Raw genomic sequence first — 56124 nt, forward strand, 5'->3', positions numbered from 1 at the left:
AGCTGCGCGTGCACTCCGGCCACCACGTCGACGGACGGTGTTCCCCAGCTCGTCTCGGCGTACGCGGCCGGCACCACCTCGGCGACCGACGCCCGCATCTCGGCGGGAACCTCGTAACAGCGCCCGCACACCGCCGGTCCGGTACGGGCCACCATGCGCGCGGGGTCGGCTCCGAGCGAGACCATCGCCTCGACGGCGGCGCCCACGACTCCGGCGACCAGCCCGGGCCGCCCGGCGTGGGCGGCTCCCGCGATGCCGGCGACGGGGTCGGCCAGCAGGACGGGCGTGCAGTCGGCGGTGAGGACCGCGAGGGGCAGCCCCCGACGGGCGGTCACCACCGCGTCCACCGCGGGGATCTTCTGATCCGGGCCCCACGGGCCGTCGACCACCGCCACGTCCCGGCCGTGCACCTGGTTCATCCAGACCACCCGGTCCGCCGCGATGCCCAGCGCCTTCGCCGCGGCGGCCCGGTTCGCGCGAACGGCGGCCGGGTCGTCTCCGACCGCGCCGCCGAGATTGAGCTCCTCGTACGGAACGGCGCTCACCCCGCCCCACCGGTCGGTGAAGGCGAAGCGGGCGCCGCTCTCGCTGTACTGCTCCAGGGTCACTTCAAGAAGTCCGGGACGTCCAGTTCCTCGGCCGGGCTGTCCTGGTACGGCCGGGCCGTCGGGACCTGCGGGGCCGGAGCCTCGGCGACCGGGACCGGCTCGCTGCGGACCGGCTCCTCGCGCGGGGTGACCGAGCCGAGTCCGCCGAAGGCCGGGCGGACCGGTTCGGCGGCACGGACCGGAGCCGGAGCCGGCTCCTCGCGCTTGGTGGAGGCCGCGCCGATGACGTTGTCGCGGCGGGCCGGGGGCTGTCCGCCGTCGAACCCGGCCGCGATGACGGTGACCCGCACCTCGTCGCCGAGCGCGTCGTCGATGACGGCTCCGAAGATGATGTTCGCCTCGGGGTGCGCGGCCTCGCTCACCAGCTGCGCGGCCTCGTTGATCTCGAAGAGACCGAGGTCCGAGCCACCGGAGATGGAGAGCAGCACGCCGCGGGCGCCGTCGATGGACGCCTCCAGCAGCGGCGAGGAGATCGCCATCTCGGCGGCGGCCACCGCGCGGTCGTCGCCGCGGGCCGAGCCGATGCCCATCAGGGCCGAGCCCGCCTCGGACATCACGGACTTGACGTCCGCGAAGTCGAGGTTGATCAGACCCGGGGTGGTGATGAGGTCGGTGATGCCCTGGACGCCGGACAGCAGGACCTGGTCCGCCGACTTGAAGGCGTCGAGGACGCTGACCTGGCGGTCCGAGATGGACAGCAGGCGGTCGTTGGGGATGACGATGAGGGTGTCGACCTGCTCGCGGAGCTGGGCGATGCCGTCCTCGGCCTGGTTCGCGCGGCGCCGGCCCTCGAAGGTGAACGGCCGGGTGACCACACCGATCGTCAGGGCGCCCAGCGAGCGCGCGATGTTGGCGACGACGGGTGCGCCGCCCGTTCCGGTGCCGCCGCCTTCACCGGCGGTGACGAAGACCATGTCGGCCCCCTTGAGGACCTCCTCGATCTCCTCGCGGTGGTCCTCTGCCGCCTTGCGACCGACATCCGGGTTGGCCCCGGCGCCGAGACCGCGGGTGAGTTCCCGGCCGACGTCGAGCTTGACGTCGGCGTCGCTCATCAACAGCGCCTGGGCGTCTGTGTTGATGGCGATGAACTCGACGCCCTTGAGACCGACCTCGATCATTCGGTTGATGGCATTGACACCACCGCCGCCGACACCGATGACCTTGATGACTGCGAGGTAGTTCTGCGGTGCTGCCACGTCGAAGGCCTCTCGCCTCGAGTTACGTGTCGTTCGCCTCGCGGGCCTGCGGTGCGACGACTGATGCCGAAATTGGGACGGTCCGTACACGCCGACCCGAACCCTAACCCTGAAGTTTAGGGTTATGAGTGTGTCTGTTCCTTGGACTCTTCCGAACAGGACACTAAGTCGACAAGTAGCGCGTGTTCAACGAACACGCCGAACCTCCCGTTTTTCTTTTCACCCTATGTGATCACCCGTATCGGTGGCCAACCAGGGTGCGACGCTGTTCGACCAGACGTCAACTACCGGACACCGCCGGGGCGGTGGGGACGCTCACGTCGAACCGTTCGGCCTTGGGCGAGGCCTTGAGGAGTGCCGTCAGCGCGCGGCCCTTCGCCTCGCCCTGTTCCCCGCTCCCCCAGACCACCGACCGGCCGCCGGTCAACTCCAGCACCACCGAGTCGTAGGAGCGGACCGTGACCTGCACGGTCTCCTTGCGGACGGATTCCGGGAGGACGCCGGCGATGACGACGGCCTCGCGCAGCAGCCGTTCCTCGTCGAAACGGCGGCCGCTCGGAGACTGCCGGGAGCTCAGTTCGAGGAGCGGAACACCCTTCGGCGCTTGTCCGACCGTGTCGAATCGCACACCGGAACCGTCCACTTCCACGAACTGCGCGTCCTTCTTGATGAGCAGAACGGGCTTGCGTTCCGTCACCTTCAGCCCGATTCCGTGCGGCCAGGCCCGCACCACATCGACCGAATCGATACGGGGCAGGCGGCCGCGGAGCCGGGCTTCGATCTCGTCGGTGTCCACGGACACCAGGGGTGCGCCGACGGGAACGGCCGCCGCCGCCAGCACCTGTTCCCGGGTCAGGACCTCGGTGCCGGCCGCGGTGACCTTCTCGACCCGGAGCCAGGAGGACCCGTAGAGCACCCACGTGCAGCCGACGGCCAGGAGCAGCGCGAGGACCAGGCCGGCGACCACGAGGGGTCCCCGGCTCAGCCGTCCCGGAAGCCTCCCGCCGGGGCGCGGCCCGCGGGATCCCCCGGGGCCGGACCCCTCGGGCGGCTCCGGGGACTTGGGGGCCTTCGGGGACCCCAGCCGCTTGAGGGGGCCGGAGCCCTTCCCGGCGGCTCCCGGACCGCCACGCCGCGCGGTGCTCGCTCCGGCCACTCCTGTGCCTCCTGCGTCGGTGCTTCCCGCGTCAGCGGGCTCTGTTGGCTGCGATCGCCTCGTACACCATGCCGACGAGCAGCTCGTCGGCGTCGCGGCGGCCGAACTCGGCGGCCGCGCGGGACATCTCGTACAGGCGGTGCGGGTCGGACAGGACCGGGAGGACGTGGCTGAGCACCCACTGGGGCGTCAGTTCCGCGTCGTCCACGAGCAGGCCGCCGCCGGCCTTGACCACCGGCTGGGCGTTGAGCCGCTGTTCGCCGTTGCCGATCGGCAGCGGGACGTAGGCGGCCGGCAGCCCGACGGCGGACAGTTCGGCGACGGTCATCGCGCCCGCGCGGCAGAGCATCATGTCGGCGGCGGCGTACGCGAGATCCATCCGGTCCACGTACGGTACCGGCACATAAGGCGGCATCCCGGGCATGTTGTCGACACGCGGCAGTTCGTTCTTCGGGCCGACCGCGTGCAGGATCTGGATCCCGGAGCGCTGGAGGGTCGGTGCGACCTGCTCGATCACCTCGTTGAGACGGCGGGCACCCTGCGAACCGCCGGAGACCAGCAGCGTGGGCAGGTTGGGGTCCAGGCCGAAGGCGGCGCGCGCCTCCGGGCGGACCAGCGCCCGGTCGAGGGTGGAGATGGAGCGGCGCAGCGGGATGCCAACGTAGCGGGCGCCGCGCAGCTTGCTGTCGGGGGTGGAGACCGCGACGGCGTGCGCGTACCGGGAGCCGATCTTGTTGGCCAGTCCGGGGCGCGCGTTGGCCTCGTGGACGATGATCGGCACTCCGAGGCGCTTGGCCGCGAGGTAGCCGGGCAGGGCCACGTAGCCGCCGAAGCCGACGACGCAGTCGGCCTTGGTGCGCAGGAGGATCTCCTCCGCGGCCTTGATGGTGCCGCGCAGCCGTCCTGGGACGGTGATCAGCTCGGGCGTGGGCCTACGGGGCAGCGGAACGGCCGGGATCAGTCCCAGCTCGTAGCCGCGCTCGGGCACCAGGCGGGTTTCGAGTCCGCGTTCGGTGCCGAGGGCGGTGATGCCCACGGAAGGGTCCTGCCTGCGCAGGGCGTCCGCGAGGGCGAGCGCGGGCTCGATGTGGCCGGCGGTCCCCCCACCGGCGAGTACGACATGCACCGAAATTCACCGCTCTCCGGACGGACGCTTCTTGACGCGCCGTCTCATCGACTTCCATCTCTGCCCGGTCCGCTGCCGGCCGTTCTTGGGCCTCCGCATCGCGAGCGCCGCCCGTGCCGCCGGCTCCTCACGCGCGAAGGCGATGAGCAGTCCGACCGCGAACATGGTCGGCAGCAAGGCCGACCCGCCGTAGGAGAACAGCGGGAGCGGGACCCCGGCGATCGGCAGCAGACCGAGCACCGCACCGATGTTGATCACGGCTTGCGCCGTGATCCAGGTGGTCACGCCTCCCGCGGCAAACCGTACGAAGGGGTCCTCCGTGCGTCCGGCCACGCGGATACCCGCATAGCCTAGGGCCGCGAACAGGGCCAGCACCGACAGCGTCCCCGCCAGACCCAGTTCCTCGCCGGTGATGGCGAAGATGAAGTCGGTGTGGGCCTCTGGCAGTTGCCCCCATTTTTCCACACTGGCACCCAGCCCGGAACCGAACCATCCGCCCGATGCGAGGGCGTAGATTCCGTGGACCGCCTGCCAGCACAGCCCGTTCTCGGGCAGTTCGGTCACCCCGATGCACTGGAGCCGGTCCATGCGGTGCGGGCTGGTCTTGATGAGCAGGGCGACGAGCACGCCCACGAAGGCCAGTACCGCGGCGAACATCCGCGTCGGGGCCCCGGCCAGCCACAGCAGGCCGAACAGGATGGCTCCGAGGATCATCGCGGTGCCCATGTCCCCGCCCAGCATGATGAGCCCGAGCAGCAGGAAGGTGACCGGGACCAGCGGCACCAGCAGGTGTTTCCACTGGCTCAGCAGGTCCTTGTCGCCCTTGCGCGCCAGCAGGTCGGCGCCCCAGAGGATGAGGGCGAGTTTGCCGAACTCACTGGGCTGGAGCATGAACGGACCGCCAAGGGAGATCCAATTCTGGTTGCCGTTGATCGACACCCCTATCCCGGGCACCTGGACCAGGACCATCAGGAAGAGGGTGCCGGTGAGCACCGGATAGGACAGGGCCCGGTGGAGCTTGACGGGCATCCGGGAGGCCAGGAGCAGCAGCCCGGTGCCGATCGCGGCCGCCAGGAACTGCTTCTTGAAGAAGTAGGCGTCGCCCAGGCCGAGCTGGAGCGCCTTGATCATGGAGGCCGAGTAGACCATCACCAGGCCGAGCACGGTGATGAGCAGCGAGCTGCCGAAGATCAGGTAATACGCCGTGAGGGGCCGGTCCCAGGCCCGGCGCAACTGCCGTTGCGTACGCCGCAGCCGGGTCAGCGGGCCGCCCCCGGAGGAACGCCCGGTACGCGCCGCGGGGCGCCCCCGGCCCAGCGCCCCGCCGGCCCTGGGGCCCCTGGGTGCGCCGGCTTTGGCGCCCCTGCCCTCTCTGGCGGACTGGGCGGCCTTGGCGGACTTGTCGGCTGACGGCCGCCGCCCCGGCAGCACTTGCTTGGCCGGCATCTGTGATCTTCCCCTCCAACTCGTACGAGGCGAGCAGCCGGTCGGCCGGAGGGAACCTGCCCTGGATCGAACCGGACCCAGGGGTGTTCCTAGGCCTGCTCGGCGGCCAGTTCGCGCACCGCGTCGGCGAACGCGTCCCCACGCTTGCCGTAGTTCGCGAACATGTCCATCGAGGCGCAGGCAGGTGCCAGCAGAACCGTGTCGCCGGGCTCCGCGAGCCGGGCCGCTTCCCGGACCGCCGCGAGCATCGCCCCAGTGTCGGTCCGTGCGAGGTCCACGACCGGGACCTCCGGGGCGTGTCGCGCCAGTGCCTCGGCGATCAGGGCCCGGTCGGCACCGATCAGTACGACGCCGCGCAGCCGCTTCGCAGCCTTCTGTACGAGCTCGTCGAAGGTCGCGCCCTTGGCGAGGCCGCCGGCGATCCAGACGACCGGCTCGAAGGCCGCCAGGGAGGCTTCCGCGGCATGGGTGTTGGTGGCCTTGGAGTCGTCCACGTACGTGACCCCGCCCACCTCGTCCACGCGGCTGACGCGGTGGGCGTCCGGCCGGAAGTCGCGCAGTCCGTCGCGGACGGCGCGCGGTTCCACACCGAAGGCGCGGGCCAGGGCCGCGGCGGCGAGGGCGTTGGCGATGTTGTGCGGGGCCGGCGGGTTGACGTCCGCGACCTCGGCGAGTTCCTGGGCGTTCTTCTGCCGGTTCTCCACGAAGGCCCGGTCGACGAGGATGCCGTCGACGACGCCGAACATGGAGGGTCCGGGAGCTCCGAGGGTGAAGCCGATGGCCCGGCAGCCCTCTTCCACGTCCGCCTCGACGACGAGGTCCTCGGTGGCACCCTTGTCGGCGGCATCGGCGTTGTAGACGCAGGCGACCGTGTTGCCCTCGTAGATCCGGCCCTTGTCGGCGGCGTACGCCTCCATGGAGCCGTGCCAGTCGAGGTGGTCCGGTGCCAGGTTCAGGACGGCCGCGGAGTGCGGGCGCACCGAGGGCGCCCAGTGCAGCTGGTAGCTGGAGAGCTCGACGGCGAGTACGTCGTAGCGCTCCTCGCCGAGCACCACGTCGATGATCGGGGTGCCGATGTTCCCGACGGCCGCGGTCTTGAGGCCTGCGGCCTTCAGGATCGAGGCGAGCATCTGGGTGGTGGTCGTCTTGCCGTTGGTACCGGTGATGGCGAGCCAGGGAGCCGGTTCCCCGCGGGACCCGCCGGACCGGGCGGCACGCCGGTCCTCGGCGACCTCGCGCAGCAGCCAGGCGATCTCGACGTCGCCCACGACGTCCACGCCGGCCGCGGCGGCGGCCGCGAACAGCGGGCTGTCGGGCTTCCAGCCCGGGGAGGTGACCACGAGGTCCGTGCCCTCGGGCAGGACGTCGCCCGCCCGTACGGCGCCGTCCGGGCTGCCGAGGCGGACCTCGATGCCCAGCTCCGCGAGCTCGGCGGCCCGCGCACGGTGCGCGTCGCCGTCGCCGTTGTCGACGACGGTCACCCGCGCACCGAGCCCGGCCAGGGCGCGCGCGGCGCTGATGCCGCTCACGCCGAGGCCGGCGACGGTGATGTTCTTGCCGTGCCAGGCGGTCACTTGTCGGCTGCCCATCCCGCGTAGAAGACTCCGAGGCCCACGATCACGCACATGCCCTGGATGATCCAGAACCGGACGACGACCAGGACTTCGGACCACCCCTTGAGTTCGAAGTGGTGCTGCAGCGGTGCCATCCGGAAGACGCGCTTGCCGGTCAGCTTGAAGGAGCCGACCTGGATGACGACCGACATGGTGATCAGGACGAAGAGGCCGCCGAGGAGCGCCATCAGGAACTCCGTGCGGGAGCAGATCGCGAGGCCGGCGAGCGCGCCGCCGAGGGCCAGCGAACCGGTGTCGCCCATGAAGATCTTGGCGGGCGAGGTGTTCCACCACAGGAAGCCGAAGCAGGCGCCCATCAGGGCGGCGGCGACGACCGCGAGGTCCAGTGGGTCGCGCACCTCGAAACAGGCGCCCGGGTTGGTCAGGGTCTGCGCGTTGGCGCAGGATTCCTGGTACTGCCAGACGCCGATGAAGGTGTACGCGCCGAAGACCATCACGGCGGCGCCGGTGGCCAGGCCGTCGAGGCCATCGGTCAGGTTCACGCCGTTGGACATCGCCAGGATCATGAACAGCGCCCAGACCACGAACAGCACCGGGCCGATCGACCAGCCGAAGTCCGTGACGAACGACAGCTTGGTGGAGGCCGGGGCGAGTCCGCGCGCGTCCTTGAACTGCAGCGCGAGCACCGCGAAGGCGATGCCGACGATCAGCTGGCCGGACATCTTGGCCTTGGCCCGCAGACCGAGCGAACGCTGCTTGACGATCTTGATGTAGTCGTCGAGGAAGCCCACCACGCCCATGCCCGCCATCAGCATGAGGACGAGGAGGCCCGAGAAGGTCGGCTGGCTTCCGGTGATCACCTTGGTGAGGGCGTACGCGATCAGCGTGGCCAGGATGAAGGAGATGCCGCCCATGGTGGGCGTGCCCTTCTTCCCGGCGTGGCCGCGCGGCCCGTCGTCCCGGATGAACTGGCCGTAGCCCTTGCGGGCCAGACCCTTGATCAGCAGCGGGGTGCCGATGAGCGTGAGGAAGAGTCCGATGACTCCGGAGAACAGGATCTGCCTCATCGGCCGGCGACCTCGCCGTCGAGCAGGGCCTCGGCCACCCGCTCCAGACCGGCTGACCTGGAAGCCTTCACCAGCACGACGTCTCCCGGGCGCAGTTCACTGCGCAACAGGTCGACCGCCGCCTGCGCGTCGGACACGAGCACCGACTCCTCACCCCACGAACCCTCGTTATATGCGCCCAGTTGCAGCCAGGAGGCTTCCCTGCCCCCGACCGCGACCAGCTTGCTCACGTTGAGCCGGACGACAAGCCGTCCGACCGCGTCGTGCTCGGCGAGCGCGTCGTCACCGAGCTCGGCCATCGGGCCGAGCACCGCCCACGTGCGGCCCCCGTGCGCCTTGCCGGCGCCGCCCATCGCGGCGAGTGCGCGCAGTGCGGCCCGCATGGACTCGGGGTTTGCGTTGTAGGCGTCGTTGACGATCGTCACACCGTCCGCCCGCTCGGTGACCTCCATCCGCCACCGGGACAGGCTGCCCGCCCCGGAGAGCGCGGTGGCGATCTCCTCGACGGTCATGCCCAGCACGTGGGCGACGGCGGCCGCGGCGAGCGCGTTCGACACGTGGTGCTCACCGTACAGCCGCAAGGTCACGTCGCTGCACCCGGTCGGTGTTCGCAATGTGAAGGAAGCCTGTCCTCTGTCCGTCATCCGGACTTCGGTGGCCCGGATTTCGGCGTCCTCGGCCTCGCCGAACAGCACCGTACGGGCCTTCGTGCGCCCGGCCATGGCACGTACCAGCAGGTCATCGGCGTTGAGGACGGCGACGCCGCCCTCCGCCTCGGACGGCAGGGCCTCGACGAGCTCGCCCTTGGCCTGCGCGATCTGCTCCCGGCCGCCGAACTCCCCGATGTGCGCGGTGCCTACGTTGAGGACCAGACCGATCCGCGGGGGCGTCAGTCCGGCGAGGTAGCTGATGTGGCCGATGCCGCGGGCGCCCATCTCCAGGACCAGGTGCTGCGTGTCCTCGGTGACCCGCAGCGTCGTGATCGGCAGGCCGATCTCGTTGTTGAGGTTCCCGGGGGTCCACACGGTCGGCGCGTGGTGCTGCAGGACCTGGGCGATCAGGTCCTTGGTCGAGGTCTTGCCGGCGGAGCCGGTGAGGGCCACGACGTCGGTGCCCAGCCGTTCGACGACGGCTCGGGCGAGCGCTCCGAGGGCGGCCACCACGTCGGGGACGACGATGGCCGGGACACCGACGGGCCGGGTCGCGAGGACGCCCACGGCGCCGGCGGCCAGGGCGCGTTCGGCATAGTCGTGGCCGTCCACCCGCTCCCCGACGAAGGCGGCGAACAGGCTGCCGGCCTCGACCTCGCGGGAGTCGTAGACCACGGGGCCGGTGACCACGGCGGACGGATCCGGTATGTCGTGGGGCTGCCCGCCGGTGATGTCGGCGATCTCGGCGAGGGAGAGGGCGATCACTGGTTCACCTCGGCCTGTCGGGGACGCTGGCGTGCTTGGGTCTCGATGGCCGCGCGCAGGACGGCGCGGTCGTCGAAGGGGCGTACGACGCCCGCGGTGTCCTGGCCCTGCTCGTGGCCCTTGCCGGCCACCAGCACGGTGTCCCCCGCCTCGGCGCGCGCGACGACGGCGGCGATGGCCGCCGCCCGGTCGGCGTCGACCAGGACGGTGCCGCGCTCGGCGGGCGGCACGGACACGGCGCCGCGGAACATCGCGGCGAGGATCGCGAGGGGGTCCTCGGAGCGCGGGTTGTCGGAGGTCAGTACGGCGGTGTCGGCGAACCGTGCGGCCGCGGCGCCCATCGGGGCCCGCTTGGTGGTGTCGCGGTCGCCGCCGCAGCCGAGTACGACGTGCAGCTTGCCGGTGGTGACCTCGCGCAGGGCCCGCAGCACCGATTCGACGGCGTCCGTCTTGTGCGCGTAGTCCACGACGGCCAGGTACGGCTGTCCCGCGTCGACCCGCTCCAGCCGGCCGGGCACCCCGGGGACCGCGGCGACGCCGTCGGCGGCGGTCTGCGGGTCGAGGCCGGCGGCGGCGAGGGTGACGACGGCCGCGACGGTGTTGGCCACGTTGAACGGGCCGGGCAGCGGGGCGGTGGCCCGCACCCGCTCGCCCGCGGGACCCACCAGGGTCAGGGTCGAGTCCATGTGGTGCGAGACCACGTCCACGGCCCGCCAGTCGGCGGCCGGGTCGCCCGCGGCGGAGAAGGTGACGACCGGGATCGGCGACTCCTTGGCGAGGCGGCGGCCGTACTCGTCGTCGATGTTGACCACGCCGAGGCGGGCGCGGCGCTCCGTGAAGAGCTGCGCCTTGGCCTGGAAGTAGTCCTCCATGTCGGAGTGGAACTCCATGTGCTCCGGGCTCAGGTTGTTGAAGACGGCCACGTCGAAGACGCAGCCGTCGACCCGTCCGAGCACCAGGGCGTGGCTGGAGACCTCCATGGCGACGGCCTCGACGCCGCGTTCGCGCATGACCGCGAAGAGCGCCTGCAGGTCGGTGGCCTCGGGGGTGGTGCGCTCGGACTTGATGCGCTCGTCGCCGACGCGCATCTCGACGGTGCCGATGAGCCCCGTCGTGCGTCCGGCGCCGCGCAGGCCGCCCTCGACGAGGTACGCCGTGGTGGTCTTGCCGGACGTGCCGGTGATGCCGATCTGGAGCAGGGCCTCGCCCGGCCGTCCGTAGACCGCGGCGGCCAGTTCTCCCATCCGTCCGCGCGGGTCGGCGACGGCGAGGACCGGGAGTCCGGTGGCCGCGGCGCGCTCCGCGCCGGCCGGATCGGTCAGCACGGCGGCGGCGCCGAGGGCGGCCGCCTGCGCGGCGAAGTCCGCGCCGTGCAGCTTGGCGCCCGGCAGGGCCGCGTACAGGTCTCCGGGGCGCACGGCACGGGAATCGTGCGTGATGCCGGTGATCCTCGACGGAGCGCCCGGGGCGCCCGGGGCGCCGTGGGCCGCGACTCCCAGCAGCTCCGCCAGCTCGCCGAGGGGGGTCGGGCGGACGGACAGGGGGCGTGGCGCTCCCGGCGGCGCTGCCGGTGCGTCGTTCTGGGTGGTTCTGGGCTGATCAGCGTGGGGCACGGCGGTGAGCGTACCGGGCCCGGCGGGCCGCTCGCGAAGCGAGGGCCCGGCTTCGGGGGCGGCGGACGCGTGGTTCCCGGATTCGGGGGTGATCGTTGTCACTGATGGTGCCTCACGCTTTTCTGGGGCTGGCCGGCCGGGGTCGCGGTCACTGGCCCGGCTGCGGGCTCGGCTGGGGGCCGGGCTGCGCGCCGGGTTCGTAGGTGACCGGGAGTCCGGCGGGGGCGGTTCCGGTGGGAGCGACCTGGAGGGTTTTGAGGGCGAACTCCATGACCTTCTTGTAGATGGGCCCGCAGATCTGGCCACCGAAGTAACTGCCCTTGGTGGGGTTCTGGATGGCGCAGTAGACGGTGACGCGGGGGTTGTCCGCGGGTGCGAATCCCGCGAAGGAGGCGGTGTAGCCCTTGTAGCGGCCGGTGGCCGGATCCACCCGGTTGGAGGTGCCGGTCTTGCCGCCGACCCGGTAGCCGGGGATGCGGGCCTTGGTGCCGGTGCCCTCCTGGTCGTCGACCACCGACTCCAGCATTTCCGCGAGGGTCTTGGCGGTCTCCTTGCTGACCACCTGGTTCTTCTCGGGCGCCGGGGCCGGGGTGAAGCGGCCGTCGGGGCCCTTGGTTCCGCGGACCAGGGTCGGGGCGATGCGGACCCCGCCATTGGCGATGGTCGAGTAGACGGAGGCCGCCTGCATGGCGTTGAGGGACAGGCCCTGGCCGAAGGGGATCGTGTACTGCTGGGAAGTGGACCACTTCTCGGGCGGGGCGAGGATGCCGCGGGACTCGCCGGGATAGCCGAGCCCGGTGGGCCGGCCGATGCCGAACTTGTCCAGGTACGAGTACAGGACCTTGTTGGCCTCGGGCTGCGTCGGGCCGAGCTGGCCGGTGGCCAGGATGGTGCCGATGTTGGAGGACTTGGCCAGGACCCCGTTGAGGGTCAGGTACCAGGTCGGGTGGTCGATGTCGTCCTTGAAGAGCCGGTCGCCGCGGTGCAGCCGGTTGGGGACCTCGACGTGGGTGCCGGGCACGGCCTTCTTCTCCTCCAGCACGGCCGCCATCGACATCACCTTGGCGGTGGAGCCGGGCTCGTACACGTCCTGGAGGGCGGCGTTGCCCATCGCGGCGGAACTGGCCTTGGAGAGGTCGTTGGGGTCGAAGCCGGGGGCGTTGGCCATGGCGAGGACCTCGCCCGTCCGGGTGTCCTGGACGATGACGTACCCGCGGTCGGCCTCCGACTTGGCGACCTGCTCGGTGATGGCGCTCTGCGCGGCCCACTGGATGTCGCGGTCGATGGTCAGCTCGATGTCCTCGCCGGGCACGGCGGGCTTCTCGCTGGATCCCGCGGTCGGCACGCGTCGGCCGCCCGATTGGGCGTACGTGAGCTCGCCGTCCTTGCCGGCCAGCTTCTTGTCCAGGGAGGACTCCAGGCCGCCGCCGCCCTTGCCCTCGGCGTTGACGTAACCCAGTATCCCGGCGGCGAGGTCGCCGTTCGGGTACACGCGCTTGCTGCTGTTCTCGTTGAACACGCCGGCCAGGACGTTGGCGCCGGGGCCGTTGTTCTTCTTGTCCGCGGACGCCTTCTCGGCGAAGACCTTCTTGAGGTCCTTGATCTGGTTCCAGACCTGGGGGGTCTGGCGGCGGGCGAGGACGACGTAGCGGGTGTTCTTCGTCTTCAGGCGCTCGGCGAGCTCCTTGGCGTCCTTGCCGAGGATCGGCGCGAGGAGGGCCGCCGCCTGCTCGGGAGCGTCGGGGGCCTTGCTCTCCTGCACCGTGAACATGTGCGGGTCCGCGGTGATGTCGTACGCGTCCACGCTGGTGGCGAGCGCCACGCCCTTGCGGTCGGTGATCTCCCCGCGCTCGGCGGCCAGGGTGTAGCTGGCGAAGCGGTTCTCGGAGGCCTTGGCGGAGTACGCCGACGCGTCGACGGCCTGCACCTGGAGCAGCCGTACGACGAACGCCAGCATCACCAGCGTCAGCCCGACGCTGACCAGGCGCAGCCGGGGCTTGGGGGCGCCGAGCCGGATCGTGTGCGGCTTCCTCGCGGGGGCGGGGCGGCGGGTGGCGGGCCTGGCGGCCGGCCGGGCCGAAGCCCGCGCCGGGGCCCCGCCGGGCCGGGGCCGCCCGGGGCCGGGCACCCGTCGGCGTGGCGGCTCCTGCGGGCTCATGCGGCGGCCCCCCGGGAGTGTGCGGAACCCGGCTGCGCCGGAGCCCCTGGGGCGCAGCCCCAGACCCCGCTCCTCAAACGCCGGAGGGGCTGGATTTGGCCGATGCCGGCCTGGACGTGCGGGCCGCGCCCGCCGAAATCAGCCCCTCCGGCGTTTGCGGAGCGGGGGTCCGGGGGCTGGACCCGGGCGACGGCGCCGCACGCGGCAACGGGTCCGGGGCGGAGCTCCGGGGACACCCCCAGCCCGTCCGGCGCTTGAGGACCGGGCCCGGGCAGGCCCGGGGAACGGTGGAAGGGCGGGGAGGGGACATGCCCCGCAGGGGTACGCGTCACGACGTCACCGTCCAGGGGTCTGGGAAGGCTGAGTGGCTCCGCCCGACGGGGCGGCGGGGGCGGCCGGAGCGACTGCGCCCGACGGGGCCGGAGCGGCCGCCGCACCCGAGGGGGCCGGTGCCGGGGAGCCGGCCGGGCTCGGCACGGCTCCGCCCGGAGAGGGCGAGACCGGCGGCGCGGAGGCCGGCGGCGGCGGGGGCGGCGGCTCGGCGGCGGGAGACGCGGTACCGGCGACCTTGCCGTCGGGCCCGATGAAGACCGGGCTGCCGCCCGGCACCAGGCCCAGCTCGTGCGCCCGCCGCTGCAGCGCGTCGGGCGCCGAATAGCCGTCCACGTCCCGCTGCAGCGCCTGTTCCTCGTCCGTGAGCGCGGTGGTCTCCCGCTTCAGCTTGCTGAGCTGGAAGGAACCCTGGTTCAGCGCCGAGTTCAGCAGCAGCAGGCTGATCAGCCCGCCGCCGAGCAGCGCCACGACCAGCAGGACGAACGGAGTCCGCGCCGCCTGTCCGGCGACCGGTCCCCCCAGCACCCGCCCCAGCCGTTTCACAGCCGCGCCTCCCGGATGCGCTCCACCCCTCGGCAGCGGGCCGGCGCCGCACGCCGGTTCTGCGCAATCTCCTCCTCGGTCGGCAGCTCCGCACCGCGCGTCAGCAGCTTCAGCTTCGGCTGGTACTTCTCCGGCACGACCGGCAGCCCGGCCGGGGCCGTCGAGGTCGCGCCGGCCGCGAAGACCTGCTTGACGAGGCGGTCCTCCAGCGACTGGTACGAGAGCACGACGATCCGGCCGCCGACCGCGATCCGGTCCACGGCGGCGGGGATCGCCCGCTCCAGTCCGGACAGCTCGCCGTTGACCTCGATGCGCAGCGCCTGGAAGGTGCGCTTGGCCGGGTTGCCGCCGGTCCGCTTCGCCGCCTGCGGCAGGGCGTCGCGGATCAGTTCGACGAGGCGCGCGCTGTTGGTGAAGGGCTCCTTGTCCCGCTCGCGCACCACCGCGGACACGATCCGCTTAGCCTGCTTCTCCTCGCCGTACTGGCGCAGGATCCGGACCAGCTCGCCGGGCGCGTAGGTGTTGAGGACCTCGGCCGCGCTGATGCCCGTCGTCTGGTCCATGCGCATGTCGAGCGGGGCGTCCTGCGCATAGGCGAAGCCGCGGTCGGCCTCGTCGAGCTGCATGGAGGAGACGCCGAGGTCGAAGAGGATGCCCTGCACCGTGGGGATGCGCAGGCTGTCCAGTACGTCGGCCAGGTCGGCGTAGATGGCGTGGACGAGGGTGGCCCGGTCCCCGAAGGGCGCGAGGCGCTCCCCCGAGAGGCGCAGGGCTTCCTTGTCGCGGTCCAGGCCGATCAGGTGGGCCTCGGGGAACCGGGTGAGCAGGGCCTCGCTGTGGCCGCCGAGGCCGAGGGTGCAGTCGACGACGACGGCCCCGGGCCTCTCCAGTGCCGGGGCCAACAGGTCCAGGCACCGCTGGAGCATCACCGGGACGTGTCGGGACTCGCTAGTCAAAGCGCCCTCTCAGATAACGGCGCGGCAGGCATACGCCGCGCCGCGCACGCGGAGTCTTACCAAAGGGCCGGGCGGCCGGTCAGGGCCGGGCTCCGGCCGGTTCGCGTCACTTTAGTGCAACGGTCGCCGCGGTCAACGAACCGCCCCGCGCGCCGTGCGGCCCGCTGTGACCGAAGCGGCAAAAGCCGCGAATCACCCGGTCGGCCGCGTGCGCCTCACGCCTGTGGGTTAGCTCACAACAGGATCAGGTGACCTTCTTTGTCCACCCTCACTCCATGCTCATACGGGCTGTGACCATTACCGTCGTATCCATGACGACTTCCGTTCCCGTGCCCGCCGCCTCCGCACCCAAGGCCGACGAGGGCCATTCCGTCACCGACCGCCTGGTGTCGTCGAACCGCGCCTACGCCGCGAAGTTCACCGACCCCGGCATGGACGCCCGCCCGGTCCTGCAGGTGGCCGTGGTGGCCTGCATGGACGCCCGCCTCGACCTGCACGCCGCCCTCGGCCTGGAGCTGGGCGACTGTCACACGATCCGCAACGCCGGCGGGGTGGTCACCGACGACACCATCCGCTCCCTCACCATCAGCCAGCGGGCGCTCGGCACCCGCACGGTGATACTCATCCACCACACCGGCTGCGGTCTCGAAAGCCTGACCGAGGACTTCCGCCACGAGCTGGAGGACGAGGTCGGCCAGCGCCCCGCCTGGGCCGTCGAGGCCTTCCGGGACGTGGACCAGGACGTCCGCCAGTCCATGCAGCGGGTCCGTACGAACCCCTTCCTGCCCCACAAGGACGATGTGCGAGGCTTCGTCTTCGACGTGCACACCGGACTCCTGCGGGAGATCGATCCCACCTCTTGAGTGACACCAGGGCCAAGCGCCGTCAAGAATGCGGGGAGACGTCACCCGGAATCGCTTCCGGGCCGGTGTCCGTGTCTTGATAGCTCGCGGTTTCTGAGGTGTTTCGGGGTGGGCCGGTCATGCGCCATGGGGCGCCGGCCCTGGGAAAGGGTCGAGGAGAACCAGGTGACCACGTATGACGACCGAGCGAGCCTCGCGGATCTGACCAGCACGGCGCAGCAGGTGCGGGAATCGATCGAGAGCGTGATCGAGGGCAAGCCCGAAGTGGTCCGCCTCGCGCTGACCGTCCTGCTCGCCGAGGGCCACCTGCTGATCGAGGACGTCCCCGGTGTCGGCAAGACGATGCTGGCCAAGGCGCTCGCCAAGTCCATCGACTGCTCGGTCCAGCGGATCCAGTTCACCCCGGACCTGCTGCCCTCGGACATCACCGGCGTGAGCATCTACGACCAGCAGCGCCGGGAGTTCGAGTTCAAGCCGGGCGCGATCTTCGCGCAGATCGTCATCGGCGACGAGATCAACCGCGCCTCCCCCAAAACCCAGTCCGCGCTGCTGGAGTCGATGGAGGAGCGCCAGGTCACCATCGACGGCACCACCTACACGCTGCCGAGCCCCTTCATGGTGGTCGCCACCCAGAACCCGGTGGAGATGGAGGGCACCTACCCCCTCCCCGAGGCCCAGCGCGACCGCTTCATGGCCCGGGTCTCGGTGGGCTACCCCAGCCCCGAGGCCGAGCTCCGGATGCTCGACGTGCACGGCGGGCTCTCCCCGCTCGACGATCTGACGGCCGTCGCGCACGCCCACGACATCGGCAAGCTCATCGAGGCCGTGCGCGAGGTGTACGTGGCCGCGCCCGTCCGGCGCTACGTCGTCGACCTGGTCTCCGCCACCCGCAGCCACCCGGACCTGCGCCTGGGCGCCTCGCCCCGCGCGACCCTGCACCTGCTGCGGGCCGTGAAGGCCTCCGCCGCCCTGGCCGGGCGGGACTACGTACTGCCCGACGACGTCCAGGCCCTGGCCGGACCGGTGCTCGCGCACCGGCTGCTGCCCACCGCGCAGGCCCAGCTGAGCCGGCGCACCGCCGAGCAGGTCGTCGCGGACATCCTCCAGCGCACGCCCGTACCGGCCGCGCCCGCGCGCGGCGAAATCCCGCCCGGCGCGGGCATCCGGGGCTTCTGATGAGCGCCGGCGCCCCGCACGGCGCGGGCGGCCGGGGTCCGGAGGACGGCGCCGGGCTGCGCGCGTCGCTGGCCGGGCTGACCACCCGCGGCCGGTCCTTCCTGGCCGCCGGAATCGCCGCCGGGCTGTGCGCGTACGTCCTCGGCCAGTCCGAGCTGCTCCGGGTCGGGCTGCTGCTCGCCGTGCTGCCGCTGCTCTGCGTCCTGGCCCTGCACCGCACCCGCCACCGGGTCTCCGGCAGCCGCAGGCTGACCCCGATGCGGGTGCCCGCCGGCTCCGAGGCCCGGGTCCAGCTCCGGCTGGACAACACCTCCCGGATGCCGACCGGGCTGCTGATGCTCCAGGACCGGGTGCCGTACGTGCTGGGGCCCCGGCCGCGCTTCGTTCTGGACCGGGTGGAGCCGGGCGGCCGCCGCGAGGTGTCGTACCGGGTCCGCTCCGATCTGCGCGGCCGCTATCCGCTGGGCCCGCTCCAGCTGCGCCTCACCGACCCCTTCGGGCTGGTCGAGCTGACCCGCTCCTTCTCCGCCTACGACACCCTCACCGTCATCCCGCGCACCGAGGCGCTGCCGCTGGTCCGCTTCACCGGCGAGTCCTCCGGCTACGGCGACGGCAGCCGGCGCTCGCTGGCCCTGGCGGGCGAGGACGACGTGATCCCGCGCGGCTACCGGCGCGGCGACGACCTGCGCCGCGTGCACTGGCGCTCCACCGCCCGCTACGGCGAGCTGATGGTGCGCCGCGAGGAGCAGCCGCAGCGCAGCCGGGCCACCGTGCTGCTGGACACCCGGCGCCTCGCCTACGAGGGCGCCGGCCCCGACTCGGCCTTCGAGTGGGCCGTCTCCGCCGCCGCTTCGGCCCTGGTGCACCTGCTGGAGCAGGGCTTCTCGGTACGGCTGCTGACCGACACCGGGGACTGCGTGCCCCGCGAGGGCGGCGGCTTCACCTCCGGCGGGCAGGAGTCCGCCGAGGCGGCGGGCCTCATGATGGACACCCTCGCGGTGGTCGGCCACTCCGACGGCGCGGGGCTCTCGCGGGCGTGTGACGCGGTACGGAGCAACGGCGCCGGCAGTGGCTTCGGCGGAGCGGGCGGAGACGGGCTCCTCATCGCCTTCTTCGGAGACATGGACGACGTACAGACGGGACTGGCGGCCAAGATGTGCCGGCGCGGCGGCGGCGCCGTGGCGTTCGTACTGGACTCCGCGGACCGGTCCGGGCGTCCGCCGGCGCCGGCTTCGGTGACGGCGCGGGGGCTGCTTCCGCTGGCGGAGCGCCTGGGCGGGCTGCGCGACGCGGGCTGGACGGCGCTGGCCGTCCCGGCCGGGGCGGCCTTCGGGGAGTTGTGGCGACAGGCGGGCAACGCGCCGATCGGCACGGTCGGCGGTTCGGGTTCGGCGGGGGGCTGGGGATGAGCGGGCGGGCGAGACTGACGGTCTTCGCGGCTCTGGCGACGCTGTTCACCGCCTGGTCGCTGGACCCGCTGGTGGAATCGGGCGGCTGGCTGCCGCAGGCGGCGCTGCTGCTGGCGCTGCAGAGCGCGGTGGGCGCGGCGGCGCGGCGGGTGCCGCTGGCCCGGACGCTGACCGTGGCGGCGCAGCTCCTCGTATCGCTGCTGGTGCTGATGCTGCTGTTCGGCGGGAAGATGCGGTCCGCCGCCGGCGACGGGCTGCTGGACTACCTCGTGACGGACTTCGGCGCGCTGTTCCGCCAGGGCGTGCAGGACGTGAACGAGTTCTCGATGCCGGCCCCCCTGACGGACGGGATCCGACTCCTGCTGGTGTCCGGGGTGCTGTTGATCGGGCTGCTGGTGGACCTGCTGGCGGTGACCGTGCGGACGGCCGCGGCGGCCGGGCTGCCGCTGCTCGCGCTGTACTCGGTGGCGGCCGGCCTGTCGGGCGCGGCCACCGGCTCCGGCGGCGCCTCCTGGATCTCCTTCCTGCTGGCCGGTGCCGGCTACCTCATGCTCCTGCTGGCCGAGGGCCGCGACCGGCTCGCACAGTGGGGCCGGGTCTTCGGCACCGCCGCTCCGTCCTCGCGCGGCCAGGTGGCGGCCGGATACTCGGGCGGCGGACGGGCGCTCGCCCCGGTGCGCACCGGGCGGCGGATCGGCGCGGTCGCGCTGGGTCTGGCGCTGGCGGTGCCGGCGGTGCTGCCCTCGCTGGGCACCGGAGTACTGGGCCCGGGCGGCGGCGCGGGCGAGGGCGAGGGCAACGGCCTCGGCCCCTCGATCCAGGCGGTCAACCCGCTCGTCTCCTTGCAGAGCAGCCTGAACACCCAGGACAACCGGGTGGTCCTGCGGTACCGCACGGACAGTCCCCAGCTCAGCGAGCAGTACCTGCGGATCCTGGCGCTCGACGAGTTCAACGGCGTCAAGTGGGAGGCCTCGGGGCGGGCCCTGACCGACGTCCCGAAGCGGATGCCGAACCCGCCGGGGGTGAGCGAGAGCGTGCTGAACGGCGCGACCGAGGTGCAGACCTTCATCTCCTCGGCACAGACGTACGCACAGCGCTACCTGCCGATGCCGTATCCCGCGACGGGGGTGGACATCGCCGGGAAGTGGCGGTTCGAGCCGGCCGGGCGGACGCTCGTCGGGGACCAGCTGGGCAAGGACAAGTTCCAGAACGCCCAGGGCGTGCAGTACTCGGTGCGGAGCCTGCTGCTGAACCCGACGGCCGAGCAGTTGCGGAGCGCGCCGGCGGCGAATCCCGAGATCGCGGCCGAGTACACGAAGGTCCCGGACAACCTGCCGGCGGTCGTCGTCCAGAGGGCCCGCGAGGTGACGCGCGGCACGAAGGACGACTACTCGGCGGCGGTCAAACTCCAGGACTACTTCGCCGTGAGCGGCGGGTTCCGCTACGACACGAAGGTGTCCTCGGGTACGGGTTCGCAGGCCATCGCCAAGTTCCTCACCGACAAGGAGGGCTTCTGCGTCCACTTCGCCTTCTCGATGGCCTCGATGGCGCGCACGCTCGGGATCCCGGCGCGGGTCGCGGTCGGGTTCACCCCCGGGGTGAAGCAGTCCGACGGCGTCGTCGACGTCTCGATGCGGGACGCGCACGCCTGGCCCGAGCTGTACTTCGAGGGCGTGGGATGGACCCGCTTCGAGCCGACGCCCCGGTCGGGGATCACGCTGCCGGACTACAGCCGGCCCGCCGTCCCGGACACCCGCCCGAGCGCTCCGTCGACGGCCCCCTCCGCGAGCGCGGCGCAGCCTTCGGCCGGGCCCTCGAAGGCGGAGGACTGCCCCGCGGACCAGAAGAAGCTGGGCGAGTGCGGTCCGGCCGCGGCGCAGGGCGCCGCGGGCGCGGGGGGAGACGGCCCCTCGGCGGGCACCGTCCTGGCGTGGACGGCCGTCGGCATCCTGCTGCTGGCCCCGCCGCTGCTGCCGTTCCTGTGGCGCCGGCGGCTGCGGGCGCGGCGGCTCGGCTCGGGGCAGGTGCTGGCCGCCTGGCGGGAGCTGGGCGACGCGGCGTGGGACGTCGGGATCCTCCCGGACGAGGCGCTGTCCCCCCGGGGGGCGGCGGACCGGGTGGTGTCGCTGGGCCGGCTGGATCCGGCGGCGGCCGATGCCGTGGGCCGGATCGCGGGCGCGGTGGAGCACGCGCTCTACGCTCCGCCCGGTGCCGACCCCTCGTACGGGGAGTCGGCGCAGGACGTCCTGCTGGCCCGCGCCGGGCTCCTTGCCGGGGTGTCCCGCCAGGCCCGGCTGCGCGCGCTGCTCTTCCCCCGCTCGGCGGCGCGGGTCGGCTGGGCGGCCTCGGCCCGGTGGTCGGCGCTGGCCGGCCGCGCGGCCTCGGCCACGGCGCGCTTCCGGACCCGGCTCCCGCTGCGCGGCCGCGGCTGACGGCGGGGCGGGCCGAACGGATCCAGCCTCGCGGCGTTCGAGGGGCGGGCGGGGCGGGCTTCGCACCCGGAACACGCGAAACGGCCGAGGCCGGGGCTCGATCCCCCCGAGCCCCGGCCTCGGCCGTGTTCCCGCCCCCGTCGGCCAGAGAGACCCGGTCCGCACCTGCCGCCCCGTGTCGGCGGTGCGGCCCGGGTCCCTGTCCGCAGCCCCCAGTCTGGCGAAAACGCGCCCCGCGCCCATCCGCGCGGATACTCATTTCCGTGCCTAGGTACGGATACTCACCCGCCCCACCAGTTCTACGCGGCCCCGCCGCCCCCGCGGCACCGCCGATCGGGGGGCACCGGCGGGCGGTCGCCCGTCAGCGGTTCCCGCTCACCCGGCCCCGCAACAGCAGCGACAGCGCCGAGTGCACGTCGTCCAGCGACCGCTCGCTCTGGAAGGACTGCCAGTCCAGCGCCGCCACCAGCACCATCCCCACCAGCGCCGCGGCCGTCAGCGGCACGTCGATCTCCGCGCTGAGCTCGCCCCGTTCCACGCCTTCGCGGAGCACCGTCTCCACGACGGCGACGGCCTCCCGCCGGACGACCATCAGCGTGGACTGCCAGGTCCGGTTGGTGCGCCACAGCTCGGCGACGTAGAGCTGGGTGAAGGCGGGGTACCGGTCGATGAAGACCAGGCCGGCCCGGATCATCTCGTCGAGCGCCTCCACCCGGGTCCCGCCCCTGGCCTCGGTCGATTCCGCCGCCGTCCGCAGGGACTCGGTCAGGAGTCCGACGCCGTGCCGCAGCAGCTCCTCGAAGAGGTCGTTCTTGCTGGCGAAGTTGTAGTAGACGGTGCCCTTCGCCACGCCCGCCCGCTCGGCGATCTCGTCGACCGTCGTCGCGGAGAATCCCTGCTCCGCTATGAGGGTGACGGCCGCTTCGTAGAGCTTCTGCCGTGTGGCCTGGCGGCGTCCGCCGCCCGTGGCCGTACCGGTGCTGCTGCTTTCCATGGCGCTGATTCTCACAGGTCGACCTGTCCCTTCGGGCTACAGGCTCAGTTCCGGGCGCAGCCGGTCCATCGTCCACACCTGCTTGCCGCGGGCGGCGAGGGCGGTCAGGGCCAGGGCACCCGCCGTGAAGGCGGTGAGGACCAGGCAGCCCTCCCAGACCGGGGCGAGGTCGCCGCCGGTGATGAGCCGGCGCAGGCTCTCGACCACGTAGGACATCGGCAGGTAGGGGTGGACGGCGTTGAAGAAGCCCGGGCTGGTCTGGACGGGGTAGGTACCGCCCGCCGAGGTGAGCTGGAGCATCAGGACGGCCAGGACCAGGATCCGGCCGGCGGCGCCGAACTTGGCGTTGAGCCACTGGACGATCGCGGCGAAGCAGCCGGTGACCAGCATCAGGAAGCCGACGGTGAGCGCCGGCCGGGCCATCTCCAGGCCGAGTCCCCAGTGCAGTACGGACATCAGTGCGCCCACCTGTGCCGCGCCGATCCCGGCCACGGGCAGCCAGCCCGCGAGGGCGATCCGCCAGGGCGAGGCGCCGGCGGCGAGCGCCCGCCGGTTCAGCGGGGCGATCAGCATGTAGGCGACCATCGCACCGACCCAGAGGGACAGCGGGATGAAGTACGGGGCGAAGCCGGTGCCGTAGTTGGGCGCCTTGTGCAGGGATTCGCTGGCGAGCCGTACCGGGTCGGCCATGACCTCGGTGCGGGCGTCGCGCTGCTGCTGGTCGTAGGCGGGGATCTTGCCCGCGCCGTCGTGCAGGCCGCCGGCGAGTTCGCCGTTGCCGTCGACGAGCTTGACCAGGCCGCCGTCGAGGTCGTGCGCGCCGGCGCCGAGCTTGCCGACGCCCGCGCCGAGTTCGCCGGAGCCCGTGGTGGCGGAGCCGATGCCGGTGTGCAGCTTGGACATGCCGGTGGCGACCTTGTGGGCGCCGTCGTTGAGGGCGTTCACCTGGGTGACCGCCGCGTCCAGGTCCGCGGAGAGGCCGGGGGCCTTCGTGACGAGGAGGCGGGCTTGGCGCTCCAGGTCGGTGAGCTGCTTGCGGAGGGTGCCGAGGTCACCGTTGGCGTTCTTGACGAGGGTGTCGACGTCACCGGCGAGTTCGGCGGCTTCGGCGGCGTCGTCCTTGAGCTTCTTCAGCTGCGGGCAGGTGTCGGGGACCGGCTTGGCGCCGGTGGTGCAGGTCTTCGCGTAGACGTCGGCGGCGCCGGTGGCGACGCGCTGGGTGACGGTGGCGGCGGCCGGGGCCGCCTTCGCGAAGGCTTCGAGGTGGTTGTTGACGACCCGGGCGGTGTCGGCGACGAGTTCGGCGCTGTCCGCGAGGTTCTTGGGGTCCTTGAGGAAGGGACGGGCCTTGTCCGCGGCGCCGCCGACCTTGTCGGCGAGCTTCTGGGTGCCGGCCGCGATGTCCTTCGTACCCGTCTCCAGCTGTCCGGCGGCCCCGTTCAGCTTCTTCAGACCGCCGGTGAGCTCGCCGTTCTTCTCCTTCGCCGTGTCCAGGCCGTCGGCGAGGTCCTTGGCGCCCTTCTGCGCCTTGCCCGCACCGTCCGTGAGCTTGTCGGCCCCGTCGGCGGCCTCGGCGGTCTTGCCGTGGAGGTCGGAGAAGTTCACGAAGATCTTGTCGAGGAAGCCGCGGGAGGCGTTGGTGGACGCCGCCGAGCGGACCTCCGAGAAGACCGTGCGCGAGATCGAGCCGACGATGTAGTTGTTCGCGTCGTTGGTGCGGACCTGGAGGGCTCCGGTGGCGGGGTCCTCGCCCGAGCTGGAGGCGATCTTCGCGCTGAAGTCGGCGGGCATGGTGAGGGAGAGGTAGTACGTGCCGTTCTCCAGCCCCTCGGCCGCCTCCTCGGCGCTCACCTCGCGCCAGTCGAAGGTCTTGCTGTCGTGCAGTTTGCGGGTGATCTCCCCGCCGGCGTCGATCTGCTTCCCGTCGACGGTGGCGCCCCGGTCGGAGTTGACGAGGGCGACGGGCACCTTGTCGAGGCGGCTGTACGGGTCCCAGAAGGACCACAGGTACAGGGCTCCGTAGAGCAGCGGCAGCAGGAGCAGTGAGACGAGGGCGGCCCGGGGCAGCTTCCCCCGCCCGAACCGCTTCAGCTCAAGCGCGGCCAGCTTCGGCGAGCGCATCGTCGTCCCCCTTCGTGTCGTGCGCGGCGTGCGCGGCGTCCGTGTCGTGCGCGGTGGCCGAGTCGTCGGCGTCGTGCGCGGTGGCCGTGGTGTCGGCGTCGGCCGTGCCGTCGGCGCCGTGCGGGGCGGCGGCCCGGGCGCCCCAGGTGACCTTGGAGTCCGTGGGCCGGGGCAGCACGGCGGATCCCGCGGCCGGTGCCGCGGCCCGGCCGGCGGCGGAGTCCGGGGCCGGGTCCGTTGCCCGGTCCGTGAGGGGGACGGGATTCACGGCCCGGCCCACGGCCGGATCCCCGGCCGGTTCGCCCGCCGGATCCGCGGCGGGTTCCACGGCCGGGCCGGTGCGCAGGACCGTCGCGTCGGCCGGGGCCTCGCTGCACACGGCGAGGACCGTGGTCCCGCGGGCGGCGAGGGAGCGGAGAAGGTCCCAGACCTCGGCGCGCTCGGCGGCCGACAGCTTGATGTCCAGGTCGTCCAGGGCGAGCAGGCGAGGCGAGGCGAGCAGCGCGATGGCCACCGACAGGCGTACGGATTCCAGCCGTTCCAGGTCCCGTACGGAGGTGCGCGGCCCCTTCGGCAGGGTCTCGAGGTCCAGTCCGGCGGCGGCCAGCGCCGCGTCGATCCGGGCCGCGGTGGCGGCGCGCCGCTCGCCGCGCGGGCGGAGCAGGGCGCGGACGGGGCCGTCGTAGCGGCGCTGGAGGAGGGCGCCCTCGCGCAGTTGCTCGGCGACGGTGAGGGCCTGGTCGAGGTCGTTGACCCCGGGTACCGGGCCGAGGGCGGCGATGCGGCGGACCGCGGCCATCTTCTTCGGCAGCCGGTGCCGGCCGATCTCGGCGTGGCCCTCGGTGGGCTTCATCCGCCCGGTGAGGGCGAGGAGCAGGCACGTCCGCCCGCTGCCGGAGGGGCCTTCGACCGCGATGAGCGAGCCGGGCGCCGCGTCGATCCCGATCCCCCGGAACACCCAGCCGCGCGGGCCCTTGACTCCGAAGTCCTCGGCTTTGACGGCCGCGCCGTGCGGGCTGTCCACGCCCTCCCCCTCCTTTTGAACTGACTGGTCAGTTCAAAAACTAGCACCTCCCCGTCGGCATCCGCTGCCCAGCGGGCGGCAGTTGCCCGGCCCCTACCTGGGACTCGGGGACGAAATCGCAGGTCAGAGCGATTGTCAGTGGGGGCCGTCACCATGACGGCAGACAAGAACAGCGCAATCCGCAAGAAGTGAGACCAGAGCGACAACAGGCAGCGCGCGGCGCACGCGACGAGCACCGCGCGCAACGACAGGAGGTTCGTCATGGCCACACCGTCCCCGTCCCCTGTTCACCCCGTCCCCCGGAAGTCCGCGGCACCCCCCGCCGCCCTCGACCTGCTCGCCAAGGCCCACGAGGGCCTGGCCGAAGCCGCCCGGCTGACCCGGCCCAACGAGCGGTACGCCACCGCCCACCTCGCCGCTCTGCGCGCCGCCGCGGCCGTGCTCGCCGTGCGCGGGCGGCCCGAGCCGGTGCGTCCCCGGCGCAGGCCTCGGATCCGCAGCGCGTGGGAGGTGCTCCCGGAGATAGCGCCCGAACTGACCGAGTGGAGCGCGCTCTTCGCCTCCGGCGCGGCCCGCCGGGCGCGGGCGGAGGCCGGCATAGCGGGCGCGGCCACCGGCCGGGACGCGGACGATCTGGTGCGTGCCGTCGCGATGTTCCTGCGCCTGGTGGAGCGGATGCTCGCGCTCCGCCCGCCTGCACAGGCCCGCCCGGCGCAGAGCCTGCCGCTACCGCGTGCGGAGCGTCCGGACGCGGGATGACCTGCCCGGCAGCGAGAGGCCATAGGGTGGGCAGCGACCGCTCACCAACGTGCCGAGGAGCCATCAGCCGTGTCGGACACTTCCCGCCCCCGCACCTCCCTCCGCACCGCCGTGGTGTGGGAGGTCCTCAAGGAGGCGCTCGACCGCCGGGTGAAGGCGACCGGGCGGGACGTGCTGGACGTGCTCGACACGGGTGGCGGTACGGGCAAGTTCGCCGTGCCGGTGGCCCACCTCGGCCACCGGGTCACGGTGGTCGACCCGAGCCCCAACGCGCTGTTCGGCCTGGAGCGCCGGGTGGCCGAAGCCGGCGTGGCCGACCTGGTCCGAGGAGTACAGGGCGACGCCCAGGGCCTGCTCGACGTCGTCGACCGCGATTCCTATGACGTGGTGATCTGCCACGGCGTGCTGGAGTACGTGGACGACCCGGCCGAGGGCGTGGCCAACGCCGTGGCCGCCCTGCGCGCCGGCGGCATCCTCAGCCTGCTCGGCGCCGGACTGGGCGGGGCCGTCCTGGCCCGCGCCCTGGCCGGGCACTTCACGGAGGCCCGTACGGCCCTGACCGACCCGGCCGGCCGCTGGGGCGCGGGCGATCCGGTACCGCGCCGCTTCACGGCCGAGCAGCTCTCCGCGCTGGTCTCCGAGGCCGGCCTGGCCGTGGGCGCGGTGCACGGGGTCCGGATCTTCGCCGACCTCGTGCCGGGCGTCTTGGTGGACACCGAGCCGGGCGCCGTCGAGGCCCTGCTGCGGCTGGAGGAGGCCGCCGCCGAGCTCCCCGCGTTCCACGCGGTCGCCACGCAGCTCCACGTCCTCGGCGAGAAGCCCGCCTGATCTGCGGAGCTTCCGGGAACGCGGTGCGCCACTCACCCTCCGAACCGGCGTCGTGACCCGTATGATCGGGGTCAGCGCCCGGCATGCCGAGCGGACCTCTGGGGAATAACGCCCTCAGTGGGCCGTTCAAGACGGCGCTGAGCATTCCCCAACCGGTACTTTTTACGGGCAGTGTTTTTTTAGAACGTGGCGTAGAGGGCGGGTATCACGGGGGCGATTCCCCGCCTATCCTGAAGGGGACCCCTGGTCGCTACCCCCCGCGACCGACGGATGAGGAGGACTCCCGTGCCGCTCTCGGAGCACGAGCAGCGAATGCTCGAGCAGATGGAGCGAGCGCTGTACGCCGAAGATCCCAAATTCGCTACAGCGCTTGAGGGAAGCGGACTGCGCACGTACACCCGGCGACGGGTCTACCAGGCAGTCGCAGGCATTGTGGTGGGTGTCGCGCTCCTCATGACCGGTGTGATCGTGCCGAACGTACTGTGGATCAGCGTGGTGGGATTCCTCGTCATGCTGGGCTGTACGGTGCTCGTGGTCACCGGTTGGCGCAAGGCACCCAAGCCTGGTGAGCAGCCCGCCTCCGGTAGTGCAGGCGGTTCGGCCCAAGGGCAGAACCGGCAGCGTCGGTCGATGATGGGCCGTATCGAGGAACGGTGGCAGCGCCGCCGTGACGAACAGGGGCAGTAGGCCCCACCGACAGACTCGGGTGCAGGGACGGCCGCCGGAAGGCGGCCGTCCCTGCATCCATGCGCCGGCTCGCTTCCGTGCCCACTCACCGATTCAGCGCCGGATCGCGGCTTCTGGGACATGATGATCAGATGAGTGTGCTCCCTCTGGTCTTCACCAGCGGCTGGGCCAGTGGGATCAACGCGTACGCCGTGGTCCTGCTGCTCGGCATCTTCGGCAGGACCGGCCTGACCGACGAGGTCCCCGCGTCCCTGCAACGCACCGACGTGCTGATCGTGGCGGCAGCCCTCTTCCTCTGCGAGGCGGTCGCCGACAAGATCCCGTACGTGGACTCCCTCTGGGACACCGTCCACACCGTGATCCGCCCGGTGTCCGGCGCGGTGGTCGGCGCACTCCTGGCCGGGCAGAGCGGCTCGCTCTCCGACATCACCGCCGGCGCCGTCGGCGGCACCACGGCCCTGGCCAGCCATTTCGTCAAGGCCGGCACGCGCATGGCGATCAACACATCACCCGAGCCGTTCAGCAACGTCATCGTGAGCACCGCCGAGGACCTCGGCGTGGGCGGGATCGTCACCTTCGCGATGTTCAATCCGGAGGCCGCGGCGATCATCTGCGCCGTCCTGCTGATCATCGGACTCGCCCTGCTGATCTACCTATGGGCCCGGATCCGCCGCTTCCTGCGCCGCCGGGCCCAGCGCCGCGAGGAGAAGAGACTGGCCGGGGAGGTCCGGCCCGCTCCGAAAGGCCGGTCCTAAGGTCGCCCGCGTCGCTCGGTAGGCTCAGCCGCATGGCACGAATTGCGGTGATCGGCGCCGGGATGGGCGCGATGGCGACGGCGGCACGGCTGGCCGTGGCCGGACATCAGGTGACGGTGTACGAGCGCGGGACGACCTACGGCGGAGCCGTCGGCCGGTACGCCCGCGACGGCTTCGCCTTCGACACCGGCCCCGGGCTGGTGCACCTGCCCGCCGTCTACCGCGATCTGTTCGTCAAGACCGGCAAGCGCCCGCTGGAGGAGTGCGCGGAGCTGGTCCAGATCGACCCCGCCGTCCGCTACGTCCTCCCGGACGGCCGCACCGTCACCTTCCCGGGCGGCTCGCACGGTGGCGCCGCCGCCGCGGTCGACGCGGTCTTCGGGCCCGGCTCCGGGGATCGCTGGAGCGCGGTCCTGGGCCGCGCCCGGGACGCCTGGGACGCCACCCGCCGGCCGCTCCTGGAGGAGCCGCTGCACCCGGACCGGGCGGCGCTGGGCCGCGATCCGTACCCCGCGCTGCGCGGGAGCGGACTGCTGCGCCGCCGGCCGCCGACCCTGGCCGAGGTCGCCGCCCGCGAGCTCGGCGGCGGCGGCTTCGACGAGCTGCTCACCGCGCGCGTACGGGCGTACGGGGTCGATCCCGCGACCGCGCCCGCCTCGGCGGCGGTGCTGCCCTACATGGAGCAGACCTTCGGCAGCTGGTACGTGCGCGGCGGGGTCCGGGAGCTGGCCACCGCCGTGTACGAGCGGTGCCTGGAACGGAAGGTCGTCTTCGAGTTCGACACCGAGGTGCGGGAGGTCCTGGTGCGCGAGGGCCGGGCGGCCGGACTGGTGACGGCCGACGGCACCGAGGTCGCGGCCGACCACGTGGTCTGCGCGGCCGACCCCGGTGGGCTGCGGATCCCGCTCGCCCCGGGCTCCGCGCCCGCCCGTACGGCGGAACCGGCCCGCTGGTACACCCTGTTCGCCGCGCTGCGCGGGGCCCGCGAGGACGGGGCCGCGCACCGCACGCTGGCCGGCCACGTCACCGTGCTGCGCCCCGACGACCCGGCTGCCCGGCCGGACTCCGAGCACGAGGCGGTCACCGTGCACGCCGTGCTGACCGCTGGGTCCGCGCCCGCTCCCTGCGCCGAGGAGCTGCTGACGGCGGCCGCCCGCGTCGTCCCCGGGCTGCGGGAGCGGCTGCTGTGGCACGAGCTGCGCACCCCGGCCGACGTGGCGGCGGTCACGGGTTCGGCGGACGTGCCCGCGCCCGCGCTGGCCGGTGCCGGCGGCCGGCTGCTGCACCCGGCGAACACCACCGCCGTGCCCGGGCTGTACCTGGCCGGCGGCTGGGCGCACCCGGGCGGCGGGCTGGCGCACGCGGGGATGACGGGGGCCCTGGTGGCCGGGCTGATCGTGGAGGGCGCGGACTTCCGCGGCTCCCGCTAGGCCTAGTAGCGGTACTGCTCGTACTCGCCCGTGCCCTGGTACGGGTACGGCTGCGGTTGCTGCTGCTCCTCCGCCGGGTAGGGCTGGTTCGCGTCGCGCTGCTGCGGGACCCAGACCCCGCCGGGCGGGGTGTCCATGGAGTACTGCCCGTGCTGCCCGGTCGCGTACGGGTCCTGGGCGTACCCGCCGCCGTACTGGCTCTCGTAGCCGAACGGCTGCTGCGGGGCGACGGCGCCGCCGGTGCCGATGTACGGGTCCGAGTAGGCGGCGTAGACCTGCTGCTCGCCGGGGGCCGGGTAGCCGGTGGTGTAGTCGTAGCCGCCCTGGGTCTGCGGGTCGTAGTACGCCGCGTACTGGTGGGCGTCCTGCTCGGCCGGGGCCACGGGCGAGCCGAACGGCGAGGCGAAGGCGCCGGGCCCGCCGGGGCCGCCGTACGGAGCGGCCGCACCGGTCGCCGGCTGCGGGGGGTGGAACTCCTGGACGTGTTCGCGCACGGCCCCCGCGGTGAACGCGCCGGGCTCGTCGTCGAAGTTCTCGCCGCCGGCCGGGCCGGACCCGTACTCCAGGGCCGTCACCTCCAGGGCCGGCTCCGGGCGCGGTCCGCCCGCGGCCCGGCGGCGCCGGCTCTGCGGGAGTTCGGGCTCGGGGTCCTTGCCGCGGCGCAGCGCCCAGCCGGACACGAAGCCCTTGCGGAAGGAGAGGGTCACCAGCGTCTGGCCGATCGCGAACGCGACGGCTCCGGCCCCGATGACGAGCACCGACGGCAGCACGACACCGGCGACCACGCCGACGAAACCGGCGAAGGCGAGCAGGCGCCAGCGCAACCGGGCCTTGTACTGCATCAGGACCTCGGCAAGCAGCCACAGCGCGACGAAGCCGAACGCGATGTAGAGGACCGTCATTCCCATGCGGGGCACCTCTCGGTACGGCCGCCCGCCCGGGGAACGGGGGCCGGCCGATCAGGCCCGCTGGTGCAGGCCCAAGTTCTCGTAGATCTCCAGCGTCGCCGTGGAATTGTTCAGCGTGATGAAGTGCAGCCCCGGGACACCCTCGGACAGCAGCCGCGCGCAGAACTCCGTGGCGAACTCGATGCCAATGGAGCGTACAGCGGCTGCGTCGTCCTTGACCGCGAGCATGCGCTCTTTCACGGCCGCGGGGAAGATTGCGTTGCTGAGTTGCGGAAGCCGGTCGAGCTGCCTGATGCCCACAACAGGCATGACCTCGGGGATGATCGGGGTGTCGCAGCCCGACTTCTCGACGCTGTCGCGCAGCCGGAGGTAGTGCTCCGGATCGAAGAACATCTGCGTGATCGCGTAGTCGGCGCCCGCGCGGCACTTGTCCACGAAGTGCCGGATGTCCGAGTCCCAGTCGTCCGAGCGCGGGTGCATCTCGGGGAAGGCGGCGACGCCGACGCAGAAGTCGCCGGACTCCTTGAGCAGCCGGACCAGGTCCGCGGCGAAGTGCACGCCCTCGGGGTGGGCCACCCACGGGCCCATCGGGTCGCCCGGCGGGTCGCCGCGCAGGGCGAGCATGTTGCGGATGCCGGCGTCGGCGAACTGGCCGATCACATTGCGCAGCTCGGCGATCGAGTGGTCGACCGCGGTGAGGTGCGCGACGGGGGTCAGCGTGGTGTTCGCGGCGATCTGTTCGGTGGCCCGTACGGTGCCGCCGCGCGTGGAGCCGCCGGCCCCGTACGTGACGGAGACGAAGCTCGGGGCCACGGCCTCGACCCGGCGCAGCGCGTCCCAGAGGTTGCGCTCGCCCTTCTCGCTCTTGGGCGCCCAGAACTCGAAGGAGTACGAGTGCCCGGACGCGAGGAGGTCGCGGACCGTGTGTGCACGGTCCGACCAGGTGGAAGAGGTACCAAGGGCCATACCGGGAGGTTAGACGTGCTCCGGTGGACATCGAAGCGGTGTCCACGGATTGGACGCGAAAATGAGACGGCGCGGCCGGTGCGGTGCGGGCGGCCGGGCCCGGCCGGGATCAGCTAGCCGAGCCGGGCGCGGACCCGCTTGGCCAGGTCGGCCGCGGCGGCGCCGGGGTCGGAGGCCTCGGTGAGGGCCCGTACGACCACGACCCGGGAGGCGCCGGCGTCCAGTACCTCGTCCAGGTTCGCCGCGTCGATCCCGCCGATGGCGAACCACGGCCGGTCCTGGGCGAGCGAGGCCGCGTGGCGGACGAGGCCGAGTCCGGGGGCGAACCGGCCGGGCTTGGTGGGGGTGGGCCAGCAGGGGCCGGTGCAGAAGTAGTCCACGCCGGGCTCGGCGGCGGCCGCGTCGACCTCCGCCTCGGAGTGGCAGGAGCGGCCGATGAGGACCTCCTGGCCGAGGACGGCGCGGGCGGCGGGCACCGGGATGTCGCCCTGCCCGAGGTGCAGCACGTCCGAGCCGATGGCGTGCGCGACATCGGCCCGGTCGTTGACGGCGAGCAGCTTGCCGTGGCGGCGGGCCGCTTCGGCGAAGACCTGGAGGTGCTCCAGCTCCTCGCCCGCCTCCATGCCCTTGTCGCGGAGCTGGACGATGTCCACCCCGCCGGCGAGCACGGCGTCCAGGAACTCGGGGAGGTCGCCCTGCCGCTTGCGGGCGTCCGTGCACAGGTAGAGCCGGGCATCGGACAGCTGGGCGGCGATGGCGGACATGGGTACCCCCGGATGGTGTGTCGTACGTACGTACGCGGTGTGCGGGCCCCGGCCGGGGCCCGCACACCGCGCGTGAGGCGGAGTCAGGTCAGATGGCGAGCGCCTGAGCGCGGCGCTTCACCTCCGTGCCGCGATTCTCGCTCAGCGCCTGCACGGGGGTGCCGGGCAGGGTCTCGTCGGCGGTGAAGAGCCACTCCAGGATCTCCGCGTCGGTGAAGCGGTCGTCGCGGAGCACGGTCAGCAGGCCGACCAGGCCCTTGACGATCTTGTCTCCGTCGATGAAGGCCGCGGGGACCTGGAGGGAGCGGTTCTCGCCGCGGCGCACCGCGAGCAGCTGCCCCTCCTTGACCAACTGGCGAACCTTGGTCACTTCGATGTCGAGCATCTCCGCGATGTCGGGGAGGTACAGCCAGGCGGGAACAAGGGCATCGATCTTTGCGTCAATCTCGGTCACGGGCACAAGCCTGCCATCTCGGACTGACTGCCGGTACCCGAGCGGCCCCGTCCGGGGAGCGAGGGCCCCGTGGGCGGGGCCGGAGACGGCGGCGGGCGGGGCCCAAACGGGCCCGGTATCGGCCGGGCCGGGCCGGGCCGGGCCTGGCCTGGACGCGGATCCGGGGCGAAGACCCAGAACAGCCCCGGCCCGAAGGCCCGGGGAACGGGTCCGGGGCGCAGCCCCGGCAGGGGTCCGGGGCGCAGCCCCGGGGAACGGGCGAAGGGCGGGTAGGGGACTCCCCCGCGGGAGCCGGGCCGGGAGCGGGCCCCGGCCGGACCTGGCCCCCGGCCCGCGCCCCCCCGGGCCCCCGCCCCCGCCGGGTCAGCCGAGGAGCGTCGACTTCAGTGCGATCGCCGGGTCGGCGACCTTCGCCGGGTCCACGAGGGCGCCCGACTCGATGAGGCGGCGCCCCTGGGCCAGGTCGCGCGGGCGGCCCACCGCGAGCACCGCGGCCAGCCGGCCCTCCCGCAGCCAGCACACCGACCAGGTGTCGGCCGCCGGGTCGCCGCGCCACAGCAGTGCGTCCGCGTCGGCGTGGTGGCCCGCGTACTGCACGAAGCGGCCGAACTGCTCCGACCAGAAGTACGGGACCGGGTCGTAGACCTGCTCCCCGGAGCCCCCGGCCACGATGTCCGCCGCCACCACGCGCGGCCCCTGGAGCGCGTTGTCCCAGTGGTGCACCAGCAGCCGGGACCCGTAGCGCTGCGACGGGAAGGAGGCGCAGTCCCCCACGGCGTACACTCCGGGCACCGAGGTGCGCAGCCACGCGTCGGCGACCACCGCCCCGTCCGCACCGAGCTCCACGCCGGACCCCGCCAGCCATCCGGTGGCCGGCCGGGCTCCGATGCCCACCACCACCGCCCCGGCCGGCAGCGCCCGCCCGTCGGCCAGCAGGACCCGGCCCGGCTCCACGGAGGCCACCCGCGCGGCCGTCAGCAGTTCGGCGCCCGCCTGGGCGTACCACCGCCCCATCGGCTCGGCGACCTCCGCCGGCAGCGCGCCCGCCAGCACCCGGCCGGCCGCCTCGACCACCGTCACCGCGCAGCCCGCCTCGCGGGCGGCCGTGGCGAATTCCGCGCCGATCCACCCGGCCCCGACCACCACCACCGCCGAGGCGGCCGCCAGGACGGGCCGCAGCCGGGCCGCGTCGTCCACGGTGCGCAGCAGGTGCACGCCGGGGACGCCCTCCGCGCCGGGCAGGGTCAGCGGGAGCGCGCCGGTCGCCAGTACGAGGACCTCGTACGGGACCGGGCCCGCCTCGGTGTCCACCTCCCGGTCGGCGGCCCGCAGCCCGGTGACCTCGACCCCCAGCCGGAGTTCGATGCCGAGCTCCTCGAAGTCCACGTCGAAGGCCGAGTCCTCGGCCTTGCCGAGGAGCACCGCCTTGGACAGCGGGGGCCGGTCGTAGGGCTGGTGGGGTTCGGCTCCCAGGAGGGTGACGGGGCCGGTCCAGCCCTGTTCCCGGAGGGCGACCGCGGTCTGGACCCCGGCCATCCCGGCGCCGACGATGACCACGCCGCGCCGAGTGTCTTCCGCCTGCCGCGTCTGCTGTTGCGTCTGCTGTTGCGTCTGCTCGCTCACGCGGCCCACCCTAATCAACTGACGGTCCGTCAGGAATAGCGGGCGGGCGCCGACCGGAGGCCGGGCGGGCACCGGCACCGGGGAGGCAGCCTTACCGGCCGTCGGCCTCGGCGTTACTCTGGCACCGAACCTATCGCGGGAGTCCGGGCGCACCGGGCTGAGAGGGAGGCTGGCCGGCCTCCGACCGTACGAACCTGATCCGGGTCATGCCGGCGAAGGGAGGGGCTGGACGCCCATGCATTCATATCGGAACGGCCGGAGTCCCGGCTACGACGTCCTCGTCATCGGGGGCGGCATCATCGGCCTGGTCACCGCCTGGCGGGCGGCCCGGCTCGGGCTGCGCACCGCGCTGGCCGATCCGTCCCCCGGCGGCGGCGCCGCCCAGGTCGCGGCCGGGATGCTGGCCGCCGTCACCGAGCTGCACTACGGCGAGGAGACCCTGCTCGGGCTCAACCTCGCCTCCGCCGCCCGGTACCCGCAATTCGCCGCCGAGCTCGCCGAAGCCAGCGGCGGCATGGACATCGGCTACCGCGCCTGCGGCACCCTCGCCGTCGCCCTCGACGCCGACGACCGGCTGCACCTGCGCGAACTGCACGCCCTCCAGCGCCGCTGCGGCCTGGAGTCCGAGTGGCTGACCGGCCGCGAGTGCCGCCGCCTGGAGCCCATGCTGGCTCCGGGCGTACGCGGCGGACTGCGCGTGGACGGCGACCACCAGGTCGACCCCCGCCGCCTGGCGGCCGCCCTGCTGGCCGCCTGCGAGCGGGCCGGGGTCGCCCTGCACCGCGCCGGGGCGGCGCGGCTGCTGACCACCGCCGACCGGGCAAGCGGCGCGGTCCTCGACGACGCCGGCGCCACGGAGCTGCGCGCCGGCCAGGTGGTGCTGGCGGCCGGCTCGCTCAGCGGCCGGCTGGACGGCGTACCGCCCGAGGCCGTGGCCCCCGTACGGCCGGTCAAGGGGCAGGTGGTGCGGCTCGCGGTGCCGCCGTCGTACGCGCCGTTCCTGTCGCGGACCGTACGGGCCGTCGTGCGCGGCAGCCACGTCTACCTGGTGCCCCGCGAGAACGGCGAACTCGTCCTCGGCGCCACCAGCGAGGAACTCGGCTGGGACACCACGGTCACCGCGGGCGGGGTCTACGAACTCCTGCGCGACGCCCACGAGCTGGTGCCCGGGATCACCGAGCTCCCGCTGATCGAGACCCGGGCCGGGCTGCGGCCCGGATCGCCGGACAACGCCCCCCTCCTCGGCCCGACCGAACTCCCCGGGCTGCACCTGGCCACCGGGCACTACCGCAACGGGGTCCTGCTGACCCCGCTGACCGGGGACGTGATGGCGGACCTGCTGACCACCGGCGAACTGCCGGAGATCGCCCGCCCCTTCACCCCGCGCCGATTCGCCCTCACGCGACAGGAGTCGTTCGCATGACCATTTCCGTCAACGGCGAGCCGCGCGAGATCGCGGCCGGGACCATGCTCGCCGCGGTGGTCGCCACCCTCACCGAGGCCACCAAGGGGGTCGCGGCCGCCCTCAACGAGACCGTGGTCCCGCGCGGCCAGTGGCCCTACACCTCCGTGACCGACGGCGACCGCGTCGAGGTCCTCACCGCGGTCCAGGGAGGCTGAGCACCATGGCGGACGACGCCTTCACCCTCGGCGGCCGGACCTTCTCCTCGCGCCTGATCATGGGCACCGGCGGGGCGCCGAGCCTGGACATCCTGGAACGGGCGCTCGTCGCGTCCGGCACGGAACTCACCACGGTCGCGATGCGGCGCCTCGACCCGACGGTCCAGGGCTCGGTCCTGTCCGTCCTGACCCGCCTCGGCATCTCGGTCCTGCCGAACACCGCGGGCTGCTTCACGGCCGGCGAGGCCGTACTGACGGCCAGGCTGGCCCGGGAAGCCCTCGGTACGGACTGGATCAAGCTGGAGGTCGTCGCGGACGAGCGGACCCTCCTGCCGGACGGGGTCGAGCTGCTCGACGCCGCGGAGATCCTGGTCGACGAGGGCTTCACGGTCCTCCCCTACACGAACGACGACCCGGTGCTGGCCCGGAAGCTGGAGGACGTGGGCTGCGCGGCGATCATGCCGCTCGGCTCCCCCATCGGCTCCGGCATGGGCATCCGCAACCCGCACAACTTCGAGCTGATCACGGAGCGGGCCGGGGTCCCCGTCATCCTGGACGCGGGGGCCGGAACGGCCTCGGACGTGGCCCTGGCCATGGAACTGGGCTGTGCGGCGGTCATGCTCGCCTCTGCGGTGACCCGGGCGCAGCTCCCCGTCCTGATGGCCGCGGCCATGCGGGACGCGGTCTCGGCGGGCCGCCTGGCCCACCGCGCGGGCCGCATCCCCCAACGCCGCTTCGCGGAAGCCTCGTCCCCGGTGCGGGGTCGCGCGGACCTTGACCCGGAACGCCCGGCGTTCTGACCCCGCGTGGCAGGGTCCCGGGCAACGGCGACGCACGTCACAGGTGGGCTGCAACCGCCCCGGGCCGGGACGGGGGCCCACCCGGCCCTCGTAGAATCGCCGGGTGGACACGACCCTGGATGACCCCCTCGTCGGGCAGACGCTCGACGGCCGCTACCGCGTGGACGCCCGCATCGCGGCCGGCGGCATGGCCACGGTCTACCGGGCCGTCGACACCCGCCTCGACCGCGTCCTGGCCCTGAAGGTGATGCACCCGGCCCTCGCCGCCGACCCCGGCTTCGTCGACCGGTTCATCCGTGAGGCGAAGTCCGTCGCCCGCCTGGCGCACCCGAACGTCGTGGCCGTCTTCGACCAGGGCACGCACGGCCCGTACACGTACCTCGCCATGGAGTACGTGTCGGGCTGCACCCTGCGCGACGTGCTCCGCGAGCGCGGCGCGCTCCAGCCGCGCGCGGCCCTCGACATCCTCGAACCCGTGCTCGCCGCCCTCGGCGCCGCGCACCGCGCCGGCTTCGTGCACCGTGACATGAAGCCCGAGAACGTGCTGATCGGCGACGACGGCCGGGTCAAGGTGGCCGACTTCGGGCTGGTCCGCTCCGTGGACTCCGTCACCCACACCACCGGGTCCGTCCTCGGCACCGTCTCCTACCTCGCGCCCGAGCAGATCGAGAACGGGGTCACCGACCCGCGCGTGGACGTCTACGCCTGCGGCGTGGTGTTCTACGAGATGCTCACCGGCACCAAGCCGCACACCGGCGCCAACCCCGCCCAGGTGCTCTACCAGCACCTCAACGAGGACGTCCCGCCCCCGTCGGCTTCCGTCCCGGGGCTGCCCGCCGCGCTGGACGAGCTCGTCGCCCAGGCCGCCGCGCGCAACCCCGATCTGCGCCCCTACGACGCGGCCGCGCTCCTCGGGCTGGCCCTGGGCGCCCGCGCGCAGCTCGGCGACTCCGAGCTGGACGCCGTGCCGCCGCAGGCCCGGGCCGCGGAGCGGACCGCCACCGAGGACCGCACCAGCGTGATCGCCCGCCCGGTGACCACACACGCCTCGCACACCTCCCACGCCTCGCACTCCGAGCCCGTGTCCCACACCTCCCGGCTCGCGGCGCCTCCCCTGCCCCCGGCCCCGGCCCCCTCCCGGGTGCGGCGCCCGGGCCCGCTGCTCGTGGTCCTCGGCGTCCTGCTCTGCCTCGGTCTCGGCACGGGCGTCTGGTACATCAGCTCCGGCCAGTTCACGAGGGTCCCGAACCTGCTCGGGAAAACCGAGGCGGAGGCCAAGTCCCAGCTCTCGGCGGCCGGACTCGGGGTGAAGCGGGTCGACCGGAAGTTCAGCGCGGCCTTCGACAAGGGCACCGTGATGAACACCGACCCGGCCGGCGGCAAGCGCATCCGCGGCAACGGCGCGGTGACGCTCACCATCTCGCGCGGACCCGAGGTCGTCATGATTCCCGACCTCAAGGGCAAGCCCCTGGAGGCCGCGAAGGCCGAGCTGACCTCGTCCGGCCTGGCGCCGGGGGCCGTCACCCAGGCCTTCAGCCAGGACATCGCACAGGGCTCGGTGATCAGCACGGATCCGGCGGGCGGCCAGAAGCGGTCCCTCGACACCCTGGTCGCGATGGTGGTCAGCAAGGGCCGCCCGGTGCCGGTCCCCCGCGTCACGGGCACCTCCCTCGACCAGGCCCGTTCCACCCTGGAGGGCCTCGGCCTGAAGGTGGAGACGGCCCCGGAGGAGGTTCATTCCCCCTCTCCCGCCGGTACGGTCGCCAACCAGTCGATCGGCGCGGGCACCCAGGCCGCCACGGGCGACACGGTCACCCTCACCGTGTCCAAGGGGCCCCGCCAGATCCCGGTCCCGAACGTCACCGGCCAGGAGGCCGACGCGGCCCGCGCGACCCTGGAGGGACTGGGCTTCAAGGTCAAGGTCGACAAGCCCTTCCTCTCCTTCGGCAACACCGTCGACTCCCAGTCGGTCCCCGCGGGCCAGAACGCCGCCGAGGGCAGCACCATCACCATCAGGACCAAGGGGCTGTAACAGCACACCATGATCAACAATGCAACGGGCCGCAATCCAGTGGGCGGGCACGTGCCCGTCGCGGGCGGGCTCGCCTCCGTCGGACTGGCGTACGCCCGCGAGATGGGCGCCGAGGCCGTCCAGGTCTTCGTCGCCAATCCGCGCGGCTGGGCCACGCCGGTCGGCAATCCGGCCCAGGACGAGCTGTTCCGCGAGGCCTGCGCCGCCGAGGGGATCCCGGCCTACGTCCACGCGCCGTACCTGATCAACTTCGGCTCGCACACCGAGGCGACCGTCGAGAAGTCCGTGGAGTCCCTGCGGCACTCACTGCGCCGGGCCCGTGCCATCGGCGCGCTCGGGGTCGTCGTGCACACCGGATCGGCGACCGGGGGCCGGCCGCGCTCGGCGGCGTACGCGCAGGTCAGGGAGCACATGCTGCCGCTGCTGGACGAGCTGACGCATGACGACGACCCCTTCCTGCTGCTGGAGTCCACGGCCGGACAGGGTTCCTCGCTGTGCTCGCGCACCTGGGACTTCGGCCCGTACTTCGACGCCCTCGACCACCATCCGAAGCTCGGGATCTGCCTCGACACCTGCCACATCTTCGCGGCCGGCCACGATCTGGCGGCGCCGGGCGGGACGAAGGAGACGCTGGACCTGCTGGTGGACACCGTGGGCGAGGGCCGGCTGAAGCTGGTGCACGCCAACGACTCCAAGGAGGGCGTGGGCGCACACAAGGACCGGCACGAGAACATCGGCCGGGGCCACATCGGCCGGGACGCCTTCGCGGAACTGTTCACGCATCCGGCGATGGAGGGCGTCCCCCTGATCACCGAGACTCCCGGCGGCAAGGAAGGGCACGCGGCGGACGTGGCCCTGCTCAAGGAGCTGCGCGAGTTCGGCTGACCCGCCGGGTACTTCCGTACGGCCATCCGGATGAGTTCGGCGGCGGACACCCTTTCGATCGCGCCCCTCACGGGAGCGACCGGCAGCGGGGGCTACAGCTCGGGGCCGTCCCCGGGCTCCTCCTGGTAGGAGTAGCGCTGTTCGCGCCAGGGGTCGCCGATGTTGTGGTAGCCCCGCTCCTCCCAGAAGCCGCGGCGGTCGGCGGTCATGTACTCGATGCCGCGGACCCACTTGGGGCCCTTCCACGCGTAGAGGTGCGGCACGACCAGCCGGAGCGGGAAACCGTGCTCGGCGGTGAGCAGTTCGCCGCCCTGGTGCGTGGCGAAGACGGCCCGCTCGGAGGCGAAGTCCGCGAGGCGCATGTTGGAGCTGAAGCCGTACTCGGCCCACACCATCACGTGCGTGACCTGCGGGGACGGCGGAGCGAGGGCGAGGATCGCGCGGGTGAGCACACCGCCCCATTCGGCGCCCGTCATGCTGAACTTCGTCACGCAGTGCAGGTCCGCCTCGACGGAGTCGAACGGCAGGGCCGCGAACTCCTCGTGGTTCCAGCAGTGCTTCTCACCGTCGGCCGTCGCGCCGAAGACGCGGAACTCCCAGCGCTCGGGCTTGAACTTGGGTACCGGTCCGTAGTGGGTGACCGGCCAGCCTCGCTGCAACCGCTGCCCCGGGGGAAGCTCCAGTTGCTCTGATCCCGGAGATTCCCGGCTTTCCGGCTGACCCATGTCTCCATGGTGACAGACGTGGCGGGGTGGTCATGACCAGCTTCGCCCGGATTCGGGCAAGTCACGGCAACTCCCACTAAGGAGGCACTTACTGGACGGCCTCCTGTGGCGGTGCAAGGATGCGCGCACCTGCCCCGTCACATTGCTGACATTGCTTGGAAGGAGCCTCTGCGATGCAGGGCGACCCCGAGGTCCTCGAGTTTCTCAACGAGCAGCTGACCGGCGAACTTACGGCCATCAACCAGTACTGGCTCCACTACCGGATCCAGGACAACAAGGGTTGGACGAAGCTCGCCAAGTACACGCGCGAAGAGTCCATCGATGAGATGAAGCACGCGGACAAGATCACCGAGCGCATCCTGATGCTCGACGGTCTGCCGAACTACCAGCGCCTCTTCCACGTCCGCGTGGGCCAGACGCTGACGGAGATGTTCCAGGCCGACCGGCAGGTCGAGGTCGAGGCGATCGACCGCCTCAAGCGCGGCATCGAGGTCATGCGCGGCAAGGGCGACGTCACCTCGGCGCGGCTCTTCGAGGAGATCCTGGCGGACGAGGAGCACCACATCGACTACCTCGACACCCAGCTGGAGCTCATCGAGTCCATCGGCGAGGCGCTCTACATCGCGCAGCTCATCGAGCAGCCGAGCTGACCCGTAGGACGATACGAAGCACCCCGTACGGCCTACGCGGCTTCGGCGAGCTCCGTACCGGCCGGCACCAGTGCCGGTACCAGCGGATCGGCCGCGAGCACGGCGGCGGCGTCGCCCTTCTCCAGCAGCTCACGGCGCGGGCAGGCCCCGCGGCCGAGGAGGCCCTGGATGGTCCGCACGCAGGAACCGCAGTCGGTGCCGGCCTTCGTGGCCGAGGCGATCTGGCGGGGGGTGCAGGCCCCGGCGGCCGCGTGGTCCTTGACCTGCTTGTCGGTGATCCCGAAACAAGAGCAGACGTACACGCGGTTCACCTCCCAGTCCGGAACGGGTCGACCAGCCATCCCCGTATTCGGTGAGGCTTACCTAACCGTACCCAAACTTAGGGTTCCCTAAAAGACCCGGGTACGACGATGGGGCGCGGATCACATCGATCCGCGCCCCATCGTCACGAGGTGCTTACTGGTCGCGGTACATCTCGGCGACGAGGAAGGCCAGGTCCAGGGACTGGCTCCGGTTCAGGCGCGGGTCGCAGGCCGTCTCGTAGCGCTGGTGCAGGTCGTCGACGAAGATCTCGTCGCCGCCGCCCACGCACTCGGTGACGTCGTCACCGGTGAGCTCGACGTGGATGCCGCCCGGGTGGGTGCCGAGGCCCTTGTGGACCTCGAAGAAGCCCTTGACCTCGTCGAGCACGTCGTCGAAACGGCGCGTCTTGTGGCCGGAGGCGGCCTCGAAGGTGTTGCCGTGCATCGGGTCGGTGACCCAGGCGACGGTCGCGCCGGAGGCGGTGACCTTCTCGACGAGCTCGGGGAGCTTGTCGCGGACCTTGTCGGCGCCCATGCGGACGACGAAGGTCAGCCGGCCCGGCTCGCGCTCGGGGTCGAGGCGGTCGATGTAGGTGAGCGCCTCGTCCACCGTGGTGGTGGGGCCGAGCTTGATGCCGATCGGGTTGGCGATCTGCGAGCAGAACTCGATGTGCGCGTGGTCCAGCTGGCGGGTGCGCTCACCGATCCAGACCATGTGGCCCGAGGTGTCGTACAGCCGGCCGGTGCGCGAGTCCGTACGGGTGAGGGCGCCCTCGTAGTCGAGGAGCAGCGCCTCGTGGGAGGCGTAGAACTCGACGGCCTTGAACTCCGCCGGGTCGGTGCCACAGGCCTTCATGAAGTTCAGCGCGTTGTCGATCTCCCGCGCGAGCTGCTCGTAGCGCTGCCCGGACGGGGAGTTCTTCACGAAGTCCTGGTTCCAGGCGTGCACCTGGCGCAGGTCGGCGTAACCGCCGGTGGTGAAGGCGCGCACCAGGTTCAGCGTGGAGGCCGACGCGTGGTACATGCGCTTCAGGCGCTCGGGGTCCGGGACGCGGGACGCCTCGGTGAAGGCGAAGCCGTTCACGGAGTCGCCGCGGTAGGTCGGCAGGGTGATGCCGTCGCGGGTCTCGGTGTCCTTGGAGCGCGGCTTGGAGTACTGGCCCGCGATGCGGCCGACCTTGACGACCGGCACGGAGGCCGCGTACGTCAGGACGGCGCTCATCTGGAGCAGCGTCTTCAGCTTGGCGCGGATGTGGTCGGCGGAGACGGCATCGAAGGCCTCGGCGCAGTCGCCACCCTGCAGCAGGAACGCCTCGCCCTTGGCGACGGCTCCCAGACGGGCGCGCAGCTGGTCGCATTCGCCCGCGAAAACGAGGGGAGGATACGACTCGAGGTCCGCGACGACAGCGCGCAGTGCCTCGGCATCGGGGTACGAAGGCTGCTGCGCCGCGGGAAGGTCTCGCCAGGTCGCCTTGGCGGCGGGGGCTTGGGTTTCTGCGTTCACGGTCACCCCACACACATTACGGCGTCACACCCCGCGTCCCGGTCGAGGACCACTACGTGAGACGGATGTCTCTCGCTGTGTTACTCACCCGTTTACCAGTGCACGCCGGGCGGGTGGGCTAGGGTTCACGGCATGTACGCGCACTCGAACGAGAACTGGTGGTGGACCGCTCCCGGCGGCCCACTTCTCGCGCGTACCTGAGACACGAGCGAAACGAAGGCCGCCCCGAGGGGCGGCCTTCCGTGTTTCCGCTGGAACACCGGGCCGTCCCGCCCTCCGGAACCGGATAGGACGCCCACTCCATGCACGCGCACCCGCAGTCGCACCCGCACCCGCACCCGAGTCGCCTGCTCGACGACGCCTGCCCGCCCTTCGCGCTGCTGCGCCGCCGCACGCCCGGCCGCGACCACGACACCGTCGAGGTGCTGATCGGCCCGGTCCACGAGGCCGAGCACCTGGCCGACCTGCCCGTGGGCGAGCGGCCCGCCCTGGCGCTCGTCCCCTTCCGCCAGATGCGGGAGCGCGGGTTCGACGTGCGCGACGACGGCACGCCGCTGAGCGTGCTCGTCGCCGAGGAGGCGTACGAGATCCCGCTCGCCGAGGCGCTGGCCGCGCTGCCGGCCCACCGGGTACGGGTCGACGGCGGCGCCTTCGACGTCCCCGACGAGGAGTACGCGGACACCGTCCGGCGGGTCATCGAGGACGAGATCGGCCGGGGCGAGGGCGCGAACTTCGTCATCCGGCGCACCTACGAGGGCCGGATCGAGGGCTTCGGCCGCGCCGACGCCCTCGCGCTGTTCCGGCGGCTGCTGGAGGGCGAGCGGGGCGCGTACTGGACGTACGTGGTCCACACCGGGGACCGCACCCTCGTCGGAGCCAGTCCCGAGGTGCACGTCCGGATGTCCGGGGGCACCGTCGTGATGAACCCGATCAGCGGTACGTACCGCTATCCGGCCGAGGGGCCGACGGCCGACTCCCTCCTCACCTTCCTCGGGAACCGCAAGGAGACCGAGGAACTGTCCATGGTCGTGGACGAGGAGCTCAAGATGATGTGCACGGTCGGGGACATGGGCGGGGTGGTCGTCGGCCCCCGGCTCAAGGAGATGGCGCACCTCGCGCACACCGAGTACGAACTGCGCGGCCGCTCCTCGCTGGACGTCCGCGAGGTCCTGAAGGAGACGATGTTCGCGGCGACGGTGACCGGATCGCCGGTGCAGAACGCCTGCCGGGTCATCGAGCGCTACGAGCCCCTCGGGCGGGACGGGGTCGGCCGCGGCTACTACGCCGGCGCGCTGGCCCTGCTGGGCCTCGACGCCTCGGGCGCCCAGACCCTCGACTCCCCCATCCTCATCCGCACGGCGTACATCGCGCCGGACGGGGCGCTGCGGGTGCCCGTCGGGGCCACCCTCGTACGGCACTCCGACCCGGCGGGCGAGGTGGCGGAGACCCACGCGAAGGCGGCGGGGGTGCTGGCCGCGCTGGGCGTGCGGCCGGCGGCGGTGCGACCCTCCTTCGCCGGGCAGCGGCTGGCCGACGACCCCCGGGTGCAGGCGGCCCTGGCGGCTCGCCGCGAGGACCTGGCGCCGTTCTGGCTGCGGATGCAGGAGCGGCCGGCGGCGGTGACGGGCCACGCGCTGGTGGTGGACGGCGAGGACACCTTCACCTCGATGCTGGGGCACGTCCTGCGGGTGGCCGGGCTGGAGGTCACCGTACGCCGCTACGACGATCCGGGCCTGCGGGCGGCCGCCCTGGCCTGGGACGGGCCGATCGTGCTCGGCCCCGGCCCGGGCGACCCGACGGACTTCGGCGACCCGAAGATCCGGACGATGCGCGAGCTGACGTCGGAGCTGCTGACCTCGCACCGGGGCGGGCTGCTCGGGGTCTGCCTCGGCCACCAGCTGCTCGCCGCCGAGCTGGGGATCCCGCTGGTCCGCAAGGCGGAGCCGGCGCAGGGGGCCCAGACGCGGATCCCGCTGTTCGGGGCGGAGGAGGTCGTCGGCTTCTACAACACGTACGCGGCGCACTGCTCCGCGGAGCGGGCGCGCGCCCTGGCCCTGCGGGGCATCGAGGTCTCCCGGGACCCCGCGACCGGCGAGGTCCACGCGCTGCGCTCTGCCTCCGGCGGCTTCGCCGGTGTCCAGTTCCACCCGGAGTCGGTCCTGACCCTGCGCGGGGCGGAACTGGTCCGCGAGCTGGTGGCCGGGGTCCGGGCCCCGGCCGGGGCCTAGCCTGCCGCCTTCGGCGCTGTGGCCGAGCGGAGGGAGCGGACCAGGCTCCAGGCGAGGACGGGGCCCAGCAGGAGCATCGCGTAGAAGGCCGCCTCCATCGCGCCCAGCGCGAGGGCGACGGTGAGCGGGATCGACAGCACGTGGTCGGTGAAGGCCAGCCACGGGTCGGTCCGGGCGCCGGGTCCGGCCCGGAGGGCGCGCGGCAGCACCCGGGCGGCGTTGCAGAGTTGCAGAGCCGCGAAGGCCAGCAAGATCCAGAAGAAGACGGCGGGTATGGTCACGCGGCCGAATCTAGGCCCTGTTCCCGCGACTTCGTGCGGCGCCCCCTGACCGGGGGCGCCGCACGGAGGCCGGCATCACGGCCCGGGGCGCGTCAGGAAGGATCCGCGGGGCTGAGGGTGTTCTCCGAGCGGCGGCCCGCCAGGTAGTCCGCGACGTTGGCGACCGTGGTGTCGATGATCTGACCCACCGCGTCGTGCGTGTAGTACGCCTGGTGGGAGGTGACGACCACGTTCGGGAAGGTGATCAGTCGGGCCAGGGTGTCGTCCTCGACGGCCACCAGCGACTTGTCCAGGAAGAAGAGCCCGGCCTCCGCCTCGTACACGTCGAGGCCGACCCCGGCGAAGCGGCCGGACCGCAGCTCCGTGACCAGCGCGTCCGTGTCCACCAGCCCGCCGCGGCTGGAGTTCACCAGGATCGCGTCGTCCTTCATCGTCTTCAGCGCCTCGGCGCCGATGATGTGGTGCGTGGACTCCAGCAGCGGAACGTGCAGGCTGATCAGGTCCGAGGAGGCGAACAGCTCCTCCTTGTCCACGTACTTCATGCCCAGCTCCACGCACGCCGGGTTCTGCGCCACGTCCCAGCCCAGCAGGTTCATGCCGAACCCGTGCGCGATCCGGGTGAACGCCTCCCCGATCTTGCCGGTGCCGAGCACGCCGACCGTGCGGCCGCGCATGTCGCGGCCCATCAGGCCGGTCAGCCGGAAGTCGAAGTCCCGCGTCCGGTTCGAGGCGCGGACGATCCGCCGGTTCACCGCCATGGCCAGGGTCCACGCGAATTCGGCCACCGAGTAAGGGGAGTAGTACGACACCCGGCCGACCGTCAGGCCGAGCTGCCGCGCGACGTCCAGGTCGATGTTGTTGAAGCCGGTGGAGCGCTGGGCGATCATCTTCGTCCCGCCCGCCGCCAGGGTCCGCAGCACCCGGCCGTTCAGGTCGGCGTTGACGCTCGACGACACGATCTCGTACCCGGCCGCGATGGGGGCGGTGTCCTCACTGAGGAAGACGTCCAGGCAGCGCACCTCGTGCAGGCCCGCGAAGGCCTTCTCGATGAGCGGCTTCTCGTCCCCCTGCACCCCGAATGCCAGGATTTCCACGTTCGCTCCCGTACTGCGCAAAAGAATCGGACCATGGGTCGTTTGCCACCATACGACCCACGGTCCCGACCCGCCCTGCGGCCCAGCCGAGGAGCCTGCGACTCAGCCGAAGAAGACTCCGGCCTCCTGGTACAGCGCCGGGTCCACCGTCTTCAGCTTCGCCGTCGCCTCCGAGATCGGCACCCGCACGATGTCCGTCCCCTTCAGCGCGACCATCTTCCCGAAGTCCCCGTCGCGCACCGCGTCGATCGCGTGCAGCCCGAAGCGGGTGGCCAGCCACCGGTCGAACGCGCTCGGGGTGCCGCCCCGCTGGACGTGTCCGAGTACGGTCGTACGGGCCTCCTTGCCGGTCCGCGCCTCGATCTCCTTGGCCAGCCACTCGCCCACGCCCGACAGCCGCACGTGCCCGAACGAGTCCTTCGTCGCGTCCTTCAGCACCATGTCGCCGTCCTTGGGCATCGCGCCCTCGGCGACGCACACGATCGGCGCGTAGCTCGCCTTGAACCGCGAGTTCACCCAGGCGCAGACCTGGTCCACGTCGAAGCGCTGCTCCGGGATGAGGATGACGTTGGCGCCGCCCGCGAGCCCCGAGTGCAGGGCGATCCAGCCGGCGTGCCGGCCCATCACCTCGACGACCAGGACCCGCATGTGCGATTCGGCGGTGGTGTGCAGCCGGTCGATGGCCTCGGTGGCGATGCCGACGGCGGTGTCGAAGCCGAAGGTGTAGTCGGTGGCCGACAGGTCGTTGTCGATGGTCTTCGGGACCCCGACGCACGGGATGCCGTACTCCTCGTAGAGCTTCGCGGCCACGCCCAGGGTGTCCTCGCCGCCGATCGCGACGAGGGCGTCGACCTCGTACTTGGCGAGGTTCTCCTTGATCTGGCGGACGCCGTCGTCCAGCTTGAACGGGTTGGTGCGCGAGGAGCCGAGGATGGTCCCGCCGCGCGGCAGGATCCCGCGGACGGCGGGGATGTCGAGCGGGACGGTGCGGCCTTCGACCGCACCGCGCCAGCCGTCCCGGAAACCGACGAAATCGTAGGCGTACTCCTGCACGCCCTTGCGCACGACACTGCGGATCACCGCGTTGAGCCCGGGGCAGTCGCCGCCGCCCGTCAGCACTCCGACCTTCATGGAACTTCCCTTCGCCACAGGGCCCGCTGAGGCCGCAGGGCCCGCATGACGGTCACGCTAGTGGTGACTCAGGTCACAGCAAGGCCTGAGGAAGGGTCAATTCCGGGGGAATTGCGGGGCGTTGCGTACGCCTGTTCACTCGTAAGGGGAACCGGTCCCCCTTACGCGTCGTCGAGGCCCCGCTCTATCGCGTACCGGACGAGCTCCACGCGGTTGTGCAACTGGAGCTTGCCCAGGGTGTTCTGCACGTGGTTCTGCACGGTGCGGTGGGAGATGACCAGCCGCTCCGCGATCTGCTTGTACGAGAGCCCCTTGGCCACCAGCCGCAGCACCTCGGTCTCCCGGTCGGTGAGCTGCGGGGCCTTCGGCTCGTCGGAGGCGGCCGGCGCCGGATCGGTGGCCAGGCGCCGGTACTCCCCGAGGACCAGGCCGGCCAGTCCCGGGGTGAAGACGGGGTCGCCGGCCGCCGTGCGGCGCACCGCGTCGATGAGCTCCTGGGCGCCGGCGGACTTCAGCAGGTAGCCGGTCGCGCCGGACTTCACCGCCTCCAGGACGTCGGCGTGCTCGCCGCTCGCGGAGAGCACGAGGACCCGCAGCGCCGGGTTGGCTCCGACCAGCTCCTTGCAGACCTGGACCCCGGGCATGCCGGGCAGGTTGAGGTCGAGGACCAGGACGTGGGGGGCGGCCGCGCGGGCGCGGCGCACGGCCTCCGGCCCGTCCCCGGCGGTGGCCACCAGGTCGAAGCCCGCGGCGGCCAGGTCGCGGGCGACCGCGTCCCGCCACATCGGATGGTCGTCGACGACCATGACCTTGATGTCGCCCAGGCCGTTCTGCCCGCCCGGACCGCCCTGACCGTTCTGCCCGCCCTGGCCGTTCTGCCCGCTCGACTCGCTCGACTCGTTCACTGGGTGCTCCCCCTCGGTACTTTCAGTTCCACTTCGGTGCCCTGCCCCGGGATGGACACCAGCTCGGCGCTGCCGCCCAGGTCGCGGAGGCGGCCCCGGATGGACAGGGCCACTCCCATCCGGCCCTCTCCCTCGGCCTGGTCGAGCCGGCCGGCCGGGATGCCCGGGCCGTCGTCGCGGACGGTCACGATCACCTCGTCGCCCCAGTCCTCGACCAGGATCCAGGCGCTGGCCCCCTCGCCCGCGTGCTTGCGCACGTTGTCGAGGGCTGCCCCGACCGCCGCGGCCAGCTCCCGCGCCGCGGGCACCGGCAGTGGCACCGGGGTGCCCGGCTCGGCGAAGCTCACCCGCGAGCCGGCGTGCGGGGCGAGGAGGGTCCTCAGGTCCAGCTCGCCCTCGTCGGCTCCGGGCTCCTCCACCTCGAAGGCGGCCACGATCGCTCCGAGTGCCTCGTCGCGGGAGATCCGCGACGGGCGCGCCAGTCCGCTGGAGACCAGGGTGCGCAGCGCCACCTCCTGCTCCCCCGCCATCCGGCCCAGCTCGGCGGCCTCGCCGCCGAGTTCGGTGCCGCGCCGCTGGACCATGGCGAGGACCTGGAGGACCCCGTCGTGGATGTCGCGGGCGAGGCGTTCGCGCTCGCGGGTGGCGGCCTCGATCTCCAGGGCGCGGGCCAGGGTGGCTTCACTGGCCCGGGCGACCTCGACCACGTAGCCGATGGCGATGGAGGCCACCCAGACCAGGAGCACGTTGTGCAGGGTGTCCCGGGTGGGCTCGCCGCGCTGGACGAGATTGGCGGCGGCGACGAAGCTGGAGGCGAAACAGGCCCACCGCCAGCCGCCCTTGATGGCGAAGGCGAGGACGGAGCCCGCGGTCCAAATGGAGGGGAGGGTGGGGCCGCCGTCCACGATCCGCGCCTGGGTGTCCACGAGCGGGGTGAGCAGGATCCCGACGCAGGCGACGGTGAGGTCGGCGCACAGGAACCGCTTGGTGCAGCTGGCGGCGTTGGCCACCTTGGGGAGCGTGACCAGGGTCCAGCCCGCGAGGAAGGCGAGGTAGGAGGCCGCGATCCAGGGGCGGTCGAACTGCTTGTAGGCGGAGGCGAACAGCAGCGCCGCGTAGACCATGGTGAGCAGCCGGTAGGCCGTCAGGGCACGCCACAGCGGCTGCTCGACCGACATGCGTACGACGCGCTCGCGCTTCGCCATCTCCCCCACCCCGTACGGGCGGTTGTGCCCGTGTGCTGCTACTTGTCGGTGTCCGCGGCGGCCGGTTCGGCCGCACCCGCCTCGTGCGGCTTCTCCGCGCTCGCGGCCTTCTCGGCCTTCTCGCTCTTGGCGGCGGCCTTCTCCGCGTCGGCGATCTGGCGCTTGGCGGCCGTCGCGTAGATGTCGACGTACTCCTGGCCGGAGAGCTTCATGATCTCGTACATGACCTCGTCGGTCACCGAGCGGAGGATGAAGCGGTCCCCGTCCATGCCGTGGTAGCGGCTGAAGTCCAGCGGCTTGCCGATCCGGATGCCCGGGCGCATCAGCTTGGGCACCACCTTGCCGGGCGGCTGGATCTTCTCCGTGTCGATCATCGCGACGGGGATCACGGGCGCGCCGGTGGCCAGTGCGACCCGGGCCAGACCGCCGGGCTTCCCGCGGTACAGCCGGCCGTCGGGTGAACGCGTCCCCTCGGGGTAAATACCGAACAGCTCGCCGCGCTCGATGACGTCGATGCCGCTCTTGATGGCGGCCTCACCGGCTCCGCGCGCACCCGAACGGTCCACCGGGAGCTGGCCGACGCCCTTGAAGAACGCGGCCGTCAGCTTGCCCTTGACGCCCGGGGAGGTGAAGTACTCCGCCTTCGCGATGAAGGTGACCTTCCGGTCCAGCACGGCCGGGAGGAAGAAGGAGTCGGAGAAGGACAGGTGGTTGCTCGCGAGGATCGCCGGCCCCTCTGCGGGAATGTTCTCGAGGCCCTCCACCCACGGCCTGAAGGCGAGCTTCAGGGAACCGCCGATCGAGAACTTCATTGCGCCGTAGATCAACTCGAAAGCCTTCCTGTGTCTGTCGAACAGACCTTATCCCGTGGCCGCACCCGGAGCCGTCCGACGACCCTGGTCGGTGTCACCCCCGTCGCGTACGGTGAAGTCACACAGCGCTACGCACCCCACGCCCCTCTCTAAGGAGACCCTGGTGCCCGTCCTCCCTGGAGCCGAGCCGTTCCGCCACGAGGGCGGAAAGGTCGGCGTCCTCCTCTGCCACGGCTTCACCGGTTCCCCCCAGTCGATGCGGCCCTGGGCCGACCATCTGGCCTCGCGGGGACTGACGGTGTCGCTGCCCCTACTCCCCGGGCACGGGACGCGCTGGCAGGACATGCAGCTCACCGGCTGGCAGGACTGGTACGCCGAGGTGGACCGCGCGCTGCGGGAACTGCTCGACAGCTGCGAGCAGGTGTTCGTCTTCGGGCTGTCGATGGGTGGCGCGCTGACGCTGCGCCTGGCGGCGAAGCACGGGGACGCCATCAGCGGGATCGTCCTCGTCAACCCGGTCAACAAGGTGCACGACCCGCTGGCCGTGGCCCTTCCGGTGGTCAAGCACTTCATCCGGTCGACGCCCGGCATCGCGAGCGACATCGCGAAGCCCGGTGCGGAGGAGGTCGGCTACGACCGGGTCCCGACCCGGGCCGCGCACTCACTGCGGACGTTCCTGCAGATGCTGGACACCGAACTGCCGCAGGTCACGCAGCCGCTGCTGCTGCTGCACAGCCCGCAGGACCATGTGGTGCGGCCGACGGACTCGACGCGGATCCTGGCGCGGGTGTCCTCCACGGACGTCACCGAGACGCTGCTGGAACAGAGTTACCACGTCGCGACGTTGGACCATGACGCGGAGCGGATCTTCGCGGACAGCTACGCGTTCGTCGGGCGGCTGTCGGAGAGCTTGGGCAGGGAGGGGGCGGCCAGCGGTGGCTGAGCACGAGGAGTCCTCCGGGGGGGTCCCCCCGCTGGACGAGGAAGCGGCGTGGGCGGCGATCGTGGCCGGCTACGGCCAGGAGCCCGTGGACCCGCCGGGCGCGAGACCGTTCCGGCCGATCGAGAACCTCCTCCTGCCGGAGGAGGACGTCAAACCGGCCGGCCCGGTGCCCCCGGCCGACCCGGCGAGCCCCGCCTCCCCGGCTTCCCCGGCCTCCCCGGAACCGCCGTCGGCGGCGCTGGGCAGCTCGGTGGTGTTCGCCCCGGGCGTGGGCGGCACGGGCGGCGCGGGGCCGCGGGACCACTCCCTGGCCGACCCCGACGAGTCCCCCCAGACCACGAAGGACGAGGGGCACTTCGTCCCCCCGGAGCCCGAGCTGCCGGAGGCGGACACCACGTCGAAGTTCGCCTGGCTGGCGGTGGTGGGCGGACCGGTCCTGCTGCTCCTGGCGGTGCTGCTCCAGTGGGAGATGACCTGGTGGCTGACGACGCTGGGCGTCGGCGGCTTCCTGGGCGGCTTCGCCACGCTGGTCGCGCGGATGTCGACGGACGAGGACGAGGACGACGACCCCGGTCGGGGCGCGGTGGTCTGATTTTTGACGCGCCGCTCGCACCACTCGGCCCTGGCGGGCCTCCCGGGCTTCGCGCCGCTGCGCCGGACTCCGTCCGACGGTGGGCGGGCGGGGCTGGCGCCCTTGCTGTCCCGGCGGGGGTCCGGTGGGCGGGTGCGGGTGGTCGTGCCCTGCGGGGCGGAGTTCCCCTACCCGCCCTTCCACCGTTCCCCGGACGCTGCCCGGACCCGGGTCCTCAAACGCCGGACGGTCTGGAGGGGTCCCGGGCTGCGCCCGGACCCCCTGGGACTCCGCCCCAAACCCCGCGCCCCGAACGCCGGCGGGGCTGAGATTGCCCTACGGGCAAAGTCCAGCCCCGGCCGGGCAGAATCCAGCGCCGGTCAGCCGAAATCCAGCCCCTCCGGCGTTTGAGGAGCAGGGGCCGGGGGCAGGCCCCCGGAAACGGCGCCGCAGACGGAAGCGGGTCCGGGCGCAGCCCGGGGAACGGTGGAGGGGCGGGTAGGGGACCTCATCCCAGGGCACGACCACCCCTCACCGACCCCACCTCGGGACGGCAGCGGCGGCAGCGCCGACCAGCCACCGCCCGAAGCCCGCGCAGCGGTGCGAGCGGTGCATCAAGAAGGAAGCCGCAGCGCGGCCAGGACCGGGAGGTGGTCCGTCGCGCGGGCGAGGTCCGCGGAGGTGACTCCGGGCAGCCCCGAAGGGACACCGCAGGCCAGCACCTCCACCCCCGCACTGGCGAAGACCGCATCGATCCGGCGCGGCGACGCCGACCGCATCCACGTGTGCTCGCCTCCCCAGGGCGCCACGACCCAGCAGTCCTGCAAGGCCCCCGCCAGCCGGCGGAAGGCCGCCCCCGACGGGCCCTCGTTGATGTCACCCGCCGCGATCGCGTACGGCACGTCCATCCCGGCGAGCCGCTCCAGGAGCAGCTCCGTCTGGGCGAGCCGCTCCGGTCCGTCCAGCGACAGGTGCGTGCTCAGCACCCCGACCCGGACCCCGCCCACCCGTACGACCGCCGTGGCGAAACCCCGCCGGTGGCGGCCCGGCGTCAAGGGCAGCAGTATGTCCTCGGTCCGCTCCACGGAGGCCCGTAGGGAGCACAGGAGCAGCGGTCCCGCCGCCGTCGCGCCGCCCGACAGGACCACCAGGTCGCACTTCGCGGCCAGCCGCGCCGCGTGCTTGCGCCACCGGAAGAACCTCGGTGCCTCCTGGACGCACACCAGGTCGGGCGCACACGCGCGGATCACCCGCACCAGCGCGTCCTCGTCGTCGCGCAGCGAGCGGACATTGTAGGAGAGCACCCGGATCACGGCGGAACCATCGGCTTCGGTACGGGAGTTCGGCAGCTCGGTGAGTTCCATACCGGCAACATAACGAGACTGCCCGCCGCACCCCAGGGGGCGCGGCGGGCAGTCCGCAGATCCGTCTCGCCGCAGGGCGGGGCCTCAGCCCTGGCGCGCCAGGTCCGCCGCGCCGACCAGACCGGCCTTGCCGCCGAGCTGCGCCGCGAGCACCTGCGCGTGCGGACGCCACGCGCCGCCGATCAGCCAGCGCTTGAAGGACTTGCGGATCGGGTCGAGGACCAGGTCGCCCTCGTCCGAGACGCCGCCGCCGACGATGAACGCCGACGGGTCGAAGAGTGAGGCCAGGTCCGCGAGGCCGGCGCCCGCCCAACGGGCCAGCTCCCGGAAGGAGTCGATGGCCACCAGGTCACCGGCCCGGGCCGCCTCGCTGATGTGCTTGCCCTCAATGCCCTCGGGGGTGCCGTCGCCGAGCGCGAGCAGGGCCTTCGCGTTCTCGGGGGTGGCGTTGGCGCGCTGCTTGGCGTACCGGACGAGTGCACGCCCGGAGGCGTACTGCTCCCAGCAGCCCTGGCTGCCGCAGCCGCACAGCAGGCCGTCGGGGACCACGCGGATGTGGCCGAACTCGGCGGCCACGCCGAAGCGTCCGCGCCGGAGCTTGTTCCCGATGATGATGCCGCCGCCCAGGCCCGTGCCGAGCGTGATGCAGATGACGTCCTCGTGGCCCTGGCCGGCGCCGAAGCGGTACTCGCCCCAGGCGGCGCAGTTGGCGTCGTTCTCGACGACCACGGGCAGGCCGATGCGCTGCTCGACCTTGTCCTTCAGCGGCTCGTGCCGCCAGTTGATGTTCGGCGCGAAGAGCACGGTCGCGCGCTTGTCATCGACGTATCCGGCGGCGCCGATGCCGACCGCGTCGATGGTGTGGCTGGCGCCGACCTCGGAGACGGCGGCGCAGATCGCGTCCGTCACTCCGTCCGCGGTCGGCGGGGTGGGCACCTTGTACGTCTCAAGGATGGTGCCGTCTTCGTCGACCACGCCGGCCGCGATCTTCGTGCCGCCGATGTCGACGCCGATGGTGAGTCCCATTAGTCCCTCGGTTTCCGGTCAAACCCCGCCGCTGTCAACCGTACCCGAGGGAGGCGGGGGTTCAGTCGAGATCGATCCGCCCGGTCGGGCCGCCGTCGCCCTCGTCACGGGGGTCCTTCGCGCTCCCGGAAGCGTTTTCGGCGGTCCCGCTCCCCCGCCCGGGGGCCGGCTCGTCGCGCGTCCAGCGGCGCTCGTGGCCCTCGACGGCCGAGCGGTAGGCGGCGAGCAGCTCCGAGCCGGCCGCCGCGAGGTGGTCGAAGACCTCGGGATTGCGCTCGACGACGGGCTTGGCGGCGGTCTTCGCCTGGTTGACGAACTGCCGTACGGCACCCTGCGCGGCGATGCCGAACAGCGGGTTGTTCAGCGCGGAGACCTTGTCGGACACCTTGTCGGCGACGGCCTCGAAGAGCTTGAACAGCTCCTCGGCGGCGGTTCCGGCGCCGGCGCCCGCGGAGGCGCCCTGCTCGGACCTGCGGCGCTCCCGCTCGGCGGCGAGGTCCTCGGCGCAGGCCTGGGCCCACGCGTCCTCCCCGGCGGCGGCATCGGTGGGGCGGTCGGTGGCCTCGCTCATGGCGGACTCTCCTGCGGCGGCTGCTGGGCGTGCGGTACGGACTCCTGCACGGCGCGGACTCCTACTACCCCCGACGTTACCCGAACGGCGGTACGCCCCCCAGGCCGCCGGCTACGCCTTCTCGCCGCCGCGGGGCCACAGACCCGGGTCCGGGGTGAAGCGGATGCGGAGCTCGTCGTCGGCCAGGGCAGCCCCGGAGACGGTGCAGCGGCGCAGCGCGGCGGGCAGGGACACGATCCTGCGGTACGGGCCCACCGTGAGGACCAGCTCGTCTCCGCGCCGGACGAGCCCGAGCTCGCGCTTCTCGGCGCCGGGCAGCGGGACCCGCCAGAGCAGCACCCCGTCCTCGGCGATCCGGTCCTCGACGGCCCAGACGGGGCGGGGCGCGATCGCCGGTGCGGGGGCGGGGGCCAGCTCCGCCAGGTCCTCGGGACCGTGCGGGTCCCGGCCCAGGTGCGGCACCGGGAGCACCGGAAGGCTCTGGTCCCCCGCCCACTGGGCGGCGTACTTCTCCTGCTGGGCGGCGAGTCCCGCCAGCCAGGGGTCGGGGGAGCCGGCGGGCAGCATCCGGTTGGCGACGAGCGCCGAGACCGGCAGTCGGTACAGCGCGAGCCCGAGCCTTCCCAGGCGCAGCGCGGCGTCGGCGGCGGGTCCCGGCTCGGCGACGAGCCGTACGGAGGTGGTGGGGGCCTCCAGGACGTCCTGGACGGCCGCCAGGTCCTCGTCCCAGCGGGCGGCGGCCTCGTACAGCCACTGCGCGGGCATGGGGACGCCGGCCAGCTGGGCCAGCACGGGGCGCAGGGCGCGGGCCGCCTGGCGCTCCGCGGGGAGCAGCCGGGCGAGGTAGCGGCGCAGCTGGGCGGGGAGGGCGAGGGTGGTGATCGCCTGGTGCAGCGGGGGCAGGTCGACCACCACGAGGTCGGTGCCGGGCTCGTCCGCGGCCCGGCGCAGGGCGCGGAGCAGGGCGAACTGCTCGGCGCCGGGCAGCTCGGTGATCTCGTCGGCGTGCAGCGGGCGGGCGCCGAGCATCCCGAGCACCGCGGAGCCGCGCTCCTGGAGCGAGACGAGCTCGGACCGGAACTCCTCGCCGG

51 protein-coding genes and 1 riboswitch (2 of these 52 only partly in view) are annotated in these 56124 nt (G+C 72.7%); of the genes, 18 read left to right on the top strand and 33 right to left on the bottom strand.

Annotation, left to right across the window (positions count from 1 at the left end; genetic code table 11):
- The 12 genes from pgeF to rsmH form a co-directional block, all read right to left on the bottom strand.
- A protein-coding gene (gene pgeF / locus AC6CKD_RS10200) for a peptidoglycan editing factor PgeF (RefSeq protein ID WP_498326627.1) crosses the window boundary here: on the bottom strand, positions 1–608 show its 5' portion. 124 nt of this gene lie to the left of the window's left edge; only the first 608 of its 732 coding nucleotides appear in the window; its start codon is at positions 606–608; its stop codon lies beyond the left edge, outside the window.
- A complete protein-coding gene (ftsZ, locus tag AC6CKD_RS10205; protein WP_385383890.1) occupies positions 605–1804 on the bottom strand; it encodes a cell division protein FtsZ in 1200 nt (399 codons plus the stop codon). Before ftsZ ends, pgeF begins: the two co-directional genes overlap by 4 nt.
- Before the next feature lie 280 nt (positions 1805–2084).
- Positions 2085–2960, bottom strand: coding sequence for a cell division protein FtsQ/DivIB (locus AC6CKD_RS10210; protein WP_498326628.1), 876 nt, complete (start codon positions 2958–2960; stop codon positions 2085–2087).
- 31 nt (positions 2961–2991) lie between these two features.
- Positions 2992–4086 (bottom strand): undecaprenyldiphospho-muramoylpentapeptide beta-N-acetylglucosaminyltransferase, encoded by a 1095-nt coding sequence (murG, locus tag AC6CKD_RS10215; RefSeq protein ID WP_498326629.1) that lies wholly within the window; start codon positions 4084–4086, stop codon positions 2992–2994.
- 6 nt (positions 4087–4092) lie between these two features.
- On the bottom strand, positions 4093–5532 hold the full coding sequence (gene ftsW / locus AC6CKD_RS10220; RefSeq protein WP_498326630.1) for a putative lipid II flippase FtsW: 1440 nt from the start codon (positions 5530–5532) through the stop codon (positions 4093–4095).
- 89 nt (positions 5533–5621) lie between these two features.
- The gene (murD, locus tag AC6CKD_RS10225; RefSeq protein ID WP_498326631.1) at positions 5622–7121 is read right to left on the bottom strand and encodes a UDP-N-acetylmuramoyl-L-alanine--D-glutamate ligase; all 1500 of its coding nucleotides are present in this window, start codon (positions 7119–7121) and stop codon (positions 5622–5624) included.
- Positions 7103–8173, bottom strand: a complete 1071-nt coding sequence (mraY, locus tag AC6CKD_RS10230; RefSeq protein ID WP_478689797.1) for a phospho-N-acetylmuramoyl-pentapeptide-transferase — start codon at positions 8171–8173, stop codon at positions 7103–7105. The genes murD and mraY overlap by 19 nt, the downstream gene beginning before the upstream one ends.
- Positions 8170–9588, bottom strand: a complete 1419-nt coding sequence (locus AC6CKD_RS10235) for a UDP-N-acetylmuramoyl-tripeptide--D-alanyl-D-alanine ligase (RefSeq protein WP_498326633.1) — start codon at positions 9586–9588, stop codon at positions 8170–8172. The genes mraY and AC6CKD_RS10235 overlap by 4 nt, the downstream gene beginning before the upstream one ends.
- Entirely contained in the window at positions 9585–11303 is a 1719-nt protein-coding gene (locus AC6CKD_RS10240; RefSeq protein WP_498326634.1) for a UDP-N-acetylmuramoyl-L-alanyl-D-glutamate--2,6-diaminopimelate ligase, read from the bottom strand. The genes AC6CKD_RS10235 and AC6CKD_RS10240 overlap by 4 nt, the downstream gene beginning before the upstream one ends.
- 46 nt (positions 11304–11349) lie before the next feature.
- Entirely contained in the window at positions 11350–13359 is a 2010-nt protein-coding gene (locus AC6CKD_RS10245) for a peptidoglycan D,D-transpeptidase FtsI family protein (protein WP_498326635.1), read from the bottom strand.
- Positions 13360–13695: 336 nt separating this feature from the next.
- On the bottom strand, positions 13696–14235 hold the full coding sequence (gene ftsL, locus AC6CKD_RS10250; RefSeq protein WP_498326636.1) for a cell division protein FtsL: 540 nt from the start codon (positions 14233–14235) through the stop codon (positions 13696–13698).
- Positions 14232–15161 carry a 16S rRNA (cytosine(1402)-N(4))-methyltransferase RsmH gene (gene rsmH, locus AC6CKD_RS10255; protein ID WP_498326952.1) on the bottom strand — a complete coding sequence of 310 codons (930 nt, stop codon included), beginning with the start codon at positions 15159–15161 and terminating at the stop codon, positions 14232–14234. Before rsmH ends, ftsL begins: the two co-directional genes overlap by 4 nt.
- A 341-nt stretch (positions 15162–15502) precedes the next feature.
- Between rsmH and AC6CKD_RS10260 the strand changes: the two genes are divergently transcribed.
- From AC6CKD_RS10260 to AC6CKD_RS10275, 4 genes are all read left to right on the top strand, one after another.
- Positions 15503–16054, top strand: coding sequence for a beta-class carbonic anhydrase (locus AC6CKD_RS10260; protein WP_498326637.1), 552 nt, complete (start codon positions 15503–15505; stop codon positions 16052–16054).
- A gap of 165 nt (positions 16055–16219) precedes the next feature.
- Complete coding sequence (locus tag AC6CKD_RS10265; protein ID WP_478689792.1) at positions 16220–17230, top strand: AAA family ATPase; 1011 nt, start codon at positions 16220–16222, stop codon at positions 17228–17230.
- The gene (locus AC6CKD_RS10270) at positions 17230–18639 is read left to right on the top strand and encodes a DUF58 domain-containing protein (protein WP_498326639.1); all 1410 of its coding nucleotides are present in this window, start codon (positions 17230–17232) and stop codon (positions 18637–18639) included. The genes AC6CKD_RS10265 and AC6CKD_RS10270 overlap by 1 nt, the downstream gene beginning before the upstream one ends.
- Positions 18636–21071, top strand: a complete 2436-nt coding sequence (locus tag AC6CKD_RS10275) for a transglutaminase TgpA family protein (RefSeq protein WP_498326640.1) — start codon at positions 18636–18638, stop codon at positions 21069–21071. Before AC6CKD_RS10270 ends, AC6CKD_RS10275 begins: the two co-directional genes overlap by 4 nt.
- Before the next feature lie 361 nt (positions 21072–21432).
- Here AC6CKD_RS10275 and AC6CKD_RS10280 read toward each other — a convergent pair whose 3' ends face one another.
- The 3 genes from AC6CKD_RS10280 to AC6CKD_RS10290 are packed head-to-tail and all read right to left on the bottom strand — an operon-like array spanning position 21433 to position 25210.
- On the bottom strand, positions 21433–22065 hold the full coding sequence (locus AC6CKD_RS10280; protein ID WP_498326641.1) for a TetR/AcrR family transcriptional regulator: 633 nt from the start codon (positions 22063–22065) through the stop codon (positions 21433–21435).
- A gap of 36 nt (positions 22066–22101) precedes the next feature.
- Positions 22102–24186: a YhgE/Pip family protein gene (locus AC6CKD_RS10285; protein ID WP_498326642.1), complete on the bottom strand. Its 2085-nt coding sequence runs from the start codon at positions 24184–24186 to the stop codon at positions 22102–22104.
- Positions 24158–25210, bottom strand: a complete 1053-nt coding sequence (locus AC6CKD_RS10290) for an ATP-binding cassette domain-containing protein (RefSeq protein WP_498326643.1) — start codon at positions 25208–25210, stop codon at positions 24158–24160. Before AC6CKD_RS10290 ends, AC6CKD_RS10285 begins: the two co-directional genes overlap by 29 nt.
- Positions 25211–25471: 261 nt before the next feature.
- Between AC6CKD_RS10290 and AC6CKD_RS10295 the strand changes: the two genes are divergently transcribed.
- From AC6CKD_RS10295 to AC6CKD_RS10315, 5 genes are all read left to right on the top strand, one after another.
- Positions 25472–25969, top strand: coding sequence for an SAV_6107 family HEPN domain-containing protein (locus AC6CKD_RS10295; RefSeq protein ID WP_498326645.1), 498 nt, complete (start codon positions 25472–25474; stop codon positions 25967–25969).
- Between the two features lie 69 nt (positions 25970–26038).
- Complete coding sequence (locus tag AC6CKD_RS10300; RefSeq protein WP_498326646.1) at positions 26039–26797, top strand: class I SAM-dependent methyltransferase; 759 nt, start codon at positions 26039–26041, stop codon at positions 26795–26797.
- A gap of 285 nt (positions 26798–27082) precedes the next feature.
- Complete coding sequence (locus AC6CKD_RS10305; RefSeq protein ID WP_498326648.1) at positions 27083–27484, top strand: SCO2097 family morphological protein; 402 nt, start codon at positions 27083–27085, stop codon at positions 27482–27484.
- A gap of 131 nt (positions 27485–27615) precedes the next feature.
- Positions 27616–28239 carry a DUF4126 domain-containing protein gene (locus AC6CKD_RS10310; protein ID WP_498326650.1) on the top strand — a complete coding sequence of 208 codons (624 nt, stop codon included), beginning with the start codon at positions 27616–27618 and terminating at the stop codon, positions 28237–28239.
- Positions 28240–28271: 32 nt separating this feature from the next.
- Positions 28272–29669 carry a phytoene desaturase family protein gene (locus tag AC6CKD_RS10315; protein WP_498326651.1) on the top strand — a complete coding sequence of 466 codons (1398 nt, stop codon included), beginning with the start codon at positions 28272–28274 and terminating at the stop codon, positions 29667–29669.
- Between the two features lie 2 nt (positions 29670–29671).
- On the opposite strand, the gene AC6CKD_RS10320 is transcribed toward AC6CKD_RS10315, so the two are convergent.
- The 5 genes from AC6CKD_RS10320 to AC6CKD_RS10340 form a co-directional block, all read right to left on the bottom strand.
- Positions 29672–30577, bottom strand: coding sequence for a hypothetical protein (locus tag AC6CKD_RS10320; RefSeq protein ID WP_498326653.1), 906 nt, complete (start codon positions 30575–30577; stop codon positions 29672–29674).
- Positions 30578–30628: 51 nt separating this feature from the next.
- The gene (gene metF, locus AC6CKD_RS10325) at positions 30629–31543 is read right to left on the bottom strand and encodes a methylenetetrahydrofolate reductase [NAD(P)H] (RefSeq protein ID WP_498326654.1); all 915 of its coding nucleotides are present in this window, start codon (positions 31541–31543) and stop codon (positions 30629–30631) included.
- A 113-nt stretch (positions 31544–31656) separates the two neighbouring features.
- Positions 31657–32307: a thiamine phosphate synthase gene (gene thiE / locus AC6CKD_RS10330; protein WP_498326655.1), complete on the bottom strand. Its 651-nt coding sequence runs from the start codon at positions 32305–32307 to the stop codon at positions 31657–31659.
- A gap of 88 nt (positions 32308–32395) precedes the next feature.
- A complete protein-coding gene (locus AC6CKD_RS10335) occupies positions 32396–32761 on the bottom strand; it encodes an Rv2175c family DNA-binding protein (RefSeq protein ID WP_243330105.1) in 366 nt (121 codons plus the stop codon).
- 363 nt (positions 32762–33124) lie between these two features.
- The gene (locus tag AC6CKD_RS10340; RefSeq protein WP_498326657.1) at positions 33125–34384 is read right to left on the bottom strand and encodes an NAD(P)/FAD-dependent oxidoreductase; all 1260 of its coding nucleotides are present in this window, start codon (positions 34382–34384) and stop codon (positions 33125–33127) included.
- A 125-nt stretch (positions 34385–34509) separates the two neighbouring features.
- A riboswitch (TPP riboswitch) is annotated at positions 34510–34622 on the top strand.
- Here AC6CKD_RS10340 and thiO point away from each other — a divergent pair.
- From thiO to AC6CKD_RS10365, 5 genes are all read left to right on the top strand, one after another.
- Positions 34620–35807 carry a glycine oxidase ThiO gene (gene thiO / locus AC6CKD_RS10345; protein WP_498326658.1) on the top strand — a complete coding sequence of 396 codons (1188 nt, stop codon included), beginning with the start codon at positions 34620–34622 and terminating at the stop codon, positions 35805–35807. It overlaps the preceding riboswitch by 3 nt.
- A complete protein-coding gene (thiS, locus tag AC6CKD_RS10350) occupies positions 35804–36004 on the top strand; it encodes a sulfur carrier protein ThiS (RefSeq protein WP_478690935.1) in 201 nt (66 codons plus the stop codon). Before thiO ends, thiS begins: the two co-directional genes overlap by 4 nt.
- 5 nt (positions 36005–36009) lie before the next feature.
- Entirely contained in the window at positions 36010–36804 is a 795-nt protein-coding gene (locus AC6CKD_RS10355) for a thiazole synthase (RefSeq protein WP_498326660.1), read from the top strand.
- A gap of 103 nt (positions 36805–36907) precedes the next feature.
- Positions 36908–38836: a Stk1 family PASTA domain-containing Ser/Thr kinase gene (gene pknB / locus AC6CKD_RS10360; protein WP_498326661.1), complete on the top strand. Its 1929-nt coding sequence runs from the start codon at positions 36908–36910 to the stop codon at positions 38834–38836.
- A 9-nt stretch (positions 38837–38845) separates the two neighbouring features.
- On the top strand, positions 38846–39721 hold the full coding sequence (locus AC6CKD_RS10365; protein WP_498326662.1) for a deoxyribonuclease IV: 876 nt from the start codon (positions 38846–38848) through the stop codon (positions 39719–39721).
- A gap of 92 nt (positions 39722–39813) precedes the next feature.
- On the opposite strand, the gene AC6CKD_RS10370 is transcribed toward AC6CKD_RS10365, so the two are convergent.
- Positions 39814–40446 (bottom strand): sulfite oxidase-like oxidoreductase, encoded by a 633-nt coding sequence (locus AC6CKD_RS10370; RefSeq protein WP_498326664.1) that lies wholly within the window; start codon positions 40444–40446, stop codon positions 39814–39816.
- Positions 40447–40619: 173 nt separating this feature from the next.
- Between AC6CKD_RS10370 and bfr the strand changes: the two genes are divergently transcribed.
- The gene (bfr, locus tag AC6CKD_RS10375) at positions 40620–41096 is read left to right on the top strand and encodes a bacterioferritin (RefSeq protein WP_470752731.1); all 477 of its coding nucleotides are present in this window, start codon (positions 40620–40622) and stop codon (positions 41094–41096) included.
- A gap of 32 nt (positions 41097–41128) precedes the next feature.
- Here bfr and AC6CKD_RS10380 read toward each other — a convergent pair whose 3' ends face one another.
- Positions 41129–41437 carry a (2Fe-2S)-binding protein gene (locus AC6CKD_RS10380; RefSeq protein ID WP_498326665.1) on the bottom strand — a complete coding sequence of 103 codons (309 nt, stop codon included), beginning with the start codon at positions 41435–41437 and terminating at the stop codon, positions 41129–41131.
- 115 nt (positions 41438–41552) lie between these two features.
- Entirely contained in the window at positions 41553–42917 is a 1365-nt protein-coding gene (locus AC6CKD_RS10385; RefSeq protein ID WP_498326666.1) for a class II 3-deoxy-7-phosphoheptulonate synthase, read from the bottom strand.
- Positions 42918–43204: 287 nt separating this feature from the next.
- On the opposite strand from AC6CKD_RS10385, the gene AC6CKD_RS10390 reads away from it, so the two are divergent.
- Positions 43205–45130, top strand: coding sequence for an anthranilate synthase family protein (locus AC6CKD_RS10390; RefSeq protein ID WP_498326668.1), 1926 nt, complete (start codon positions 43205–43207; stop codon positions 45128–45130).
- On the opposite strand, the gene AC6CKD_RS10395 is transcribed toward AC6CKD_RS10390, so the two are convergent.
- The 6 genes from AC6CKD_RS10395 to AC6CKD_RS10420 all read right to left on the bottom strand — a co-directional run bounded on the left by AC6CKD_RS10395 (position 45127) and on the right by AC6CKD_RS10420 (position 50558).
- Complete coding sequence (locus tag AC6CKD_RS10395; RefSeq protein ID WP_498326669.1) at positions 45127–45411, bottom strand: hypothetical protein; 285 nt, start codon at positions 45409–45411, stop codon at positions 45127–45129. The two genes, AC6CKD_RS10390 and AC6CKD_RS10395, sit on opposite strands and share 4 nt — an antisense overlap.
- A gap of 92 nt (positions 45412–45503) precedes the next feature.
- Positions 45504–46505 carry a 2-hydroxyacid dehydrogenase gene (locus AC6CKD_RS10400; RefSeq protein WP_498326670.1) on the bottom strand — a complete coding sequence of 334 codons (1002 nt, stop codon included), beginning with the start codon at positions 46503–46505 and terminating at the stop codon, positions 45504–45506.
- Between the two features lie 102 nt (positions 46506–46607).
- Positions 46608–47636, bottom strand: a complete 1029-nt coding sequence (locus AC6CKD_RS10405) for a 6-phosphofructokinase (RefSeq protein ID WP_498326671.1) — start codon at positions 47634–47636, stop codon at positions 46608–46610.
- A 161-nt stretch (positions 47637–47797) separates the two neighbouring features.
- Complete coding sequence (locus tag AC6CKD_RS10410; protein ID WP_250743819.1) at positions 47798–48442, bottom strand: response regulator; 645 nt, start codon at positions 48440–48442, stop codon at positions 47798–47800.
- Positions 48443–48537: 95 nt separating this feature from the next.
- Entirely contained in the window at positions 48538–49746 is a 1209-nt protein-coding gene (gene macS / locus AC6CKD_RS10415) for a MacS family sensor histidine kinase (RefSeq protein WP_498326672.1), read from the bottom strand.
- 38 nt (positions 49747–49784) lie between these two features.
- Positions 49785–50558: a lysophospholipid acyltransferase family protein gene (locus tag AC6CKD_RS10420; protein WP_498326953.1), complete on the bottom strand. Its 774-nt coding sequence runs from the start codon at positions 50556–50558 to the stop codon at positions 49785–49787.
- A 163-nt stretch (positions 50559–50721) separates the two neighbouring features.
- Here AC6CKD_RS10420 and AC6CKD_RS10425 point away from each other — a divergent pair, with 163 nt between their 5' ends.
- Positions 50722–51501 (top strand): alpha/beta hydrolase, encoded by a 780-nt coding sequence (locus tag AC6CKD_RS10425; RefSeq protein ID WP_498326673.1) that lies wholly within the window; start codon positions 50722–50724, stop codon positions 51499–51501.
- Positions 51494–52093 carry a hypothetical protein gene (locus AC6CKD_RS10430; protein WP_498326674.1) on the top strand — a complete coding sequence of 200 codons (600 nt, stop codon included), beginning with the start codon at positions 51494–51496 and terminating at the stop codon, positions 52091–52093. Before AC6CKD_RS10425 ends, AC6CKD_RS10430 begins: the two co-directional genes overlap by 8 nt.
- A gap of 593 nt (positions 52094–52686) precedes the next feature.
- On the opposite strand, the gene AC6CKD_RS10435 is transcribed toward AC6CKD_RS10430, so the two are convergent.
- From AC6CKD_RS10435 to AC6CKD_RS10450, 4 genes are all read right to left on the bottom strand, one after another.
- Entirely contained in the window at positions 52687–53436 is a 750-nt protein-coding gene (locus AC6CKD_RS10435) for an endonuclease/exonuclease/phosphatase family protein (protein ID WP_498326675.1), read from the bottom strand.
- A gap of 84 nt (positions 53437–53520) precedes the next feature.
- The gene (locus tag AC6CKD_RS10440) at positions 53521–54462 is read right to left on the bottom strand and encodes an ROK family glucokinase (RefSeq protein WP_498326677.1); all 942 of its coding nucleotides are present in this window, start codon (positions 54460–54462) and stop codon (positions 53521–53523) included.
- A gap of 61 nt (positions 54463–54523) precedes the next feature.
- Positions 54524–55033, bottom strand: a complete 510-nt coding sequence (locus AC6CKD_RS10445) for a DUF5304 domain-containing protein (RefSeq protein WP_498326678.1) — start codon at positions 55031–55033, stop codon at positions 54524–54526.
- Between the two features lie 111 nt (positions 55034–55144).
- A protein-coding gene (locus AC6CKD_RS10450; protein ID WP_498326680.1) for an ArsA family ATPase crosses the window boundary here: on the bottom strand, positions 55145–56124 show its 3' portion. 169 nt of this gene lie beyond the right edge of the window; only the last 980 of its 1149 coding nucleotides appear in the window; its start codon lies beyond the right edge, outside the window; the stop codon is at positions 55145–55147.

It is taken from the genome of Streptomyces sp. GQ60 (genome assembly GCF_059758875.1).

Excerpts from the sequence above, each read along its gene's own strand:
- ftsW (WP_498326630.1), bottom strand. The coding sequence starts at position 5,532 with ATGCCGGCCAAGCAAGTGCTGCCGGGGCGGCGGCCGTCAGCCGACAAG.
- murD (WP_498326631.1), bottom strand. The coding sequence starts at position 7,121 with ATGGGCAGCCGACAAGTGACCGCCTGGCACGGCAAGAACATCACCGTC.
- mraY (WP_478689797.1), bottom strand. The coding sequence starts at position 8,173 with ATGAGGCAGATCCTGTTCTCCGGAGTCATCGGACTCTTCCTCACGCTC.
- AC6CKD_RS10245 (WP_498326635.1), bottom strand. The coding sequence starts at position 13,359 with ATGAGCCCGCAGGAGCCGCCACGCCGACGGGTGCCCGGCCCCGGGCGG.
- rsmH (WP_498326952.1), bottom strand. The coding sequence starts at position 15,161 with ATGCTCCAGCGGTGCCTGGACCTGTTGGCCCCGGCACTGGAGAGGCCC.
- AC6CKD_RS10260 (WP_498326637.1), top strand. The coding sequence starts at position 15,503 with ATGACGACTTCCGTTCCCGTGCCCGCCGCCTCCGCACCCAAGGCCGAC.
- AC6CKD_RS10270 (WP_498326639.1), top strand. The coding sequence starts at position 17,230 with ATGAGCGCCGGCGCCCCGCACGGCGCGGGCGGCCGGGGTCCGGAGGAC.
- AC6CKD_RS10275 (WP_498326640.1), top strand. The coding sequence starts at position 18,636 with ATGAGCGGGCGGGCGAGACTGACGGTCTTCGCGGCTCTGGCGACGCTG.
- AC6CKD_RS10280 (WP_498326641.1), bottom strand. The coding sequence starts at position 22,065 with ATGGAAAGCAGCAGCACCGGTACGGCCACGGGCGGCGGACGCCGCCAG.
- AC6CKD_RS10285 (WP_498326642.1), bottom strand. The coding sequence starts at position 24,186 with ATGCGCTCGCCGAAGCTGGCCGCGCTTGAGCTGAAGCGGTTCGGGCGG.
- AC6CKD_RS10295 (WP_498326645.1), top strand. The coding sequence starts at position 25,472 with ATGGCCACACCGTCCCCGTCCCCTGTTCACCCCGTCCCCCGGAAGTCC.
- AC6CKD_RS10310 (WP_498326650.1), top strand. The coding sequence starts at position 27,616 with ATGAGTGTGCTCCCTCTGGTCTTCACCAGCGGCTGGGCCAGTGGGATC.
- AC6CKD_RS10315 (WP_498326651.1), top strand. The coding sequence starts at position 28,272 with ATGGCACGAATTGCGGTGATCGGCGCCGGGATGGGCGCGATGGCGACG.
- AC6CKD_RS10320 (WP_498326653.1), bottom strand. The coding sequence starts at position 30,577 with ATGGGAATGACGGTCCTCTACATCGCGTTCGGCTTCGTCGCGCTGTGG.
- metF (WP_498326654.1), bottom strand. The coding sequence starts at position 31,543 with ATGGCCCTTGGTACCTCTTCCACCTGGTCGGACCGTGCACACACGGTC.
- thiE (WP_498326655.1), bottom strand. The coding sequence starts at position 32,307 with ATGTCCGCCATCGCCGCCCAGCTGTCCGATGCCCGGCTCTACCTGTGC.
- thiO (WP_498326658.1), top strand. The coding sequence starts at position 34,620 with ATGCATTCATATCGGAACGGCCGGAGTCCCGGCTACGACGTCCTCGTC.
- thiS (WP_478690935.1), top strand. The coding sequence starts at position 35,804 with ATGACCATTTCCGTCAACGGCGAGCCGCGCGAGATCGCGGCCGGGACC.
- AC6CKD_RS10355 (WP_498326660.1), top strand. The coding sequence starts at position 36,010 with ATGGCGGACGACGCCTTCACCCTCGGCGGCCGGACCTTCTCCTCGCGC.
- AC6CKD_RS10365 (WP_498326662.1), top strand. The coding sequence starts at position 38,846 with ATGATCAACAATGCAACGGGCCGCAATCCAGTGGGCGGGCACGTGCCC.
- AC6CKD_RS10370 (WP_498326664.1), bottom strand. The coding sequence starts at position 40,446 with ATGGGTCAGCCGGAAAGCCGGGAATCTCCGGGATCAGAGCAACTGGAG.
- bfr (WP_470752731.1), top strand. The coding sequence starts at position 40,620 with ATGCAGGGCGACCCCGAGGTCCTCGAGTTTCTCAACGAGCAGCTGACC.
- AC6CKD_RS10380 (WP_498326665.1), bottom strand. The coding sequence starts at position 41,437 with ATGGCTGGTCGACCCGTTCCGGACTGGGAGGTGAACCGCGTGTACGTC.
- AC6CKD_RS10390 (WP_498326668.1), top strand. The coding sequence starts at position 43,205 with ATGCACGCGCACCCGCAGTCGCACCCGCACCCGCACCCGAGTCGCCTG.
- AC6CKD_RS10405 (WP_498326671.1), bottom strand. The coding sequence starts at position 47,636 with ATGAAGGTCGGAGTGCTGACGGGCGGCGGCGACTGCCCCGGGCTCAAC.
- AC6CKD_RS10410 (WP_250743819.1), bottom strand. The coding sequence starts at position 48,442 with ATGGTCGTCGACGACCATCCGATGTGGCGGGACGCGGTCGCCCGCGAC.
- macS (WP_498326672.1), bottom strand. The coding sequence starts at position 49,746 with ATGGCGAAGCGCGAGCGCGTCGTACGCATGTCGGTCGAGCAGCCGCTG.
- AC6CKD_RS10420 (WP_498326953.1), bottom strand. The coding sequence starts at position 50,558 with ATGAAGTTCTCGATCGGCGGTTCCCTGAAGCTCGCCTTCAGGCCGTGG.
- AC6CKD_RS10435 (WP_498326675.1), bottom strand. The coding sequence starts at position 53,436 with ATGGAACTCACCGAGCTGCCGAACTCCCGTACCGAAGCCGATGGTTCC.
- AC6CKD_RS10440 (WP_498326677.1), bottom strand. The coding sequence starts at position 54,462 with ATGGGACTCACCATCGGCGTCGACATCGGCGGCACGAAGATCGCGGCC.
- AC6CKD_RS10445 (WP_498326678.1), bottom strand. The coding sequence starts at position 55,033 with ATGAGCGAGGCCACCGACCGCCCCACCGATGCCGCCGCCGGGGAGGAC.